This is a genomic window from Micromonospora sp. DH13, assembly GCF_020873825.1.
Classification (GTDB): Bacteria; Actinomycetota; Actinomycetes; order Mycobacteriales; family Micromonosporaceae; genus Micromonospora; species Micromonospora haikouensis.
On sequence record NZ_JAHWGR010000045.1, the window covers coordinates 1 to 57,228 of the forward strand.

The window sequence follows — 57,228 nt, forward strand, 5'->3', positions numbered from 1 at the left end:
CTACGCCATCAAACACACCACCCGCTCCGCGCGGGCCATCGTGCGGGGCCTGCACTACCGCCTCGACATCAACTCCCTGCACCGCGACGAAACCGCCACCGAACTCAAACTCAACGAGATCGGCCGGGTGCGGCTGCGCACGACGATCCCGCTGCTGGCGGACGAGTACCGCCGCAACCGCACCACCGGCGGTTTCGTGATCATCGACGAGGCCACCAACCGCACCGTCGGCGCGGGCATGATCGTCGAGGCCGCCTGAGCCTCTTCCCGGCCCCCGCCGGTGCCCGGCGGACGCCCGCCCGGCGTTGTTAACAGGGGCCCCTTGCTATGCAGAATGCGTTAACAAGGGGCCCTTCCTTACAAGCGGTGGGCGCCGGGGGCCGGGGTGGCCAGGTGGAAGCCGGGGGCGCGGAAGCCGCGCTCGGCGTACCGGGTCGTGACGGCGTCGGCCACCGCGTCGGCGCGGTCGGCGTCGACCAGGGCGAGGACGCAGCCGCCGAAGCCGCCGCCGGTCATCCGGGCCCCGCACGCCCCGGCGGCGAGGGCCGCCTCGACCGCCGTGTCGACCTCCGGCACGGTGATCTCGAAGTCGTCGCGCATCGACGCGTGCGAGGCGGTCAGCAGCGGCCCGATGTCGCGTACCCGGCCGGCGCGCAGCAGCGCCACGGCGTCGAGCACCCGCTGGTCCTCGGTGACGACGTGCCTAACGCGGCGGCGGGTCTCGTCGTCGTCGAGCCGGGCGAGGGCGTCGTCGAGGTCGGCGGCGGCCACGTCGCGCAGGGCGGGCACCCCGAGCAGCCCGGCGGCCTTCTCGCAGGCGGCGCGGCGGGAGGCGTACTCGCCGTCGGCGTGCCGGTGCGGGGCCCGGCTGTCGATCACCAGCACGGCCAGCCCGGCGGCGGCCAGGTCGAACGGGATGTGCTCGACGGCCTCGGTGCGGCAGTCGAGGAAGAGGGCATGGCCGGCGCGGCAGCGGATCGCCGCGGACTGGTCCATGATCCCGGTGGGCGCGCCGACGTAGGCGTTCTCGGCCCGCTGGGCGAGCCGGGGCCGCCCCTCGGCCGGCAGGTCCAGCCCGCCGAGGTCGACGAGGGCGGCCAGCACGGCGGCCTCCAGCGCGGCCGACGACGACAGCCCGGAGCCGAGCGGCACGTCGGAGGCGACGGCCAGCCGCGCCCCGGGCACCCGGTGGCCGGCCTCGCGCAGCGCCCACACCACCCCGGCGACGTACGCGGCCCAGCCGGCGACCCGGCCGGGGGCGGCCACCTCGTCGGCGCCGAACCCGACCTGCTCGCCGGTGAGTTCCGACCAGACCGTCCAGCGGTCGCCGTCGTCGGGGGCGGCGGCGACGACGGTACGCAGCGGCAGCGCGAACGGCAGCACGAAGCCGTCGTTGTAGTCGGTGTGCTCGCCGATCAGGTTGACCCGCCCGGGTGCCGCCCAGCGGCCGGCGGCGGGTGCGCCGTACCGCTGGCGGAAGCCGGCGGCGGCCCGGTCGGCGACGTCCCCGGCCGGCGCGGGAGAGGCGACCTCCCCGGCCGGCGCGGGGGCGACGGCGTCGGCCGGCGGGGGCGAGGGGTGCGCGGGGTCGGTCACGGACGCTCCAGGATGTGCGTGCGGTAGAAGGCCCAGGCGTCGCCGACCATGTCGTGCAGGGTCGGCTTCTCGGGCGTCCAGCCCAGCTCCTCGCGGGCCAGGGCGGAGGAGGCGACCAGCTCGGCCGGGTCGCCCTCGCGGCGCGGGGCCACCTCGACCGGCAGCGGCCGGCCGGTGACCTCGCGGACCACGTCGACGACCTGCCGATTGGTGAACCCGGCGCCGTTGCCCAGGTTGTAGACGCGGTGCCGGCCGGGCGCGGCGGGGGTGAGCGCCAGCAGGTGGGCGCGGGCCAGGTCCTCGACGTGGATGTAGTCGCGCACGCAGGTGCCGTCGACGGTGGGGTAGTCGTCGCCGAAGAGCTGCAGCTTCTCCCGCCGGCCGGCGGCGACGTCGAGGGCGATCGGGATGAGGTGGGTCTCCGGGTCGTGCCGCTCGCCGATGGCGACGTCGCCGCGCAGGTACGCCCCGGCGACGTTGAAGTAGCGCAGGGACACGGCGGCCAGGTCGTGCCCGATCGCCTCGGAGGTGAGCGCCATGTCCACGGCCAGCTTGGTGGCCCCGTACGTGTTGGTGGGGGCCTTGACGGCGGTCTCCGGGATGGGCAGCTCGGTCGGGTTGCCGTAGACGGCGGCGGTGGAGGAGAAGACCATCCGGGGGACCCGGGCGGCCCGGACGGCGTCGATCAGGGCGAGCGAGCCGACGGTGTTGTTCTGCCAGTACAGCTCCGGGCGGATCATGGACTCGCCGGCGGCGATGAGGGCGGCGAAGTGCAGCACCCCGTCGAAGCCCGCCTCGGGGGTGAGCACCCGGGCCGCCTCGTGGATGGGCGCGTCGACCCAGGTGGCGTCCGGGGCGAGCGCCTCGCGGTGCCCGGTGCGCAGGTCGTCGAGGACGACCACCTCGTGGCCGGCGTCGAGCAGCATCCGGGTCACCACGCTGCCGATGTAGCCGGCGCCGCCGGTGACGAGCAGTTTCACGTCGGGGTCCTCCTGCCTGGCCGCGCCTCGCCGCGGCCGTCCGCGCTCACCCTACGGCGGCCGGCTGTGGCCGCGCTCCGCGTCGTCGCACCGCCATTCCATCACAATCTTTCACGACTGAACAGATACGCACACCGTTACTCCGGGTGGACGACCTGTGCCGAACCGTTGCGGGCCCTACGATGAGTTGTCATGCGGGAAGCGGGTGGTCCCGGGCTCCGCCGGCGACCGGTGGGGCGGCTCCGACGCGAACCGGGCCCGCTGGCCCGTGCCGTCGCCCGGCTGGTGGTGCGGGCCGCCGACGGCGCGACCCGGCTGGTCACCGACCTGCTCGGGGCCAGCCCCGCCGCCGGCCGGGAGCGGATCAGCGAGGCCGAGCTGCGCGACCTGGTCGCCGCCAGCACCGTCCTCGACGCCGACGAGCGGCGGATCATCGACGAGGTGCTGGCCGCCGGGGCGAGCCTGGTCCGCGAGGTGATGATGCCCCGCACCGAGGTCGTGTTCCTGTCGGTCGGGATGACCGTCGCCGAGGCGGAGCGGCTGGTCCGGGCCGAGACGCACCGCCGGTACCCGGTCGTCGACGGCACCCACGACGACGTGGTCGGCTTCGTGCACCTGCGCGACGTGCTGCTGCGCCCCGACCTCGACCCGGGCACCACCGTCGGCGAGCTGGCCCGGGAGGTCAAGCGGCTGCCCGGCAGCAAGCGGGTGCTGGCCGCGCTGACCGAGATGCGTCGCGAGGGCCACCACCTCGCGGTGGTGGTCGACGAGTACGGCGGCACCGCCGGCATCGTCACCTGCGAGGACCTGATCGAGGAGCTGGTCGGCGAGATCCACGACGAGCACGACGGCGACCCGGAGCCGGAGCCGACCGGCCTGCCCACCGTGGTCGACGGCCGGCTCAACCTCGCCGACTTCGCCGAGCGCACCGGCGTGCGGCTGGCCGCCGGCCCCTACGAGACGGCTGGCGGGTACGTGATGGCCGCGCTGGGCCGGCTGCCGGTGGTGGGGGACGAGGTGCCGGTGGCCCCTCCGGCGGCGGACGGCGGGGACCGGGACCCGGACGACCCGCCCGGCGGGTGGCTGCTGCGGGTGCTCGCGCTGGAGGGCCGGCGGGTGTCCCGGCTCGCGGTCTCCGTGGTGCGCCTGCCCGAGCCGCGACGCGAGGTCACCGGCCCGCTGGCGGCGGCGGAGAGCCGACCCGCCGGCCCGTCATGACGTACGCCGGGGGTTGCTGACAGAATGCCGGCATGTCCGACGTACCCGCCCGCCCCCGCGTGTTCTCCGGCATCCAGCCGACGGCCGACTCGTTCCACCTCGGCAACTACCTGGGCGCGGTGCGGCACTGGGTGGCGTTGCAGGACACCCACGACGCGTTCTACTGCGTGGTCGACCTGCACGCCATCACGGCCGGGCACGACCCCAAGGTGCTGCGGCAGCGCACCCGGGTGGCCGCCGCGCAGCTCTTCGCCGTCGGCTTGGACCCGGAGCGCAGCACGCTGTTCGTCCAGTCGCAGGTGCCCGAGCACCCGCAGCTGGCCTGGGTGCTGGGCTGCATCACCGGCTTCGGCGAGGCCAGCCGGATGACCCAGTTCAAGGACAAGTCGCAGAAGCAGGGCAGCGACCGCTCCAGCGTCGGCCTGTTCACGTACCCGATCCTCCAGGCCGCCGACATCCTGCTCTACCAGGCGCACGCCGTCCCGGTGGGCGAGGACCAGCGCCAGCACCTGGAGCTGTCCCGCGACCTGGCGCAGCGGTTCAACTCGCAGTTCGGCAAGACGTTCGTCGTGCCCGCGCCGCACATCGTCAAGGACACCGCGAAGATCACCGACCTGCAGGACCCGACGGCCAAGATGTCGAAGTCGTCGTCCTCGCCGAGCGGCATCATCGACCTGCTGGAGGACCCGGCCCGCTCGGCCAAGAAGATCCGCTCCGCGGTCACCGACACCGGCCGGGAGATCGTCTTCGACAGCGAGACCAAGCCGGGCGTGTCCAACCTGCTCACCATCTACTCGGCGCTGACCGACCGCAGCATCGACGACCTGGTCGCCGCGTACGCGGGCCGGGGCTACGGCGACCTGAAGAAGGACCTGGGCGAGGTGGTCCGGGAGTTCGTCACGCCGATCCAGGAGCGCACCCGGGCCTACCTCGACGACCCGGCGCAGCTCGACAAGCTGCTCGCGGCCGGCGCGGAGAAGGCCCGCGCGGTCGCCTCGGCGACGCTGCACGAGACGTACGAGCGGGTCGGGTTCTTCCCGCCGGTCCGCCTCGGCTGACCGCCCGGCGCGACGGGTACGGGTGGAGACGGGCGGGTCGGTGGCCGGAGGGGTGGCGCGGAGCGTGGATCGCAGGGACGGGGCGCCGCAGGCCGGCGACACCATCCAGATCGGGATCGCGGTGGACATCCCGGAGCCGTGGGGCGGCATGCTCACCCGGCGGCGGGTCGAGGCCGGCGACCCCCTCGTGGTGCCCGCGCACGTGACGCTGCTCGGGCCCACCGAGATCCCGACGGCGGCGCTGCCGGCGGTCGAGCGGCACCTCGCCGGGGTGGCCGCCACGCACCTGCCGTTCACCCTGCACCTGCGGGGCACCGGCACGTTCCGCCCGGTGACGCAGGTGGTGTTCGTGGCGGTGGCCGCCGGGATCAGCGAGTGCGAGCTGCTCGCCGCCGCCATCAACTCGGCCCCCGAGCTGCACCGGGAGACCCGCTTCCCCTACCACCCGCACGTCACGGTGGCGCAGGACGTCGCGCCGGAGGCGCTGGACCGGGCGTACGAGGACCTGGCCGACTTCTCGGCGATGTTCGAGGTCGACTCGTTCACGCTCTTCTCGCACAGCGGTCAGACCCGGTGGCAGCCGCGCCGGGACTTCCTGCTCGGCGTGTCCTGAGCCGGCGACGCTCTCCCGTGCGGGCGGCGGATCGGCGAGGATGACGGCGTGGAGGTCTTCGGGCGGATCGAGGCCGGCATCGACCGGCGGGTGAGCGCGGCGCGCCGCCGGTCGCGGACCTTCGACCATCTGTGGCGGGCCGGCAACCTCTACGCGGAGGTGCTCGGCGGGCGGCTGGCGGCGGCGATCGCCTACTACGGCTTCTTCGCGGTCTTCGCGTTGGCCCTGGTGGCGTACTCGATCTTCGGGGCGATCCTGGAGGACAACGACGAGGTCAGCGACGCGGCGGCCGGCTTCCTCAAGGAGAACCTGCCCTTCCTCGACCCGGCGCAGATCGCGCAGAGCAGCAACACGGTCGGGGTGGTGGGCCTGGTCATCCTGGTCTTCACCGGGATCGGCTGGGTGGAGGCGATCCGCTCGTCGCAGCGGCTGATGTACGGGCTCAACCAGCAGCCCGGCAACCTGGTGGTGCGCCGGCTGGTCGACCTGGGCGTGCTGGTGGGGGTGTTCGTCCTGCTCGGCCTGTCGGTGGCCGCCGTGGACGCGTTGGAGTCGCTGCTGCGCTTCCTGCTGCGCAGCACCGGCTCGGTGGGGCTGACCGTGATCAGCGCCGTGCTCAGCGTGCTGGTCAACGCGGTGCTGGCCGCCGCCCTGCTGGTGGCGGTGCCCCGGCTGCGGATGAGCCGCCGCCGGCTGCGCCCGGTGGTGTTCGCCGTGGCGGTGGGCATCACCCTGCTGAACACGGTCGGGCGGTTCTACGTGGTGCGCACCGAGCGGAACCCGGCGTACACGGTGGTGGCGGGCGCGGTCGGCCTGCTGCTCTACCTCTACCTGCTCAACCAGCTCGTGCTGTTCGGCGCGGCGCTGGCCGCGACCAGCCCGTACGGCCGGGTGGTGGACCTGGCCGAGGGGGCGGCGCCGGCCGACCTCGACGCCGAGGCCGACGCCGACGCCGACACCGGCCCGGGCACGCCCGGCGGGGCGGGGTGACCCGCGCAACCGATCGGGCAATTCGGGTAAATGCCTCACACGTGAATGTGAGGACCGGCCATGATGAGCGCGTGGGCGCACTCGTGACGTTGGACCTGCCGGACGACTCGCCGATGCTCGGCCTGCCGTGGATCATCACGTTCGGCCCGCTCGACGACGCCGACGAGTGGGAGCCGGTGGTCTGCGGGCCCTACGAGCGCCCGCACGCGCTGGCCCTCGCCGAGTCGGTGGTGGCCGAGGAGCAGCTCATGGCCGTGGTGGAGCCCCTGGTGCCCGCCCTGTCGCCCGACGAGATCCGTGGCGAGATCGCCGCCGCCCGCATCGCCGCCTCCGACGAGGCGGCCCGGATCGAGGCGTCCGACCTCTACGGCGACTTCGACGACGTCATCGACGAGGAGCTGGAGGCGGCCGGGGAGCCGGCCGGGCCCCGCCCCGCTCCCGCCGAGGCCGAGCTGCGGGCCGGCTTCGCCCGCATCGCCAAGCTGCTCACCGAGAAGGGGAGCTGACCGCCGGCCCCGCCGTGCCGGCCCGCCCGCCGAGCCGCTGACCGTCGGCCCGCCGGATCCGCCCGCCCGCCCGCCCGCCGCTCAGTGCGTCCCGCCCAGGTTGAGCACGACCACCCCGGCGATGACGAGCGCCACGCCGACGACCTTCGTCACGCTGAGCGGCTCGCCGAGGAAGGCCGCCCCGACCGCGACGATCGCCGCCGTGCCCAGCCCGGACCACATTGCGTACGCGACGCCGACCGGGATCTCCCGCACCGCGAGCGAGAGCAGCCCGAACGCCGCCAGGTACGCCACCGCCAGCCCGAGCGTCGGCCACAGCCGGGTGAACCCGTGCGTCGCCTTGAGCAGGCTCGTCCCGACCACCTCGGACGCGATCGCGAGCACCAGGAACAGATACGCCATGCGGCGATTCTGCCCGCGCCGTCCGCGGGCGCGTCCCCGTTGGCCGGGGACGCGCCCGGGCGTCGGGTCAGCCCTGGTCGGGCAGCGCCGGGTAGTCGGTGTAGCCCTCGTGCCCGCCGCCGTACGCGGTCGTGTAGTCGGGGGTGTTGAACGGGCCGCCCTCGGCCAGCCGCCGGGGCAGGTCGGGGTTGGCGAGGAACAGCGCGCCGTACGAGACCAGGTCGGCGTCGCCGCGCTCGACCAGCTTCAGCGCCTCCGGCCCGGTCCAGGCCCCCGGGGTGTACGGGTTGAGCAGCAGCGCCCCGGCCCACCGCTCGCGCAGCATGGGCGTGAACTCGGTGTCCGCCCCCTCGGCCACGTGCAGGTACGCCAGCCCGAGGGGGTTCAGCGCGTCGACCAGGGCCAGGTACGTCTCGCGGTGGTCGTCCTCGGCGATGTCGTTGTACGGGTTGGCCGGCGAGATCCGCAGCCCGACCCGGTCGGCGCCGATCGCCTCCGCCACGGCGGTGGCCACCTCGACGACGAGCCGGATGCGGCCGGTCGGGTCGCCGCCGTACCCGTCGTCGCGCCGGTTGGCGTTGGTGGAGAGGAACTGGTGAAGCAGGTAACCGTTCGCCCCGTGCAGCTCCACCCCGTCGAAGCCCGCGTCAACGGCGTTGCGGGCTGCCGCGACAAAGTCCGCGACGGTGGCCCGGACGCCCTCGGCGTCCAGCGGCTGCGGGGTCGGGAACTCCTGCGGGCCGGTGGGGGTGACGATCGTCCCGGCCGCCGGCACGGCGGACGCGCCGACCGGGGCCGAGCCGTGGGCGGTGTTGTCCGGGTGGGCGATCCGCCCGACGTGCATGAGCTGCGCGAAGATCACGCCGCCCCGCTCGTGCACCGCGTCGGTCACCCGCCGCCAGCCGGCGACCTGGTCGGCGGTGTGCAGGCCGGGGGTGTTCAGGTAGCCCTGGCCGACCGCCGAGGGCTGCACGCCTTCGGTGACGATCAGCCCGGCGCCGGCGCGCTGGGCGTAGTAGGTGGCCATCAGCTCCGTGGGGACGGCCCCTGGCCCGTCCGCCCGGCTGCGCGTCATGGGTGCCATGACCACCCGGTTGCGGAGGGTGTGGCGGCCGACGGTGAGGGCGTCGAATGCGGTGTCCATTGTCCCGGCTCCTGTCCCTGCGATTGGCGCTTCTGGATGCAGGAAGTCGCCCGGGGCCCTGAAACTTCCCGGGTGGACGGTGATCGGGGACACCCCGCGCGCCGTCCCGGACGGACGTCGGCGCCCCGTGGAGCGGAACTCCACGGGGCGCCGGTGCCACCTTCACCCCCCACCACAAGGGGTCGGCTGCCCGGCCGCCCGTCGGCGCGGAGCACGACGGACGACCAGGGGTCCACTGCGGGCTGTACCCGGCTCAGCGCCGTTCGAACCACGCGGCGGCGTCGACCGGCAGGACGTGCCCGGTGCCCTGCCCGGTCAGCTCCGCGCTGGCCACGACCGGCTGGCCGTACCCGTCGATCTGCACCGGCGCGTCGCTGAGGTTGACCACGCAGGTCAGCTCCGCGCCGCCGCCGGTGCGGCGGAACGCCAGCACGCCGGGGCCGGTCGTCTCCAGCCAGGTCACGCCATCGGCGTCGCGGGCGAGCGCCGGGTGGGCGCGCCGGGCCCGCAGCGCCGCGCGGTAGAGCTCCAGGGTCGAGCCGGGCGTGCCGGCCTGGGCGGCGACCGAGAGGGCGGCCCAGGTGGCGGGGGCCGGCAGCCAGCTCAGCTCGCTGCCGGCCGGCCCGAAGCCGTACGGGGCCAGCTCGCCGTTCCACGGGATCGGCACCCGGCAGCCGTCCCGGCTCTCGCCGGTGCGCAGGAACGACGGGTCCTGGCGCAGCTCGTCGGGCAGGTCGAGCACCTCCGGCAGGCCCAGCTCCTCGCCCTGGTAGAGGTAGGCGCAGCCGGGCAGGGCCAGCATCAGCAGGCTGGCGGCGCGGGCCCGGCGCAGGCCGACCTCGCCGTCGCCGTAGCGGGTGACGTGCCGCTGCTTGTCGTGGTTGGACAGCACCCAGGTGGTCGGCGCGCCGACGATGGTCGCCTCGGCCAGCGCGGTGTCGATCACCTTGCGGAACGAGTCGGCCGACCAGGTGGCGTCGAGGAAGTCGAAGCTGAACGCCTGGTGCAGCTCGTCGGGCCCGATGTAGCGGGCGAGCCGCTGCGGCGTCTCGGCCCACGCCTCGGCCACGGCCATCCGGCCGCCGGGGTAGCTGTCCAGGATCGGCCGCCAGGCCCGGTAGATCTCGTGCACCTCGTCCTGGTCGAAGTACGGCAGCCGGCCCTTGCCGAGCAGCTCGGACTGGCGTCGGCCGCCGGTCATCGAGTTGAAGCCGACGTCGGGCAGCCCTTCGGCCTTGATCATGCCGTGGGCCACGTCGATGCGGAACCCGTCGACGCCCCGGTCGAGCCAGAAGCGCAGCACGCCTTCGAACTCGGCGCGGACCTCGGGGTGCCGCCAGTTGAGGTCGGGCTGGGCCGGGTCGAACAGGTGCAGGTACCACTGGCCGTCGGGCACCCGGGTCCAGGCCGGCCCGCCGAAGATGCTCTCCCAGTCGTTGGGCGGCAGCTCGCCGTGCCCGCCCCGGCCCTCGGCGAACAGGTAGCGGGCCCGCTCCGGGGAGCCGGGGGCGGCGGCGAGCGCGGCGACGAACCACGGGTGCGCGCTGGAGGTGTGGTTGGGCACGATGTCGACGATGATCCGCAGGCCGAGCGCGTGCGCGTCGGTGATCATGGAGTCGAAGTCGGCGAGGGTGCCGAACATCGGGTCGACGTCGCGGTAGTCGGCCACGTCGTAGCCGCCGTCGACCATCGGCGAGGTGTAGAAGGGGGTCAGCCAGAGCGCGTCGACCCCGAGGTCGCGCAGGTACGGCAGCCGCTCGCGGATGCCCTGGAGGTCGCCGACGCCGTCGCCGTTGGAGTCGGCGAAGCTGCGGACGTAGACCTGGTAGACGACCGCGGAGCGCCACCAGTCGTCGTCGGAGGTCAGCGGCGTGGGGGTGCTGGCGGTCATGGGTGGCGATCCCCGTTCTGTGGCGCGGGACGGCGTGGGGTGCGTGGCACGGCGGTGTGCCACCGGGTGGTCAGAGCAGAATGCCGCCCCACGGCTGCAAGAGTCAAGCAGGGCTTGCGCAAGAAATGACGGCGGTCAGCCGGCGCTCCTGGCGAGTGCGGCGGCGGGCTGCCGGGCGGCCGGCTGCCGGACGACCGCCGTGGAGCCGCGCACCACCAGCTCGGGCCGGAACAGGTACTCCGAGTGCGGGGCGGCGTGCCCGTTGATCTCGTCGACCAGGGCCCGGACGGCGGCCACCGCCATGGCGGCCACCGGCTGGCGCATCGTCGTCAGCGGCGGGTCGGTGAAGGCCATCAGCGGCGAGTCGTCGTACCCCACCACGGACAGGTCGCCGGGGACGGACAGGCCGCGCTGGCGGGCGGCCCGGATCGCGCCGAGGGCCATCAGGTCGGAGCCGCACACCACGCCGGTCACCCCGCGCTCCAGCAGCCGCCCCGCGGCGGCCTCGCCGCCCTCCACGCCGAACAGGGTCAGCTCGGCCAGGTCGGCCAGCTCGGCCTCGGGCAGGCCCGCCAGGCGCCCCATGGCGGCCCGCCAGCCGGCCACCCGGCGCTGCACGGGGACGAACCGGTCCGGGCCGGTGATCAGCCCGATCCGCCGGTGCCCGAGGGCGATCAGGTGGGCGACGGCCAGCTCGGTCGCCTCCCGGTCGTCGCAGGAGACGAAGGGCGCGGCGATCCCGGGGACGTACCCGTTGATCATGACGACGGGCAGCGGCCGGGCGATCAGCGCGCGATACCGGTCGTGGTTGGCGGCGGTGTCGGCGTGCAGCCCGGAGACGAAGACGATCCCGGAGACCTGGCGGTCGAGCAGCATCTCGACGTACTCGTCCTCGGTGACGCCGCCCGGGGTCTGGGTGCACAGCACCGGGGTGAAGCCGCTCTGCGCCAGGGTCGACTCGATCACCTGGGCGAACGCGGGGAAGATCGGGTTGTCCAGCTCCGGCACCACCAGGCCGACGAGGCCGGCGCTGCGCTTGCGCAGCCGGGCCGGGCGCTCGTAGCCGAGGACGTCGAGGGCGGTCAGGACGGCCTGCCGGGTCTCCGGGGCCACGCCGGGGCGGTCGTTGAGCACCCGCGACACCGTGGCCTCGCTGACTTCGGCCTGTTGGGCGATGTCGGACAGTCGAGCGCGCATGGCGGCACTTTAGCTCACGGGCAAGTTCTTGCGTACCTTTCTGCAAGCCCTTCCATCATCCGCAACATCTTGCTAACGTCCCGGCAACACGCGAGAGCAGCGGCGCAGCATCCCCGCGCCGGTTGGAAAGAACTTACAGAGGTTCCCACTGGCGGGCCGCCCTTCCCCCGGCGGATCGCCATGACGACAGGAGTACCGATGCGCATCCGTACCGCGGGTGTGGTCGCCGTCCTCGGCCTGGCGCTGGCCGCCTCCGGCTGCGGTGGCAGCGACGACGACAGCAGCGCGCCGGCCGCGAAGGAGTCCGCCGGCGCCACCGGCGGGAAGCTGGTGATCTGGGCCGACGACAAGCGGACCGCCGCCCTGAAGCCGTTCGCCGAGAAGTTCGGCCAGGAAAACGGCGTGACCGTCGAGGTCCAGGCCGTCTCGAAGGACCTGCAGACCAACTTCGTCACCGCCTCCCAGCAGGGCAGCGGCCCCGACGTCGTGGTCGGCGCGCACGACTGGATCGGCAACCTGGTCCAGAACGGCGCCATCGACCCGGTGCAGCTCGCCGCCGACCAGAAGAGCGGCTTCAACGAGACCGCCGTCAAGGCCGTCACCTTCAACGGCCAGCTCTACGGCGTGCCGTACGCCATGGAGAACCTGGCGCTGATCCGCAACACCGAGCTGGCCCCGGAGGCCCCGAAGACGATCGAGGACCTGGTCGCCGCCGGCAAGAAGCTCAAGGCCGACAAGAAGGCCAGCGAGATCCTCTGCCTCCAGTCCGGCCAGAACGGCGATGCCTACCACATCTACCCGCTGTACACCTCGGCCGGCGGCTACCTCTTCGGCACCGCCGCCAACGGCGACTACGACCCGAAGGACCTGGGCGTGGGCAAGCCGGAGTCGATCGCCGCGTTCCAGAAGATCGCGAAGCTCGGCGAGAAGGGCGAGGGCGCGCTCAAGCGTTCCATCACCCCCGAGAACTCGATCGCCACCTTCACCGGCAAGAAGTGCGCCTTCCTGGTCTCCGGGCCGTGGGCCATCGCCGACGCCAAGAAGGCCAACATCTCCTACGACATCTCCCCGGTCCCCGGCTTCGCCGGCGGCAAGGAGGCCCAGCCGTTCGTGGGCGTCCAGGCGTTCTACGTGGCCGCCAAGGGCAAGAACAAGGCCCTGGCCCAGGAGTTCGTGGCGAACTACACCACCAAGCCGGAACTGGCCGTGGCCCTGTACAACGCCGAGCCGCGCCCGCCGGCCCTGACCGCCGCGCTCGACCAGGTCAAGGGCAGCGACCCGGACCTGGCCAAGTTCACCGAGGCCGGCAAGAACGGCCAGGTGCTCCCCGCGATCCCGGCCATGGCCGCGATCTGGGACCCGTTCGGCAAGGCCGAGGCCGCGATCATCGGCGGCGCCGACCCGGCCAAGACGATCACCGCGGCCGGCAAGACGATCTCCGGCCAGATCAAGTAATGAGCACGAAGCTGTCCGGCCCGGGGTCCACGCGGACCCCGGGCCGGGGGCCCGTCGGCCCCGGGCTCCCGCGCACCGCCCGCACCGCGCGGCACCACGCGCCGGTCACCGCGACCGGCCTCGTCGTCAAGGTGATCCTGCTCGGCCTCGTGGCCGGGATCGCGCTCTGGGCGGCCTTCCCGCTCATCGAGGCCGAGAAGTGGGTCGGGCTGGCCCTGCTCGCGGCCACCACCGCCGGCCTGTTCTACCTCTACCTCACCCCCCGGCACATCCCCGCCAAGTACCTGGTCCCCGGCACGCTCTTCCTGATCGCCTTCCAGGTCTTCCCGGTGCTCTACACCGCCAGCACCGCCTTCACGAACTTCGGCGACGGCCACCGGGGCAGCAAGGACGACGCCATCGTCGCGATCCAGAGCTCCTCGGTGAAGCAGGTCCCCGGCTCCACCGAGTACGCCCTGTCGGTCGCCACCGCGGGCGACCCCGCCACCGGCGCGCTGGTCTTCCTGGTCACCGACCCGGCCACCGGCGCCGTCTCCGCCGGGGACGCCGACGGGCTGCGCCGGCTCGACGCCGCCGACGTCACCGTCGGCTCCGGCGGCAAGGTCACCGCCGCCGACGGCTACACCGTGCTCAACTTCGGCCAGGCCAGCGCCCGCAGCCAGGAGATCACCGACCTGGTGGTGCCGACCGCCGGGGGCGCGCTGCGCTCCTCCGGCCTGTCCCGCGCCTACGAGGGCCGGGCCATCCGGGCGTACGACGCCGGGTGCGACTGCGTCACCGACAGCGAGAGCGGCAAGCGGTGGACGGCCGACGCGGCGACCGGGTCGTTCGTCGCCGCCGACGGCGAGCGCCTCGCGCAGGGCTGGCAGGTCAACGTCGGGCTGGAGAACTTCTCCCGGGTCCTCACCGACCCGAACATCTCCGGACCGTTCTTCGGCACCCTGCTGTGGAACTTCGCCTTCGCGATCGGCTCCACCGGGTTCACCTTCGGACTCGGCATGGCCATCGCGCTGGCCCTGCACTCGCCCCGGATGCGCGGCACCAACCTCTACCGGGTGCTGCTGATCCTGCCGTACGCGATGCCGTCGTTCGCGATGCTGCTGGTCTGGCGGGACATGTTCAACACCGACTTCGGCCTGATCAACAACCTGTTCGGCCTCGGCGTCGACTGGTTCGGCGAGGCCTGGTCGGCGCGGGCGGCGGTGCTGCTGGTGCAGCTCTGGCTGGGCTACCCGTACATGTTCCTGGTCGCCACCGGCGCGCTCCAGGCCATCCCCAAGGAGCTGACCGAGGCCACCTCCGTCGACGGCGCGTCGCCCTGGCAGTCGTTCCGCGCGGTCACCCTGCCGCTGCTGCTCGTCGCGCTGTCGCCGCTGCTGATCGCGTCGTTCGCGTACAACTTCAACAACATCAACGCGATCTGGCTGACCACCGAGGGCGGCCCGTTCCCGGCGGACAACCCGCGCAACGGGGCGACCGACCTGCTGATCACCTACACGTACCGGCTTGCCTTCGGCGCGCAGGGCGCGGAGTTCGGCATGGCGGCGGCGGTGTCGATCTTCATCTTCGCGATCGTGGCGACGGTGTCGGCGATCAGCTTCCGCAACACCCGCAAGCAGGAGGAGGTCTACTCGTGACCACCTACGCGCACCCCCCGGCCGTCGACCGCACCGCCGCCGGCCGGCGGCGCAACCGCTGGCTGGCCCAGGTCGGCTGGCGGCACGTCGTCGGGGTGCTGGCCGTGGCGTTCAGCCTCTTCCCGATCCTGTTCGTGCTCTCGGCCGCGCTCAACCCGCTCGGCACCCTCTCGTCGACCTCCCTCGTGCCGACCGGCGGGGTGTCGGGCGAGAACTTCGCCAACCTGTTCGCCGACACGGCGTTCGGGCACTGGTTCGTCAACTCGCTGCTGATCGCCGGGCTAGCCAGCTTCGTGTCCATCTTCCTGTCCTCGCTGGCGGCGTACGCGTTCTCCCGGATGCGCTTCGCCGGCCGCCGGGTCGGGCTGCTCACCCTGCTGCTGATCCAGATGTTCCCGCAGTTCCTGGCGATCGTGGCGATCTTCCTGATCTTCACCACGGTCACGGACCTGTGGCCGGCGATCGGCTTCAACACCCCGTGGGGCCTGTTCCTGCTCTACATGGGCGGCGCGCTCGGCGTGAACACCTGGCTGATGAAGGGCTTCTTCGACACGCTGCCCCGGGAACTGGACGAGTCCGCCACGATGGACGGCGCGTCACACGCCCAGGTCTTCTTCCGGATCATGCTGCCGCTGGTGGCGCCGATCCTGGCGGTGACCGCCCTGCTGTCGTTCATCGGCACGATCAACGAGTTCATGATCGCCAACGTGTTCCTGACCGACACCGAGTCGAAGACCCTCGCCGTCGGCATGTTCGGCCTGGTCGCCGGCGAGCGCAACAACAACTTCGGGATGTTCGCGGCGGGCACCCTGCTCACCGCCGTCCCCACCGTGCTGGTCTTCCAGCTCCTCCAGCGGTACATCGTCTCCGGCCTCACCGCCGGAGCGGTCAAGGGCTGAGCCTCCTCGGCTCACGCTGCGGCAAGGGCGTCGTGTCGACGTACACCGGAGCGGTTTCCGGGCGGACCGCCGCGGTCGGGTGACCGGCCGCGGCGGGTGCCCGCCCACTCCCCGTCGACCCGACCCGAAAGGCCGCACCATGTCCCCACGCCGCACCGCCGCCCCGGGCCGCACCGTCTCCCCGGGCCCGCACCACGACGGTTCCGCCGCCTACGTCCCCGAGCAGGAACCCGCGCTCGGGCAGACCGTCCCCGTCTTCGTCCGGGTCCCCGCCGGGGCCGACGTGCGCTCCGTGCACGTGCGCAGCACCCCCGACGGCGAGCCGCGCTTCGCCGAGGCCACCGTCGACCGCCGCACCGGCTCCGACGTCTGGTGGCGCGCCGACGTCGAGGTACGCAACCCGGTCAGCAACTACCGGTTCCTGCTCACCGACGCCCGTGGCGACTACCGCTGGCTCACCGCCGCCGGCCTCGCCGACCACGACGTGCCCGACCACGGCGACTTCAAGCTGGTCACCCACGCCCCGCCGCCGGCCTGGGCCCGCGACGCGGTGATCTACCAGATCTTCCCCGACCGGTTCGCCCGCTCCGCCGCCGCCGACGGCCGGACCGCCCCGGACTGGGCCGTCCCCTGCGACTGGGACACCCCCGTGATCGGGCGCGGCCCGCAGACCCCCCGCCAGTTCTACGGCGGCGACCTCGACGGCATCGCCGAGCGGCTCGACCACCTCGACCGGCTCGGCGTCAACACCGTCTACCTCACCCCGATCTTCCCGGCCCGCTCCAACCACCGCTACGACGCGGCCAGCTTCGACACCGTCGACCCACTGCTCGGCGGCGACGCCGCGCTGGCCCGGCTCGCCGACGCGGTGCACGCCCGGGGCTGGCGGCTCCTCGGCGACATCACCAGCAACCACACCGGCGACGCCCACCACTGGTTCACCGCCGCCGTCTCCGACGTGACCGCCCCCGAACGGGAGCTGTACTACTTCGACGCCGTGACCGGGGACTACGAGTCGTGGAACGGGGTGAAGTCGCTGCCGAAGCTCAACTGGGGCAGCGCGGAGCTGCGCCGCCGCTTCGCCACCGCCGAGGACTCGCTGCTGCGCCGCTGGCTGCGCCCGCCGTACTCGCTCGACGGGTGGCGGGTCGACGTGGCGAACATGACCGGGCGGCGCGGCGCGGACGCGTACACCCACGAGGTGGCGCGGCTGCTGCGCGAGGTGGTGGCCGAGACCAGGGCCGACGGGCTGGTGCTCGCCGAGCACGGCCACGACCACACCGGCGACCTGGACCGCGACGGCTGGCACGGCACGATGAACTACGTCGGCTTCACCGACCCCGTCTGGTCCTGGCTGCGCCACGGCGACGAGCCCGTGCCGAACTTCCTCGGCACCCCCGGCGGGGTGCGGCGGCGCGACGCGCACGCCGTGCGGGCCACCCTGGACACCTACCGGTCGCTGGTCTCCTGGCGGTCGTACGTGCACTCGTGGCAGCTCCTCGGCTCGCACGACTCGGCCCGGATCCGCACCGTGGTCGGCGACGCCGCCCGGCAGGAGGTGGCCGCCGGGCTGCTCGCCACCATGCCGGGCACCCCGGTGATCTTCGCCGGGGACGAGCTGGGGCTGACCGGGGCTAACGGGGAGGGCTCGCGTACCCCGATGCCGTGGCACCGGCCGGACAGCTGGGACGCCGGCACGCTCGCCGCGTACCGGAGGCTGATCGCCCTGCGCCGGGCCGAGCCGGCGCTGCGCCACGGCGGCCTGCGCTGGGTGCACGTCGACGCGGACACGCTGGTCTTCCTCCGCGAGACGCCCACCGGCGGCGTGCTGGTGCTGGCCCGGCGCGCGGCCGGCACCCCGGTCCGGATCGCCGGTCTGCCGGCCGCCGAGAACGCCTACGGCGGTGCCCCGGCGCTGCGCCCGGACGCCGACGGCACGGTGACCCTCCCCGCCGACGGCCCCACCTTCCAGCTCTGGCGGCTGTAGTTGGAAGGAAGGGCCCCCTATTAACGCTTTCGGTAGAGAAGGGGACCCCTCTCACGCGGGGTGTTAACAGGGGGCCCTTCCTTGCCTGCGGGGGAGGGCGCGGGCGGGTCCCTACTACAAGACGTCGTTGATAGGGGAGGATGGCCGGATGGAAGCTCTTCGCCTGGTACTCCTCTACGTTCACCTGATCGGGTTCGCGCTGCTGCTCGGCGGCGCGATCGCCCAGTACGTCAGCGGTCGGCTGCGGATCAACGCGGCCATGCTCTGGGGGTCGGTCATCGGCCTGCTGACCGGAATCGGGCTGTCCGCCCCGTTGCGCGACGGCGACGAACCGGCCCCCGCCAAACTTGTTACCAAGTTGGTGCTCGCGCTGCTGATCTTTGTCATGGTCTTCTTCTCCCGTAAGCGGGAGACGGTCAACCGCGGCCACTTCCTCGCGATCGTCGGGTTGACCCTGGTCAACGCGGCGGTGGCGGTCTTCTGGCGCTAACGCCCTGGCCAGGGGAGAGGCCGTGGGAACCGGACGTTCGTGACGCCCGACCGGTCCACTACCGGCACGAGAAGTGATGTGCCCCACCCAAGGGTTACGTAGGGGTAACAGGCACTCAACAGTCGTGCACGATTGTCGGCCGGTGGGTGGGCGCGGGCGTACGCTCCCGTCCGTAACGTGAGACGCCGGCGGCCACAAAGCAGGCCGGCTCAAGGGCTGCCACCGCGCAGAGCGGTGTGCAATGGGAAGGAGACGTCTTGCGCTCTGTGCGTGGGATGCGGATCGCCTCCGCCTTCGTGGCGGGTGGGCTCGTGCTGGGCGCCGCCGCGTGTGGTGAGGCCCCCAAGGACGACAACGGCGCGGGCGATGCAGGCGCCAAGAAGTACAGCGCCTGCATGGTGACCGACGTCGGCGGCATCGACGACAAGTCGTTCAACACCTCCGCCTGGAAGGGCCTGCAGGAGGCCCAGAAGGCCAACAGCAACATCGACATCAAGTACGTCGCGTCGAAGGCCGAGGCGGACTACGAGGTCAACCTGACCCAGTACGTCAACCAGAAGTGCGACTTCATCCTGGCCGTCGGTGGCCTGATGGGTGACGCGACCTCGAAGATCGCGAAGGCGAACCCCAACCAGCAGTTCGGGATCGTCGACTCGAAGCTGCCGGAGACGAACGTCTACCCGATGCAGTTCGACACCGCCCAGGCCGCGTTCCAGGCCGGCTACCTGGCCGCCGGGATGACCAAGTCCGGCAAGGTCGGCACCTACGGCGGCCTGCCGATCCCGCCCGTGACGATCTTCATGGACGGGTTCGCCGACGGCGTCGCGTACTACAACAAGACCAAGAGCAAGAACGTCCAGGTCCTGGGCTGGAACAAGGAGACCCAGAAGGGTTCCTTCACCAACGACTTCGTCAAGCAGGACGAGGGCAAGAAGGTCTCCGACACCCTCGTCGCCCAGGGCGCGGACATCATCATGCCGGTCGCCGGCGGCGCGGGCCTCGGCACCACCGCGGCGGCGCAGGCCTCCGGCGGCAAGTACTCGGCCATCTGGGTCGACGCCGACGGCTGCGAGAGCACCCCGAACTGCCCGGCGCTGCTGACCACCGTGGTCAAGAACATCGCCGACGCCGTCAAGGAGGCCGTGGTCAAGGCCGCCGGCGGGGAGAAGCTCCAGGCCAGCCCGGGCTTCGTGGGCACGCTCGCCAACAACGGCGTGTCGATCGCCCCGTACCACGAGTTCGACAGCAAGGTCCCGGCGGACCTGAAGGCCGAGGTCGAGAAGATCAAGGCCGACATCGCCGCCGGCACCATCACGGTCACCTCGAAGGCCCAGCCGGCCAAGTGACCGCCCCGCCACCCCGCCGCGCTCGCGGCGGCGGGGCCGGCGGGACCCCAGGCACGACGACCGGCCGCCTCGACGCACGCGGGCACACCACCCACGTGGTCGGGGCGGCCGGTCCGCACCACCCGACGCCCGGGCGGACCCGGTGACCGGCGGCTCGGCAGCGGCTACGCTGCACCATCGCTCGCACTCCAGGAGGTTGCGCTGAGACTCGAACTGCGCGGCATCACCAAGCGGTTCGGTGATCTGGTCGCCAACGACCACATCGACCTGACGGTGGAGCCTGGAGAGATCCACGCCCTGCTCGGCGAGAACGGCGCCGGCAAGTCGACCCTGATGAACGTCCTCTACGGGCTCTACCAGCCCGACGAGGGCGAGATCCTGGTCGACGGCACGCCGCTGAAGCTGAAGGGCCCGTCCGACGCCATCGCGGCCGGGATCGGCATGGTGCACCAGCACTTCATGCTGGTGCCGGTCTTCACCGTGGCCGAGAACGTCATGCTCGGGGCCGAGCAGGTCAGGGGCGGCATCGCCGGCTTCCTCGACCGGCGGCGGGCCCGGCGCGAGGTCGCCGAGGTCTCGCAGCGCTACAACCTGCGCGTCGACCCGGACGCGGTGATCGAGGACCTGCCGGTCGGCATCCAGCAGCGGGTGGAGATCGTCAAGGCCCTCACCCGGGACGTCGACCTGCTCATCCTCGACGAGCCGACCGCCGTGCTCACCCCGCAGGAGACCGAGGAACTGCTCACGGTCATGCGGTCGCTCAAGGCCGCCGGCAAGTCGATCGTCTTCATCACCCACAAGCTCGGCGAGGTCAAGGCCATCGCCGACCGGATCACCGTGATCCGGCGCGGGAAGACCGTCGGCACCGCCTCGCCGACCGCCAGCCGCGACGAGCTGGCCGCCCTGATGGTGGGCCGCAGCGTCCGGCTGACCGTGGACAAGCAGCCCGCCACCCCCGGCAAGCCGATCCTGGAGGTCGCCGGCCTGGTCGTGGACGACGACCGGCAGATCCGCGCCGTCGACGGGGTCGACCTGACCGTGCACGCGGGCGAGGTGCTCGGCGTGGCCGGCGTGCAGGGCAACGGGCAGACCGAACTGATCGAGGCGATCATGGGGCTGCGGCCCGTCCTCGCCGGCACCGTCACCCTCGACGGTGAGCAGGTGCACGGCTGGTCGACGAAGAAGGTGCTGCGCGCCGGGGTGGGCTACGTCCCCGAGGACCGCAGCGTCGACGGCCTCGTCAAGGAGTTCAGCGTCGCCGAGAACCTGGTGCTGGACATCTACGACCGGCCGCCCTTCGGCAAGGGGTTGTCCCTGCAACCCGACGCCATCGCGTCCTCGGCGCGGGAACGGATCGAGCAGTTCGACGTCCGTACCCCCTCGGCGGACGCGCCGGTCGGCACCCTCTCCGGCGGCAACCAGCAGAAGGTGATCGTGGCGCGGGAGCTGTCCCGGCCGCTGAAGCTCTTCATCGCCGCCCAGCCGACCCGCGGCGTCGACGTCGGCTCCATCGAGTTCATCCACTCCCGGGTCATCCGGGAACGGGACGTGGGCACCGCCGTCCTGGTCGTCTCCAGCGAACTGGACGAGGTGATCGGCCTGGCCGACCGGATCGCGGTCATGTACCGAGGCCGGGTCATCGGCATCGTCGGCCCGGACACCCCCCGCGAGGAGATCGGCCTGCTGATGGCCGGCATCACCCCCGACGCGGCGACCCCGGCCCCCGACGGCCCCGGTAGCGAGGACGAGGCATGAGCAACCCCAACCCGGCGTCGGGCTCGCCCGACAAGGAGCCGGCGACCGAGGCGCAGGCCGCGCAGGTGGCGGCCGGCGGCGTCGACCGCGCCGCGACGGCCACCGCGCCGAAGCGGCCGGCGCAGGAGCCCCGCCCGTCCCTGGGCCGGCTGTTCCTGGACAACCTGTGGGCGGCCAACACGGTGACCGTCACGGTGCTCGCGGTGCTGCTGGCGATGCTCGTCGGCGCCGTGCTGATCATCGTCTCGGACCCGGACGTGCTGGCCACCTACGGCTACATCACCGCCCGACCGTCCGACGCGCTGAACTCCAGCTGGACGGTGGTCAGCGAGGCGTACGCGAACCTGTTCAAGGGCGCGATCTTCGACCCGGAGGCGTCCGGCTTCACCGCCGCGCTCAGCCCGATCTCGGAGACGCTGACCTACACGGCCCCGCTGGTGTTCACCGGCCTGTCGGTGGCGCTCGCCTTCCGCGGCGGCCTGTTCAACATCGGCGCGCAGGGCCAGGCCACCATCGGCGTCATCCTCGCCGCGCTGGCCGGCTTCCTGCTGCCGCTGCCCCCGGTGCTGCACCTGATCGTGGCCGTGCTCGCCGGCGCGGCCGGCGGCGCGCTCTGGGGGTTCATCCCGGGCATCCTCAAGGCGCGCACCGGCGCCCACGAGGTGATCAACACGATCATGCTCAACTACGTCGCGCTGTACTTCCTCTCCTGGATCATCGTCCAGAGCGGCGTGCAGAACCCGAACCGGGCCGACGCCATCAGCCGGCCCGTCGACTCCTCCGCCCAGTTCCCCCGGCTGCTCGGCGACAACCTGCGGGTGCACGCCGGCATCCTGCTCGCCGTGCTGGCCACCTGGTTCGTCGCCTGGCTGCTCAACCGCTCCACGTTCGGCTTCGAGCTGCGCGCCGTGGGCGCCAACCCGGACGCCGCCCGCACCGCCGGCATCAGCGTCCCCCGCACGTACGTGCTGATGATGGCCATCGCCGGTCTGCTCGCCGGCCTCGGCGGCAGCCAGATGGTGCTCGGCTCCACGGCGAACGCGCTCACCCCGCTGGTGATCGCGCAGATCGGGTTCGACGGCATCCTGGTGGCCCTGCTGGGCCGGGTGAAGCCGTGGGGCGTGCTGCTGGCCGCGCTGCTGTTCGGCGCGCTCCAGGCCGGCGGCAACCGGATGCAGGGGTACGCGGGCATCTCCCTGGAGCTGGTCACCGTGCTCCAGGCGCTGATCGTCATCTTCATCGCCGCGCCGGCCCTGGTGAAGGCGATCTTCCAGCTCCGGGCCGCCCGCGCCGCCCGGTTGCAGACGAGCCTGGCGAAGGGCTGGTAAGGCATGTCAACCATGGCTGTCCCGGACGTGGCGGTGGCCCAGGTCGACGAGGGCTTCTGGACCCGTACCCGAAAGATCGGTGCGGTGCTGCTGGCACTCGGGGTCGTCGCGACGGTGGTCTTCGGGGCCCTCGCCACCGACCAGCAGGCCCGCTTCACCCTCAGCGAGACCGACGGCGGCGCGGCGCTGGAGATCGACGGCACGATCGGCGCGATCCTGTTCGGCGTCATCGCCGCGGCGAGCGGCGTGGCCCTGCTTACCGGGGTGCCCAAGCGCTGGCTCACCACGCTGCTCGGGGTCGGCATCGTCGCCTTCGTGCTGTCGTTCCTGTGCTGGCAGGTCTCGGCCGCCCCCGAGGGGCGCAACTTCATGCCGATGGTCAACATGGTGCGGGGCACGTTCATCCTGGCCCTGCCGCTGATCTTCGGTGCCCTCGCCGGCGTGCTCTGCGAACGGTCCGGCGTGGTCAACGTCGCCATCGAGGGCCAACTGCTGATGGGGGCGTTCAGCGGCGCCCTGTTCGGCAGCCTCTCCGGCAGCGTGTGGGTGGGCCTGGTCGCCGCCGCGATCGGCGGCGCGTTCATCTCGCTGCTGCTCGCCGTGTTCGCCATCCGCTACCTGGTCGACCAGGTCGTCATGGGCATCGTGCTCAACCTGCTGGCCGTCGGCGTCACCGGCTTCCTCTACGAGCGGCTGATGCAGATCGACGCGCAGAAGTACAACTCCGCGCCCCGGTTCGGCACCTGGGAGATCCCGCTGCTCTCCGACATCCCGGTGCTCGGGCCGGCGCTGTTCCGCAGCAACCTCTTCCTCTACGTCGGCCTGCTGCTGGTGCTGGTCATCCACATCGCGCTGTTCCGCACCCGGTGGGGCCTGCGGACCCGGGCCGTCGGCGAGCACCCGACCGCCGCCGACACCCTCGGCGTGAAGGTGCTGCGCGTGCGCTACCGCAACGTGCTGCTGGCCGGGGTGGTGGCCGGGATCGGCGGGGCGTCGTACACGCTCGCGCTCTACTCGTTCACCAAGAACATGATCGGCGGCAAGGGCTTCATCGCCCTCGCCGCGCTGATCTTCGGCCGGTGGAGCCCCACCGGCGCGCTGCTCGCCGCGCTCTTCTTCGGCTTCGCCGACCAGCTCGGCACGTACCTCGGCGCGATCGGCAGCGGCATCCCGAGCCAGTTCCTGGCGATGCTGCCCTACCTCGCGACCATGCTGGCCGTGGCCGGGCTCGTCGGCCGGGTCCGGGCGCCCGCCGCCGACGGCAAGCCGTACATCAAGGGCTGACGCCCGGTCGCCGACACCTGACCGTTGCCCGTGCCCGGCGGCCTGCCCGCCGGGCACGAGCGTCTCCGTCCTGTGCCGTATCGATGACCTGCCGGTGACGGGATGGTCGACCCTTCGCGCAGATTCCCTCGTCTGCGTGAGGTGACCATGAAACGGCCCCTGACAGCCCTGGCGGCGTTGCTCTGCGCCACCACGTTGCTGTCCGCACCGTCCACCGCGACCGCCAAGCCCCCCGGCGGACCGCCCGAGCCCCGACCCGCCGGCAGCACGGAGAAGGCCACCGCGCCGACCCACCCCGACCGGGTGCCGGACCCCGACGCCCGGTTGGGGGCGGGGTGGCGGCGGGCCACGGACCGCGCCGTCACCACCTCCAGCGATGCGACCGGCCTGCACCTGCTCGTCGCCGACGAGGCGCAGGCCTACGCCTGGCGCACGGCGGCGACCCTCGCCGAGCCCGGCCTCGACGCCGACCAGTGGATCGGCCAGGCGTGCGTCACCGGCTCCGGCCGCCGCGCCGTGGTCGTCTACGGCCCCCGGACCTTCACCAACCGGGAACCCCTCATGCAGCGGGGCGGCACCCGACAGGCGAAGTACGTCGTCCGCCGCCCGAACGGCACCACGGAGCACCGGACCATCCCCACCCAGTGGGAGGCCAACAAGTGGGTCAACCTGGGCGTCTTCGACTTCACCGGCAGCGGCACACCGAAGGTGGAGCTGAGCAACTTCACCCTGGACGGCACCGGGGTGCAGGACATCGCCTGGGACGCCATCGCCGTCCAGCCGTTGCCGAGCAAGCCCCGGCACTTCGTGGTCGCGCTGGGCGACTCGTACTCCTCGGGCGAGGGCAGCGGTGCCTACACCCGGGTGAGCGACCAGTACGGCGACGACGCCGCCAACCGCAACTCGTGCCGGCGCAGCCCGAACGCCTGGTCCCAGAAGGCCACCATCCCGGGCGCGCCCGGCACCATCGGCAGCCTGGCGGCCGGCCACAACGTCACCATCGACGCGCAGTTCGTGGCGTGCAGCGGCGCCCGGGCCCACAACGTGATGAGCCCTGACCTGGTCACCGACGGGAAGTGGCAGGGCACCCGGGTCGAAGGCCAGTACGGCGAGATCAGCCAGATCGACCAGGGGTCCCTCAACGCCAACACCACGGCGGTCATGTTCTCGATCGGTGGCAACGACGCCCGCTTCACCAAGGTGGGCGATTCCTGCGCGAAAGGTTTCGACTGCAGCGCGCCGGACTACGTGATGGAGGGGGACAACAAGCCGCTGGGCGAAAAGCAGACGGAACTCATCAACGGCGTCGTCAAGGACTCCGTCCGGGAGGTGGTGCGACAGGTCCGGGTCCGGGCACCCAACGCCAGGATCTTCGTGATGGGGTATCCGCACCTGTTCGAGCCCGGCTGCCAGTACGCCATCACCCTGCCGCCGGCCTTCACGGTCGGCCTCTCCACGAACGAGACCGCGTTCCTCAACAGCCTCGCCGACCAGATGGCCGCCATTTTGCCCTCCGACGCCGCCAACAAGGTCCACGGGATGGACGCCCGCAGCGAGTTCGGCGGGCACGGAATCTGTGCCGCGTCGACCGAGTACCTGAACGGCTTCGTGGTGCCTGATCTGCAGGAGGACGAGGACGGCGATCCGGTGCAGGCCTCCAGCATGGAGACGCTGCATCCCAACCAGGACGGATCCCTTGCCTACGCCCGTATCCTGAACAACTACATGAGTCTCTACGGCTACAACTGGTGATGTTTCGTGGGGCCCGGCTGTTCCCAGCCGGGCCCCACGGTCGGAAGGGCACGCATGCGACTGATCGGGCGGCTCACCTTCGCCGGGGCGCTGGGGGCGCTCGGCGCAGCGGCGCTGACGTCCCTGTGGCACACCGAGGCGATGCTGGTCGCGAGGTGCGAACCGGAGACGATCGGCGCCTGCTTCAGTTGGCGGCTGCCCACGATCCTCGTCGGGCCGCTGGTCGTGACCGCGCTGGTCTGGCTCGCGCTGCGGGCGACCGGTGCCGACCGGGCGCTGCCGGCCGCCCTCCTCGGGGCGATCGCCACCGCCGACGCCGTCCTGCTCCACGAGGCGTTCCAGCCGCGCTGGACGCCGCCGCCCGCCTGGCTCGCCGCCTGCCTCGGTGCGGCCGGTTTCACCGCGGGCGTCCTGCTGGGGGCAGCCCGGCTGCCGATGGCCGCACAGGCCGGGGCGGCGGTGGTGCTGTTGCTGGTGCCGGTCGCCGTATTCCCCCTCCTGCACAAGGCGACGCGGCGAAGCGAGCGGGCCCAGGCGTTCGCCCAGCTCGGGGTGCCCCTGATGGTGGCCGAGGTGGACGGCTACCGGGTCACCGCCGCACTCACCGATCGCAGCGACCGCAGGCTCTCCGTGTGGATGTCCAAGGGCGAGTCCTCGCTGTCGATCGTCGTGGTGCCCCTGCCCGTCGGCTTCAGCCCGCCCGCCGACTGCGGCCTTACCATCGACGATCTCTATGGCGACCGACCTGCCGGCGGCCCGCCGGCCGTGCTGTCGTGCCGGGCGGTGGGCCCGGACCACTGGGTGCGCACCGAGGGCGAGGACCAGGTCCACCTGGTCCGGAGGAACGACGCACTGGTGTACGTCGACCCCGGTGCCGACGTGCCGGCCGCCGACGTGGCGACGGCGGCGGCGCACCTGACCGAGGTGACCCCGGATCGACTGGCGGAACTGGCCGTGGCCTGAGCCCGGGCGCGATGCCCCCGCCCTGCTCGCCCCTGACCGGCGTGAATTGGGCAGAATGGTGGAATGACCGAGATCGACTGGGAGCGCCTGCGGGCCGCCGCCACCGAGGTGATGCGGCACGCGTACGTGCCGTACTCGAAGTTCCCCGTCGGGGCCGCCGCCCTCGTCGACGACGGCCGGATCGTGGTCGGCTGCAACGTGGAGAACGCCGCGTACGGGGTGGTGCTCTGCGCCGAGTGCGGGGTGGTCTCCTCGCTGCACGCCACCGGCGGCGGCCGGATCGTCGCCCTGTCCTGCGTCGACGCCACCGGCGAGCCGCTGATGCCGTGCGGCCGGTGCCGGCAACTGCTCTGGGAGCAGGGCGGCCCGCGCTGCCTGATCGAAGCCAAGGACGGCCCGCTGACCATGGCGGAGCTGCTGCCGCACGCGTTCGACGTGGCCGACCTGGAGGCGGTGACCGGCGAACGGCCGGTGCCCGTGGTGCCGGACCGGCTGGCCGCCTGGCGGGGGCGGGGCACCGTCTTCGTGCACGCCGACCTGTCGGCGGGGCGGCAGGTGTGGACGGCGTACTGGGAGCGGTCGGCCGGGGACACCGAGGGCGCCGAGACCGGCGTGCTGGAGGAGGGCCCGAGCTGGGACGAGGCGGCCGAGGCGGTGGCCTGGGGGCTCGCCCGCACCCCGCGCGTCGTGGTGGTGGACGCGACGGGCACCATCTTCTGGGCCGGCGAGGGGGAGCCGCCGCAGGAGATCCCGACTCGGTGGGGTGGTTGAGACTGATGAGTGCCTTCACGGCGGTGGACGTCATCCGCGCCAAGCGGGACGGCGGGGTGCTGGGCGACGCCCAGATCGACTGGGTCGTCGACGCGTACACGAAGGGCCTGGTCGCCGACGAGCAGATGTCGGCGCTGGCGATGGCGATCCTGCTGCGCGGGATGACCGCGCCGGAGATCGCCCGGTGGACCGCCGCGATGATCGCCAGCGGCGAGCGGCTGGACCTCTCCGCCGTCGACCGGCCGACCGTCGACAAGCACTCCACCGGCGGCGTCGGTGACAAGATCACCCTTCCGCTCACCCCGCTGGTCGCCGCCTGCGGCGGCGCGGTGCCGCAGCTCTCCGGGCGCGGGCTCGGCCACACCGGCGGCACGCTGGACAAGCTGGAGTCGATCCCGGGCTGGCGGGCCGCGCTCAGCAACGACGAGTTCATCCGCCAGCTCCGCGAGGTGGGCGCGGTGATCTGCGCGGCGGGCGCGGGTCTCGCCCCGGCCGACCGCAAGCTGTACGCGCTGCGCGACGTCACCGGCACCGTCGAGGCGATCCCCCTGATCGCCAGCTCGATCATGAGCAAGAAGATCGCCGAGGGCACCGGCGCGCTGGTGCTCGACGTGAAGGTCGGGTCCGGGGCGTTCATGAAGTCCGTCGACGACGCCCGCGAGCTGGCCCGCACGATGGTCGAGCTGGGCGGCGCGCACGGCGTCCGGACGGTCGCCCTGCTCACCGACATGTCCACCCCGCTCGGGCTGGCCGTCGGCAACGCCGTCGAGGTCACCGAGTCGGTCGAGGTGCTGGCCGGCGGCGGGCCCGCCGACGTGGTGGAGCTGACCCTCGCCCTGGCCCGGGAGATGCTCGACGCGGCGGGGCTGCCCGACGCCGACCCCGGCGCGGCGCTGCGCGACGGCCGCGCCATGGACGCCTGGCGGGCGATGATCCGCGCCCAGGGCGGCGACCCGGACGCGCCCATGCCCACCGCACCCGAGGTGGAGGTGGTCCGCGCCGACGCCGACGGCTTCGTGGCGTCGGTCGACGCGTACGCGATCGGGGTGGCCGCCTGGCGGCTCGGCGCGGGCCGCGCCCGCAAGGAGGACCCGGTGAGCGTCCCGTCGGGGGTGGTGCTGCACAAGCGCCCCGGCGACCCGGTGCGGGCCGGCGAGCCGCTGTACGAGCTGCGCGCCGAGCACGCCGCCCGGATCCCGGCGGCGCTGGCCGAGGCCGCCCGGGCGGTACGCATCTCGCCGACCGCCCCGGCCGCGAAGCCGCTGGTCATCGAGCGGATCGGCTGACCTGTCCCCGCGTCCGTCCCGGCACCCACCTGTCGTGGTGCCGACCGCCGTTAACCGCTATTCTCCCAGGCCAGGGGGACGACCGGCGCTTAGCCGATGCGACTGACAGGGGTCTGAGCCGTGCGCGTACCCGCTCCCGACCCGCGCGAGGTCCGTGACGCCAGCCTGGACGAGCTGTCCCGGCTGGGGCTGCCGCTGCCACCCGAGCAGTTCCCGCTGGTGTGGGAGCCCGGGGACGAGATCGAGCTGCGGCCGACGGTGGAGATCGAGGCGCGCATCGCCGTGCTGCACGTGATCCTGGCCCGGTGCTTCGGCATGCCCGCGCAGGCGGCGATGAGCTGGCTGCTCAACTCCCACCTGGTCGACATGGTCACCCCGCCCGAGTGGCAGTTCGTGATGGGCGGCCGGGGCGACCACCGGTCGTTCGTGCTGCACCACGACGCGCTGTTCTCGCTGGCCTGGGTGCTCGGCCTGACCAAGCAGCTCGACCCGACGCTGCCGGTCGACGATCGCCTGGTGGAGCGGCTGCCGCACATCGCGGGCGGGGAGACCTTCGCGCACTGGCGCTCCCGCATCCTGGCCGCGCCCCAGCACCCGGCCGACGCGGCGGCCCTGCTCGACCTGCACTACTGCCTCGACTGGGCGTACCTGGAACTGGAGCGGGACGGGCGGTCGCGGCCCGGCCTGGTCGACGCCAACGCGATCGGTCAGCGCCGGTGGGCGCTGGAGTGGGCGGTGGTCCTGCGCGGGCCCTACCACGACGAACCGCCGGGCTGGGAAGAGGTCGACCTGTCCACCTGAGGCGGCGGGCGTTCAGCGGGGACGGTACACGCCGAGCCGGACCGCGAGGGTCACCCCGACCGGCTCGGGCAGGGCGGCGATCCGGGCGGCGAGGACGGCCGGGTCCGTGTGTCGGGCGCTGGGCCCCATCCCGACCAGCGTGGCGACCTCCGGCGCGGTCAGTTCCAGCCGGGCCCGCAGCACGCTCTCGGCGGCCTGGTCGAAGTGGTCGGCCAGGCTCCCGGCGACCCGGTCCGCCTTGTCGGGATCGACCTTCAGCAGGCCGAGCGCGTCGACCAGTTCGGCGAGGTGGTCCTCGGCCGGGGTGACCACGAGCAGCACGCCCGCCGGGTGGAGCACCCGGCGGAACTCCGCGCCGTTGCGCGGGGCGAAGACGTCGAGCAGCACGGCGACGCTGCCGTCGGCCAGCGGAAGCCGCCGCCAGGTGTCGGCGAGCGCGGCCGCCGCGCGCGGGTGGGCCCGCGCCGCCCGGCGCAGCGCCGGCTTGGAGACGTCCAGGGCCAGGCCCACGGCGTCGGGCAGCGCCGCCAGCACCGCGGCGAGGTGCCGGCCCGTGCCCGCCCCGGCGTCCACCACCAGCGGGTACGCCCCGACGGCCCGGCCGGTTCCGCCGGGTGTTGCGGGCTCGGCGGGCGTTGCTGGCTCCGCGTGTCGCGGGCCGGGGCGACCGACTCCGTGTGCCCCCTTTGCTCTGCACCCGCATACGCAGCGGTCACCCACCGTCACCGCTGCGCCCACGGGTGCAGAGCAAAGGGCCTGCGGGATGGGTGCGTCAGCCGCCGGGCGGCCTGTCGCGGGGGCCTCAGCCGCCGGTTGGCCCGTCGCGGGGGCGTCAGCCAACCGGCCCGTCGCGTCGGGGGCACCAGCCGCCGGGCCGTCCTGCCCCTCGTCGGCCACGGGCGCGGCACCCAGCGCCGCGAGCGCGGCGGCGGCGAGCGCGGCCGAGACCGGGTCGTAGTGCCCGGCGGCGAGGAAGTCGGCCCGGGCGGCCACCATCTCGGCGGTGTCGCCCGCGTGCGGGGCCCGGCCGGCGAGCAGGTCGACGTAGCCCTGACGGGCGACGTCGAAGCTGTGCCGGCGCGGGCAGCGCAGCGCCCGGGCGGTCCCGGTGGCGGCCTCGGTGAGCGGTTCCGCGCAGACCGGGCAGCGCAGCCGGCCGACGATGCGGGGGTCCATCACCGCGCCATCCTCCCAGCCGGTCGCGTCGGCGGCCCGTCCGGTGGCCACTAGGGTCTCAGCATGGTCGCAATCTCATACGAGGACATCGTCAAGGCTCCCAAGGCGCTGCTGCACGACCACCTCGACGGCGGCCTGCGGCCGGCGACGATCGTCGAGCTGGCCGCCGAGGTCGGCCACGAGTTGCCCACCACCGACCCCGGGGCGCTCGGCCGCTGGTTCGTCGAGGCGGCGGACTCCGGTTCGCTGGAGCGCTACCTGGAGACGTTCGCCCACACCGTGGCCGTCATGCAGACCGCGCCCGCGCTGCGCCGGGTGGCCCGGGAGTGCGCCCAGGACCTGGCCGCCGACGGCGTCGTCTACGCGGAGGTGCGGTTCGCCCCCGAGCAGCACCTGGAACGGGACCTGACCCTGGACGAGGTGGTCGAGGCGGTCGTCGCCGGGTTCGCCGAGGGCACGGCGCTCGCCGCCGACGCCGGCCACCAGATCCGCGTGGGCACCCTGCTCACCGCGATGCGGCACGCCGCCCGGTCGCAGGAGATCGCCGAGCTGGCCGTACGGCACCGCGACGGCGGGGTGGTGGGCTTCGACATCGCCGGGGCGGAGGCGGGCTTCCCGCCCACCCGGCACCTCGACGCGTTCGAATACCTCCAGCGGGAGAACTTCCACTTCACCATCCACGCCGGCGAGGCGTTCGGGTTGCCGTCGATCTGGCAGGCCATCCAGTGGTGCGGCGCGGACCGCCTCGGCCACGGGGTGCGGATCGTCGACGACATCACCCCCGGCGACGACCGGCCGACGCTGGGCCGGCTGGCCGCGTACGTGCGGGACAAGCGGATCCCGCTGGAGCTGTGCCCGTCGTCGAACGTGCAGACCGGCGCGGCGGCGTCGATCGCCGAGCACCCGATCGGGCTGCTGCGCGACCTGCGGTTCCGGGTCACCGTGAACACCGACAACCGGCTGATGAGCGGCACCTCGATGTCCCGGGAGATGGCGCTGCTGGTGGAGGCCTTCGGCTACGGCTGGAAGGAACTCCAGTGGTTCACGATCAACGCGATGAAGAGCGCGTTCATCCCGTTCGACGAGCGGCTGGTCATCATCGACGAGGTGATCAAGCCGGCGTACGCGAAGCTGCTGGGCTGATCACGGGTGGTGCGGGTGGCCGGCGAGCAGGTCGGCCACCCGGCGCAGCACCTCGCGGGCGGGGGCCGGACGGGCGCCGAGCCCCGCCTGGCGGCGCAGCACCGCCGGCTCCGCCCGCAGCAGGGCCAGCCCGCGCCGCAGCAGCACCCGGGGGGCCTTGCGCTGCTCGGCCAGGTCGCGGGCGAGCCGCCGGAGGAAGGTGGTGCCGCGCGGCCGGCGCAGCGCGTACGCCCCGGCGAGCAGCCCCTGCCGCCGGCACTCCTCGACGATCTCGGCGGCGAATATCCCTTCGGCGACGAAAAGTGGCGATCCGGTCACCTCGAATGGCCGGGTGGCCACTTGCCGGTCCGCGCTGATCGCATAAACCGGCACTTCGGCCTTGCCGTCGCGGGCCAGTCGGGCAATCGTTTCCACGGCCGCCCCGGCGTCCCACGAGCGGGGCGAGTCCCAGTCCACAAGGCCGTCGTGGCGCGGCAACGTAGGGTCATCACCGTCCTTGTAGAAGTCGTCGAGACAGAGGACGGGAAGCCCGGTTCGTTGGGCTATGTACGACTTTCCGGAGCCAGAGGGGCCGGCTAAAAGGATGACACGACGGGGGTGTTCCATTACTCTCAGTCACTCCGGCCAGACGGATTGCGAGCAAATTGCATCAACATCTCATCACACCTTCGGCGACGGCCGGCCTGGGCTTTCTCTTTGGAACACGGCGTGATGGAATCTCGGAGGTCCGACCCGCCGGGTCGGTCGCTGGGCGTTGCCCGGGGCAACGCGCGGGCGCTGTGATCGCGAGGGCGGTGACGTGAGCAAACGACCGAAGACGGCGGGTTCCTTCCTGTCGCGACTGCGTCGGCCGGCCGGCCGGCTCCGCGACATGCCGATCTGGTCCAAGCTCGGTCTCATCATGATCGTGCCGACCATCGCCACGGTCGTCGTCGGCACCAGTGGCCTCGTCGACAACCTGGACACGCTGAACAACGCCAACCGCTCCGGCGACCTGGCCAACCTGGTGGGCTACTCGGGCGACCTGGTCAACAGCCTGCAGGACGAGCGCACCTCCGCGGTGCTGCTGCTCGGCGCGAACGGCGACCAGGCCAAGGCGCAATACCAGGAGGCGTACAACCGGGTCAACGGCCGGGTCGACCGGGACAAGGCGCCGTACCTGAGCCAGCGGGCCAAGGTCGAAGACCTGCCGAACAGCCTGGAGAACATCCTCGACGGCATCGACCAGAACCTGAAGGACCTGCCCGGCACCCGCAGTCAGGTCTTCAACGGCAAGCTGAAGATCATCGACGCCATGCAGGCGTACGAGGGTCTGATCAACGACCTGCTCTCCATCCGCGACTCCGCCACCCAGCTCGCCGGTGACAACGACCTGAGCGACCGGATGCGCGCCGCGGCCGCCGTCGCCCGGGAGAAGGAATACCTCTCGGTCCGCCGGGTCGTGGTGCACCGGGCGCTCATCCAGCGCGAGCTGACCCCCATCCTGCGCACCGACTACATCGCCAGCGGCACCGGTCAGCAGCAGGCGCTGCAGAGCTTCAAGGCGGTGGCCAGCCAGGCCGAGGCGGACCTGCACGACCAGACCGTCGCGGGCGGCGACCGGCGCGAGGCGCAGAACTACACCGGCTGGCTCGACGGCAACATCAACGGCAGCATGGCCGACGCGCCGTTCGGGCCGGACCAGTGGGACGCGGCCATGGTCGCCAACGCCAAGCTGATCCGTACGGTCGAGGCGACGCTGGACGGCGACGTCGTCAAGCAGGCCGACGCGCTCCGCTCCGACGTGCAGCGCACGGTGTTCCTCCAGACCGGCCTGCTGCTCAGCATGCTGCTGCTGGCCATCCTGTTCGCGTACCTCGTCGCCCGGTCGATGGCCCGGTCGCTGCGCGACCTGCGGCAGGGCGCGCTCAACATCGCCCAGTACGGCCTGCCTCAGGCCGTCGCCCGGCTGCGCGACCCGCAGCTGTCCAGCCAGCTCTCCCCGGTCCAGGCGGCCAACCAGATCGCCGAGCCGCTGCCGGTGCGCAGCAAGGACGAGTTCGGTCAGGTGACCGAGGCGTTCAACGCGGTCCACCTGGAGGCCGTGCGGACGGCGGCCGAGCAGGCCGCGCTGCGCGCCTCCGTCGCGACCATGTTCGTCAACCTGGCCCGCCGCTCGCAGATCCTGGTCGACCGGCTGATCGGCCACCTCGACCGGCTGGAGCGCGGCGAGGAGGACCCGGACCGGCTGGCCGAGCTGTTCCAGCTCGACCACCTCGCGACCCGGATGCGCCGCAACGACGAGAACCTGCTGGTGCTCGCCGGCGCCGACTCCACCCGCGTGCAGCGCGAGCCGGCGGCGCTGATCGACGTGCTGCGGGCCGCCCAGTCCGAGGTCGAGCACTACACCCGCATCGAGTTCGGGGTGATCGACCGCGACATCGAGGTCGCCGCGCACGCGGTCAACGACCTGGTCCACCTGGTCGCCGAGCTGTTCGACAACGCGACCGCCTTCTCGCCGCCCGACTCGCAGGTGATGGTGGAGGCCCGCCGGGTCGGCGACCGGGCCAGCCTCTACGTCGAGGACCGGGGCATCGGCATCAGCGTCGAGCAGCTCCACGAGCTCAACGAGCGCCTCGCCACGCCGCCGCAGGTGGACGTGGCCGTCTCCCGGATGATGGGTCTGGTCGTGGTCGCCCGCCTGGCCTCCCGGCACGGCGTGAAGGTCGAGCTTCGGCCCGGCAACGACCGGGGCACCGTCGCCGACGTGACCCTGCCCACCACCGTGCTGGTGCCCCGTGCGCTCTCCGGCCGGGTCCAGCAGCCCGGCGCGCTGCCGGCCCCGCCCGCGCAGCTCACCGGCTCGCAGTCGGGCGGGCCCACCCCGACCCTGGGCGCCTTCGCGGCCTTCGGCAACGGCCCCGCCGCCCCCGCGCCCAGCCAGCGGCCGGGGCACTCGGGCAACCAGGTCACCCTGGGCGGCCGCTCCTTCGACCCGGCCTCGCGCAACGGCCACGGCACGCCCGCGTCGGCCGGTTCCACGCGGTCGATGCCGGCCTGGTCGGACCTCACCGGTGCCGGTGGTGCCGCAGGCGGCGTCCCGGCCCCCCGCACCTCCAACGGGCAGCAGATCGACCCGCTGCCGCAGCGGCGGTCCCCCGGTGACGGTGACCCGGCCAGCAGCGGCCAGCAGCCGGCGATTCCCCGGCAGCTGCCGAGCAGCCCGGAGGCCCGCGGATGGACCTCGCCGCCGGTTTCGGTGCCGCCGGTCTCCGCGCCCCCGATTCCGCCGGTCTCGGCACCGCCCGCCTCTGCCTTCCCGGTGTCTGGTCAGCCCGTCTCGGCGGCACCGGTGTCGGGCCAGCCCGTCTCGGCCGCACCGGTGTCTGGTCAGCCCGTCTCCGCTCAACCGGTGTCCGGTCAGCCGGCCGGCACGCCCGTCTCCGGTCAGCCGTACGCGGCGCAGCCACTGCCCAGCCGGCCGGTCCCCTCGGCCCAGGCGCCGGTGGCGCCCCCGGCCTGGCCTCCGGTGGCGACCCCGGAGCCGGCCACCCCGCCGGTGCCGGAGCGCCTCGCGGCCGCCCTGGACATGACCACGGAGCTGCCCCGGGTGCCGCGAACCGAGGTGCCCAGCGCTCCGGCAACTCCGCCGACCCCCGCCCGGCCGACACCCCCGCAGGCCCAGACCCGGCAGCAGCGGTACGCGGACGAGACGATGGAGCTGCCGATCTTCCGGGAGCTGGAGTCGGCCTGGTTCCGCACCCGCCGCGCGGGCGCGGAGGAGGCGGCGGGCCCCACCCAGCCCGCAGCGACCAACGGCGCCGGAAGCTCGGCGAACAGCGCCGTGACCCAGCAGTTCTCCGCGGTCGACGTCACCGGCCGGGCCGTCCAGACACCAGCACCCCGGACGACAGGTAACGCACCGATGGCAGACACCCCGATGGCCGGAGGAGTGCCCCGCGACAACGGATCGCCGACCAACGGCGGCGGTCGCCCCGGTCCCGCCGATGCCTTCACCGGCCGGCGGCCCACGTCGCAGGGCAACGCCTGGCAAACGGCCGCAGACGACGGCTGGCGGGCCGCCTCGGCGGCGACCGAGGTCCCAGTGGCGGAGACCACCCGCAAGGGCCTGCCGAAGCGGGTGCCGATGGCCCAGCTTGTGCCCGGCGGGGTGGAGAAGCCCACCACGTCGGTCCAGCGCCGCACACCGGAGGGCGTCCGCGGTCTGCTCTCGGCATACCATCGAGGCGTGCAGCGCGGGCGTACCCAGCCCGACGGCAACCCGACCAACCCGGAGGAAGCTTCGGGTGGGCAGCAATCCTCGCAGTCTGGCTCAGGCCCGGTGGCCGGGAGCGGGCAGAAGGAGCAACAAGGATGACAACTACGCAGGATCTCGGTTGGCTGCTGGCCAACTTCGCCGACCGGGTGCCCGGTGTCGCGCACGCGGTCGCCGTCTCCGCGGACGGTCTGCTCCTCGCGTCGTCACGAGACCTTCCGCGTGACCGGGCCGACCAGCTCGCCGCGATCGCGTCCGGCCTGGTCAGCCTCACGCAGGGGGCGGCCCGCTGCTTCGAGGGCGGCGCGGTGCTGCAGACCGTGGTCGAGATGGACAACGGTTTCCTGTTCCTGATGTCCATCTCGGACGGCTCGTCCTTCGCCGTGCTCGCCGCCCGCAGCTGCGACGTCGGGCAGGTCGGATACGAGATGGCCCTCCTGGTCGACCGGGTGGGCGACGCGTTGACCCCGCAGCCGCGTACGGCTGTGGGGATGATGGGCTGACCCGCGCGCTGGCCGGTGGGTCAGGCGGGACGGCAACGACAGAAACGACGGGTTCCACCGGTCCAGCCGGTGTCGGGGACGAAGGAGGTGAGCGGCGACATGGATCGTGACGAACCGACCGGAGCGTTGGTCCGTCCGTACGCCGTGACCCGCGGTCGTACCCGACCCCGGCTGGACATCGCGCTGGAGGCACTCGTCGAGACGACGGTGCGTGGTCGGGCCGCTGCCGGTTCCAACGGCGGCCAGGGCCGGGAGCACCAGTACATCGCCGCGCTGTGCGACGGACGGGTGCAGTCGCTTGCCGAGATCGCGGCGCGGATGCAGCTCCCGCTCGGCGTGGCTAGGGTGCTCATCGCCGACATGGCGACCGACGGCCTGGTCGCGGTCCACGAGCCGACCATCCTGGACGACTCCGACGACGCGGTGGGCACTGAACTGCTGGAGAGGGTGCTGAGTGGACTTCGCAGGCTCTGACATGTCGCACCGCCCGCCCGTCCCGAGCGGGCGCGTGACGTCGGCGAAGATCGTTATCGCCGGTGGTTTCGGCGTCGGCAAGACGACGCTGGTCGGCTCGGTCTCGGAGATCACGCCGCTGACCACCGAGGCGATCATGACCTCCGCCGGCGTGGGCGTCGACGACACCCGGCAGGTGCCGGGCAAGACGACGACCACGGTGGCGATGGACTTCGGCCGTATCTCGATCGACCGGGACCTGATCCTGTACCTGTTCGGCACCCCCGGCCAGACCCGGTTCTGGTTCATGTGGGACGAGCTGGTCCGGGGCGCCATCGGCGCGGTGGTCCTGGTCGACACCCGGCGGCTGGCCGACTGCTTCGCGGCCATCGACTTCTTCGAGCACCGGCGGCTGCCGTACCTGGTGGCCATCAACTGCTTCGACGGGATGCAGTACCACGACCCGCAGGACGTCCGGGACGCGCTCGCGATCTCGCACGAGGTGCCGGTGGTGGCCTGCGACGCCCGTAACCGGGAGTCGACGAAGCACGTGCTGATCTCGCTGGTCGAGTACGTGCTCACGATGCGTCGCTCGCGCGCGGTCGCGCCGGCCTGATCGACGACGGGACGCGCCCGACGATCGGCATTCCGCCGGGGTCGTCGGGCGCGTCCGGCTGTCCGGGCCCGGGTGGCGACCGGTTGTCGTTGCTGGCGGTCGCCTGCTCCTGCGCCGGGACGCGCTGCTCTGCGTCCTAACCCCTAACCGGGTGTGGGTCCCTCGACGTCAACCGTCCCCAGGGGACGTCAGGCCGCCGCAGGGCAGGTGTAGCCGTCGGCGTGGGGTGGCTGCGGCCGGGTCTGGTCGGCCGAGGTCCCTGAGTCCACCAGGGAGCTCTCCGTCGTCGTGGCGGCCGTATGCCGCAACGCTCCGGTGGCCGCAACGCTCCGGTGGCCGGGACGGGAAGCCGGGGCGGCGAGGCCGCCCCGGCCGGATGGTCAGGAGCGGTAGCCGGCGGAGCGGTACTCGTACTCCCGGTCGTCGTCGCGGTCGCCGGTGTCCCGGGTGAAGTCCCAGCCGCCCGCCGCCTCGCGACCCGGTCGGCCGCCGACGGCGAAACCGCCGATCTCCTGCCCGCGACGCCAGCCCCGGAAGTAGCCGGTCGTGTTCTCGGCGAGGCTGGCCGCGTCGCGGACTATCCGCAGGGGACGCTCCTCGCGCAGGGGCGAGCCCGGCACCAGGTTGGCCTGCGGCACCCGCTTGGGCAGCCCGGCCTTGGTCTCGGCACCCACCGCCGGACGGGCGGCCTGCTCGGCGGCCTGCCACCCGGTGTCGGCGGTGCTCGACCAGTCCAGCTCGGCCTCGTCGCCGTGGCCGACGAACCAGGCCGACTTGGCGGCGGCGAAGATCAGCAGGTCACCGTCTCCCTCGTCGGAGATCGGCGGGGTACGCCGCTCCATCGGGGCGGGACGCGGCGGCTGGGGCGGGGCCGACCGCTGCTCCATGGTGGGCCGCTGCTCCGCAGGGACCCGCTGCCCGAGCGGGGAGCGGTGCTCCATCGCCGGCCGTTCGGGCCGGGGCTCCGGGGCGGGACGCTCGGCGCGGGCTGCCTCGCCCCGGTCGACCAGCCGCAGCGGCGGCGGCTCCAGACGCGGGTCCCCGGTCGGGCCCGACCCCTCCCGCAGTGCCCGGTCGGCCAGCGGCGGCGGCTCGACCAGCCGCAGCATCGGCGGCTCCTGGGGCAGGTCGTCGGCGAGCCACGGCGGGGTGACCCGGCCCTCGGTCGCCGGGACCACCTCGGTCGGGGCGTCGATCTGCCGCTTCGCCCGCTCCTCGAAGGGGCGCACGACCGGGTTGTTCGGAGAGCTGTCCGCCGGGTCCTCGGGGTTGTTGACCAGCGGCCAGTTCGCCCGCGAGCCGGGGGGAGCAGCCTCCTGGCCGGGGCGCGGGGCCGGGACCGGGACGCTCAGGTCGGTGGCGCTGAAGCCGCCGGTGGGCGGCGGCGCGGACTCGCCCGTCGTCTTGGGCCGGGGCGGGATGATGGTGCGCTGCCGCTCCGCCCGCGCGTTCTGGATCGCGGCCGTGGTCAGCGTGGGCCGGAACGGCTCGCCGGCCTCGGCCGGCGGCACGGACCCGCGCTCGCGCTGGCTCGGCGCGATCGGCGTGATGCCCGGTGGCGGGGGCGGCGGCGCGGAGACCGGCCGGTTGGTCGGGCCGTCGATCAGGCGGCGCGGCTCCGGCGCGGACGCGGGCGGGCCGTCCATCAGGCGGCGCGGCTCCGGCGACGGAGGACCGTCCATCAGGCGGCGCGGGTCGGGCGACGGAGGACCGTCCATCAGGCGGCGCGGGTCGGGCGACGGAGGACCGTCCATCAGGCGGCGCGGGTCGGGCGACGGCGGGCCGGAGACGGGCGGGGTGGCCGAGGCGGCCGGGACGACCGGGCGCGGGGCGACCGGCGGCGGGGCGACGGGCTCCGGCGCGACCGGTGGCGGGCCGAGCGGACGGGGCTGGGCGGGCAGGCCGCCGCCGGCGACCGGCTCGGGACGGCTGCGCCGCCCGGCGACCGGTTCGGGCTCGGTGGGTCGCAGCGCGCGCAGGCCCGAGCCGGGAAGCTCGGCGATCGGCTCCCCCCGGCGGGCGGCGGCCCGGCGGCCAGACGCCGGCACGGGGGTGGTGACCCGGGCGTCGAGCGCGCCGACCAGGGCCTCGCAGCCCGCGTCGCACGCCCGCACCGAGGCCACCGCCTGGCGGACGGTCTCGGCCACGGCGGAGGTGAGCGCCCGGCTCACCGCCGCGCGGCGTGGGGTCTCGGCGATGGCGACCCGCAGCGCGGTCACCGCATCGTTGATCTTGCCTTTATCGGCCACCCCGTCGGCCGCGAGGTGGGCGGCGATGGCGTCCGCCGCCACCGACACCTCCCGGCCCCGGGCGATCGTCCCGCCCAGCATGCCGGGTTCCGGCAGGGCGTCGAGCACGGCCAGGGCGACCGGCTCGGCCGGGTCCGGGTATGCGCGCAGGGCGGCGGGGTAGAGCTCCCGCAGCACCTCGCGCAGCGCCACGGCGGCGGAGTGCCGGCCGCTGGCGAGCGCGGCGTGCGCCGAGAGGACCTGCTTGTAGCCGGCGAGGTCCCGGGGCGCCGGCAGGGTGACCGCCGACAGCGCGCCGGCCTGGAGAGCCCGGGCCAGCCCGACCGCCCGCCGCTCGGCCGGCGGGGACTGCATCTCCTCCAGCGAGTCGTCGTCGGCGAACCGCTCGGCGAAGTCGTCGACGGAGTCGTCGTCCGCGATGGCCAGGGGACGCCCGGCGGCGCTCAGCAGCGAGGTGACCGTGTGGTCGTCGCTGTCGGCGGCGATCGCGGCCCCGCTCGGCCCGCCCGACCGCTCCACGAGCAGCGCGACCAGCTGGGCATAGCCGGCCGGGTCGTCGCCGATCTCGCAGACATGGAGCAGCCGACCTGCGTCGTCGACCACAGCGGACGTCAGCGTCGAACCGGCCGAGGCCGGTCGGTCGGCCGGATCCGCCGAGGCCAGACCGCAGTACACGCGCACGAGCGCCACGGCGTCGTCCTCCTCCCGGGACTGAGGTCTTTCTCTGCCAGAGACTGATGCTCCCTGGAACGCGTCAGTCGCGCCAGTCCACGACTGCAGAGATCTTGCCGACAATGGTGCGCCACCCGAGACTCGCCGTCTGCGCGCCGATCTTCTTCAGCCGACGCCGGCCGAGGAAGCCCCCGATCCCGCCGTTGGCGGTGGCGCGCAGCGCCTCGTCCAGGTCGTCGAGGCTGGAGCCGGCGGAGAGCATGTCCAGCACCGCAGGCAGCCGCAGCGCGTACGCGATGTCCCGGGCCACCTCGCCGGCCTCGATCAGGAGGGTCGAGTCCCAGGTGTCGTGCCCGCCCCGCAGGTTCTCCACGACCAGGTCGAGCTCGTAGGTGTCCTCGTCGAGCGGGACGATGTCGGCCGGTTCCACCCGTTCGGACAGTTCATTCCAGCTGTCCAGTTGAGACATGTCGTTGGGCGCGCCGGACCTGACGAAGCTGACGAGGGACTCCGGCGTCTTGAACAGCAGCAACTTGCCGCGGTGGCTGAGGAAGACCGGCACCTCCTCGTCGCCCGCCTCGTCTTCGGCGTCGTCGGCGTCCGACTCCTCCGTCGCGTCCGCGTCCGCGTCAGCGGTGTCGGCCGCGTCGGCGTCGGCGGTCGGCTTGCGGCGGCGGGACTTCCCGTCCGCCTCCTCGGCCTCCTCGGCCTCTGCCTCGGCGAACTCGGCGGCCAGTTCCTCGTCGAGGATGACGACCTCGTCGTCGTCCTCGTCGTCGGTCTCGACCGCCTGCCTGCGGGCCAGGAACGGGTCGTCCTGGTCGCGCTCGGCGACGTCGGTCGGGGTCAGCTCCCGCGCCGGCCGGTACGCCCGCAGCGTGAAGCCGGTGCCGGCGGGCAGGGCGATCTCGACCGGGTCGATCCGCAGCTCGTCCCAGAGCGCACGGTCGGCTTCGCGCGCCGACGGGCGCTCGGCGTCCTCGTCGATCTCTTCGAGGGTGCCGTCGGTCTCGTCGAGCTCGGGCTCGTCGGCGTCGGGCCGTTGGGGCGACTGGCGGGCCACGCTGACCTCCGTGTGCTTCGGGCTGCCCACCCGGCGGCGTCTCCGGCCGTCGAGTGACTCTGGGCACATACCCTAGTGGGCGACTCCGGGAGGCCGATGCCCGCACCCCGGTGGCGGCCCGCGTGGCCCACACGTAGTCTTGCTACCTATGAAGGCCCAGGCGCTGCACGGACACCTCGACGCGCTGCTGCTCGCGGTGCTGGAGCGGGGGGCCCTGCACGGCTACGCCATCATCGAGGCGCTGCGCGCCCGCAGCGAGGGCGCCCTCGACCTGCCCACCGGGACGATCTACCCGGCGCTGCGCCGACTGGAGCGGGCGGGGCACGTGGCCAGCAGTTGGAGCACCGTCAACGGCCGGGAGCGCCGCACCTACGAGCTGACCGACTCGGGCCGTCGGGCCCTCGCCGGTGAGCGGGCCGGCTGGCGGGAGTTCAGCGCGACCGTCGGCCAGTTCCTCGGCGACACCCCGCCCGCGCCGGCCTGACCCCGCCCGGCTGCCCCCGCCCGCCCGGCTGCCCGCGCCCGCCGGCGGCCCCTACGCCCGCGTCCCGGGCCTGCGCCCCGGGCTTGCGGCCCGCCCTCGGCTTGGCTGCACTCATGTCACTTTCTGTCATGGCGGCGGCCATCGTCGGTGCGGTAGAGCGTGCGTCACTCCGCGTGGCGGTCGGCCTGCCCGGCATGACGACTCGTCTTCCCTTTGCTCTGCACCCATCCGCGCAACACCTGGCTGGGCTGCTCAGATGTGGAGTCGGCGGTGCCGGGCGGGTCGACGTGTGGTCACCCTACGTCAGGTGTTGCGTATGTGGGTGCAGAGCAAAGGGGTGAAGTGGGCGTGGTGGTGCTGGGCGTCTCCGTTGCGGGGAGTGACGAACGGGGGCGTGGGTGCGTGGGACGTGGTGCGTCCGGGCGCGGCCGGCTCCGGCGGAGCGTCGGACCCACGCCGGGCCGGCGAGCCGGCTCGGGCGCACCCTATGCCGGTTCGGCCGGCCGGCGGCGGGTCGCGAGCAGCCAGGACCGGGCCGCCCGGCCGATCCACAGGAACCCCGCGCCGCTGGCCAGCGCGCCGACCAGCATCGGTGGCCAGGTGCGGGCCGCCTCCCACAGCCCGACGGACCAGCCGTACAGGGCCGCGCCGCTGGCCGCGCCGAGGACGAGCGCGGCGGTGAGCGCGAAGCCGGTCAGCCGGGCGAGGCGGGGCAGCGCCGGGTGCGCCGACCGGGCCGACGCGGCGACCACCGTCAGCCCCGCCACCGCCAGCACGGCCGCGCCCAGCCAGATGCCGTTCACCGCGCCCGACAGCAGGCGGTAGGCCACCGGTGGGCCGGGCCCGCCGCTCCAGCTCGACCCCTGCCAGGTCAGGTCGCCCGCGACGACCAGCACGCCGGCGACCGCGAGCACCCGCAGGGACAGGCCGCGCAGCGACCCGGTGGCCAGCTCCGCCTGGTACGCCGGGGCGAGCCGGGCCGGCTCGCCGAACTCGGCCACCGCCCGCCGCGCGGCCTCCGCCGCCGGCAGACCCCCGTCCCGGTACGCCTCCACGGCGTCCTGCAACGCGTGGCGGGCCTCGGTGAGCAGGTCGGCCTTCAGCCGCGCCGGGCCGTGCAGCCGGTCGCCCAGCTCGCGCAGCCGCTCCTCCACGAGTACGTCGTCGCCGCGCGCCATGCGACCGAGCCTGCCACGCGGCGGCGGGCGGCGCGTCCGGGGGAATCCCGGAGGCCGGCTCAGGGGCGGGGCGTCAGGGCCAGGTACCCGCGCTCGGCCGCCTCCTGGAGCAGCCACTGGTCCCGGTACCAGCCCGGCGTGGCGACCAGCTCGTCGTGCCGGCCGCGCTGGACCACCCGGCCGGTGTCGAGCACCACGATCTCGTCGAGGTCGGCGAGCCCGCTGAGCCGGTGGCTGATCAGCAGCACCGAGTGCCCGGCGGGGGTCGCCGCCAGCGCCGAGGCGAGCACCGCGTCGGCGGTGGCCGGGTCGAGCCCCTCGGTCGGCTCGTCGAGCACCAGCACCCCGGGCGCGGCGAGCAGCGCCCGGGCCAGCGCGAGGCGCTGCCGCTGGCCGCCGGAGAGCTGACCGCCCTCCTCGCCGACCACCGTGTCCCAGCCGGCCGGCTGGGCGTGCACCCAGTCCAGCAGCCCGGCCGCCCGGGCCGCGGCGGCCAGCTCGGCCTCGTCGGCGGCGGGCCGGCCGAGCAGCAGGTTCTCCCGGACCGTGGCGTGGAAGACGTACGCCTCGGCGAGCAGGCCACCGACCGCCCGGGGCAGCTCCTCGGCCGGGTACGCCGACAGGTCGACCCCGTCGAGGGTGACCCGGCCCTCCGCCGGGCCCACCGAGCCGGTGAGGACGGCGGCGAGGGTGCTCTTGCCGGCGCCGCTGGGCCCGACCACGGCGATCCGGCGACCGGCCGGCAGATCCAGGGTGAACCGGTCGAGGGCCGGGGCGGCGCCGGCCCGGTACCGCACGGTGACCTCGTCGAAGCGCACGTCGTGCGAGCCCGGGACGACGGCGGTGACCCCGGCGGCCCGAGCAGCCCCCACCTCGGCCCCGACCCCGGCCCCGGCGTCGGCAGCGGCCGCGTCGGGCTCCGGAGCGGTCAGCAGGGCGGCCACCCGGACCAGCCCCGCCCGCAGTTGGGTGCGCTGCCGGGCGGCCCCGACCAGCGCGAGCGCCACCTCGACGGCGGCCAGGGAGCCCACCGCCAGCACGCCGACCAGCACCCCGCCGACGCCGCCGCGCAGCGCGGTGACCACCACCGCGCCGGCGGTAGCACCGGCGACCAGCACCCCGGCGGCGTCCACGGCGAAGCCGGTCGCGGCGAGCCGCCGCTCCAGCCGGGCCAGCCGGCGAGCCCGGTCGGCGGCGGCGTCCAGCGCGTGCCCGGTGGCCCCGAACGCGGCCAGGTCGGCCGCGCCGTGGGTCAGGTCCACGGCGTCCGTGGCGAGGGCGCCGCGCAGCGGGGCCACCTGGTCGGCGGCGTGCCGGGTCAGCGCGGTGGCCGCGAGCGGCAGGGCGACCCCGGCGACGAGCAGGCCGAGCGCCAGCACCCCGGCGGCGGGCAGCGACACGGCGGCGGCCCCGGCCACGGCCAGCACGCTGACCGTCGCGGCGGCGGCCCCCGGGACGAGCACCCGCAGCAGCAGGTCCTGCACGGCCTCCACGTCGGACACGAGCCGGCTCAGGGCGTCCCCGGTGCGCTGCCGGGCGGCGTCGCGCCGGGCGGCCAGGGCGGCGAAGACACCGGCCCGCACGTCGGTGACCATCCGCAGCACGGCGTCGTGTCCGGCGAGGCGCTCGGTGTAGCGGAACACGCCCCGGCTGATCGCCAGCGCCCGCACCGCGACGATCGCCACGGTGAGCCGGTCCAGCGGCGGCCGGCCGGCGGCGCTCATCAGCAGCCAGGTGGCGGTGGCCATCAGGGCCAGCCCGGCGAACTCGGTGGCGGCGGCGAGCAGCCCCGCGCCGACCAGCCGGCCCAGGTACGGCCGGGCCAGCCGCAGCACGGCCCGCTCGGCGGCCCGGGCGCTCCCGCCGCCAGCCCGGCTGCTCCCGTCGCCAGGCCGGCCGCTGTGGTCGCCAGCCCGGCTGCTCCCGCTGCTCACCGGGCCCCCTCCTCTCCGGCCGGCGCGGTGGCCACTCCCGCACCGGAGCCGGGAGCGGCCGACGCGGCAGCCACCCCCGCTGCGGGAGCCGCCGGGGCGGGGGTCAGCTCGGTGACCCGGCCGTCGTCGATCCGCAGGATCCGGTCGGCGTCGGCGAGCAGCGCCGGACGGTGGGCCACCAGCAGGGCGGTCCGCCCGGCGACGAGCCGGCGGGTGGCGGCCAGCACCCCGGCCTCGCTGGCGGTGTCCAGGCGCGCGGTCGGCTCGTCCAGCAGCACCACCGGCGCGTCCCGCAGGAACGCCCGCGCCAGCGCGACCCGCTGCCGCTGGCCGCTGGACAGGCCGTGCCCGCGCTCGCCGAGGACGGTGTCGAGCCCGTCGGGCAGGGCGGCGACGACCTCGTCCAGCGCGGCGGCGGTGACCGCGGCGGCGAGCGCGGCGTCGGGTGTGCCGGGTGCGCCGAGCCGGATGTTGTCGGCGAGCGGGGCGGCGAAGAGGTGGGCCCGCTGCGGCACCCAGGCGACCTGGCGCCGCCACCCGTCGGGGTCCGCGCCGGCCAGGTCGACGCCGCCGACGGTGACCCGGCCGGACGTCGGGGCGACGAAGCCGAGCAGCAGGTTGAGCAGGGTGCTCTTGCCCGCCCCGCTCGGCCCGACGATGGCGATCCGCTCGCCGGGCCGGATCGTCAGCGTGACGTCCCGCAGCGCCACGGTCCGCTCGTACGCGACGGTCACGCCCTCGAACCGGATCTCGCCGCGCCCGTCGGGGGCGGGCCGCGCCCCGGCGGGCGTCGCGGCGTCCGTGGGCCCGGCGGGGGCGCTCGGGTCGGTGGCGGAGAGGGTCAGCGCCTCGTCCAGCGCGGTGAGCCCCTCCATGCTGGCGTGGAAACGACTGCCGGCGGCCCGCAAGGGCAGGTAGGCCTCCGGGGTGAGCAGCAGCACCAGCAGCGCGGTGGAGAGCGTGATCCCGCCGCCGAGCAGCCGGATGCCGACCGGCACCGCGACCAGCGCCACCGACAGCGTGGCGACCAGCTCCAGCACCAGCGCGGACAGGAACGCGATCCGCAGCGTCCGCATCGTCGCGGCCCGGTGCCCGTCGGCCATCCGGCGGACCACCTCGACCTGGCTGCGGGCCCGGCCGAACGCGCGCAGCGTGGGCAGCCCGGCGACCATGTCGAGGAAGTGCCCGCCCAGCGTGGACAGCCGCCGCCACTGCCGCTCGGTGGCGGCCTGCGCCTGCCAGCCGAGCAGCGCCCCGAAGACCGGGATCAGCGGCAGGGTCAGCGCGATGATGACGGCCGAGCCCCAGTCGGCGAAGGTGATCCGGGCCAGCACGGCCACCGGCACGGTGACACTCAGCACGAGCTGCGGCAGGTAGCCGGTGAAGTACGCGTCCAGGGCGTCCAGCCCGCGCCCCGCCAGCGTGGCGAGCTGCCCGGCCCGCTGCCCGGCGACCCAGCCGGGCCCGTGCCGGCCGACGGCGGCGAGCAGGTCGGCCCGCAGCGCGGCCTTGACCGTCGCGGCGGCCCGCGCCGCCACCGTGCCCTGCGCCCAGGCGACCAGCGCCCGCCCCGCCACGGCGACCAGGAACCCGGCGAGCGCCGGCCGGGCCAGCCGCCCGTCGAGCGCGGTGGCCAGCACCGTGGCCAGGGCGGTGGCCTGCCCCACGACCAGCAGCGCCGTGAGCCCGCCGAGGACCGCGAGCACGGCGAGGTCGCGCCGGGCCGCGGGGACCCGACGCAGCAGACGCGGGTCGAAGGGACGGCGGTTCACCAGTACACCGGTGTCCTGCCGTCGGTCCGTCCCCGGAACACCCACCAGCACATCGCCTGGAAGCCTAGTAGGGCCGGCAGGAGCGGCAGCACCAGCCAACCCAGCAGCGTCAGCGTCGGCCCGCTGGCCGCCGCGTCCGCCACGCTCAGTGACGCCGCCGGTGCGACGGTGGAGACCAGCGCGTAGGGCCAGAGTGCCGCGCCGACCCCGGCCACCGGCAGGGCCAGCGCCGCCGAGGTGGCGGCGAAGGCCACCCCGGGCCGCCGTCGCCCGAGCGCCGCCCGGGCCGCCAGCAGCGCCGCCACCAGCACCAACGGCAGCAGTACGGCCGGCAGCGGGCGCTGTGTCGCGGCGCGTACCCGATCGGAGAGCAGGCCCGCGACGGCGGCCAGGGCGACCGCGGCGAGCGCCGCCGCGACCAGCCGGCGGGCGGTACGGGTCAGCGGCCCGGCGGCCTCGGCCGGCAGCCGGAGCGTGAGGAACGTCGCACCGTGCGCCGCCATCAGGGCCGCCATCGCCAGCCCGGCGAGGGCCGTGAACGGGGTGACCGCGTGCCCGACGCCCGTGACGTGCCCGTCGGCGGCCAGCGGCACGCCCTGCAGCAGCCCGGCGAGCAGCGCGCCCCAGCCGAACGCGGCGGCCAGGCTCCCGGCGGCCACCAGCCGGTCCCAGGCGGCGCGGGACGGCTCGCCGGTCGGGCGGCTGCGCAGTTGCACGCCGACGGTCACCGTGATCGTCCCGCCCAGCGCGGTGGCCACGACGGGGTAGAAGCCGGACAGCAGTTCCCCCTCCAGGGCGGGGAACGCGCCGAACAGGATGCCGGCGGTCGCCACCAGCCAGACCTCGTTGCCGAGGAAGAACGGGCCGACGGCGGTGAGGGCCGCCCGGCGGTGGGCCGGCGGCGCGCTCCGGGCCAGCAGCAGGCCGATGCCGTAGTCGTAGCCGGCGAGGACCAGGTAGCCGGCGAGGAAGAGCCCGAGCAGGGCGTACCAGGCGATTTCCACGGGTGGCCTCCTCAGCCGAGGACGGGGACGGGACGGGGGTCGTCGGTGGCCGGGCCGGGCTGGCGGCCGAGGGCGGGGTCGGCGGCGCCCCGGGCGGCCTGCCGGGCGAACAGCACCCAGTTGGCGACGGCGAGCCCGCCGAGCAGCAGGGTGAAGCCGATCAGCGAGGCGAGCATCACCCCGGGCGCGACCGGGGAGACGGCCCGCTCGGTGGGGAGCAGCCCGTACGCGACCCAGGGCTGGCGGCCCACCTCGCGGGCGATCCAGCCGAGGATCACCGCGACGAAGGGCAGTGGCAGCGCCAGCAGCACCAGCCAGAGGGGGAACCGCAGCCGGATGGCCCAGTCCCGCCAGAGCAGGGGGAGCAGCAGCCACAGGCCGCCGAGCAGGAACCCGATGAGGATCATGAAGCCGAGCCCGACGTCGGCCAGCACGGGCGGGGCGTAGTCGCCGGGCCCGAACCGGGCCGTCCACTCGGCGACCAGGACGTCGCGCTGCGCGCCGCCGCCGAACTTGGTGGGCTGGGCCTGCCTGACGGGCCCGAACTGGGCGAAGCCGAACCCCTGCACGAGGCTGATCGAGACGGCCGCGGTGACCAGGCCGATTCGCAGCGAGGCGCGGAACAGCGCGTGGTCCGGGGTGCGCCGGATGAGGTGCCAGGCGCTCACGGCCGCCATCAGCATCCCGCCGGTGAGCAGGGCGGCGGCGACCACGTGCCCGAAGGCCAGGCCGAGGGTGGGGTTGGTCAGCAGCGCGCCGAAGTCGGTCAGGTGGGCCACCCCGTCGCGCACCTCGTAGCCGACCGGGTGCTGGAGCCAGGCGTTCGCCACCATGATCCAGAACGCGGAGGCGTACGCGGTCAGAGCCACGCCCCACAGCAGTGCCAGGTGTACGCCCCGGCGCAGCCGGTGCCAGCCGAAGATCCACATCCCGAGGAACGTGGACTCCAGGAAGAACGCGACCAGGGTCTCGATCGCCAGCGGGGCGCCGAAGACGTTGCCGACGTAGCGCGACAGGCCGCTCCAGTTCAGCCCGAACTGGAACTCCATCAGCAGGCCGGTGCCGATGCCCAGCACGTAGTTGATCACGTAGAGCTGGCCCCAGAACCGGGTCAGCCGCTCGTAGGCGGGGTTGCCGGTGACCGCCCAGGTCGTCTGGAGCCCGACGAGCAGGGTGACCAGCCCGAGCGTGACGACGACGAAGAGGAAGTGCAGCGAGGTGGTGGTGGCGAACTGGAGTCGGGCGAGGAGCAGGGGATCCATGACCGCCCTCCGAGAGTAGGCTGTCTTGTCGTAGCAAGCCTACATATAGGATCGCTACGTATAGGCCCGCATGTCGGCGATCCGGCACCAGGGGAGGCGTCCGGCAACGGGGGACGCGGGCCGACCCGCGCCGCCGCGCTTGGCGCGCCGGCGATGTCGGCGACATGGGGGTATCCCGAGAGCCAGATGCCCCCATGTCGCCGACGTGGAGTCGATCAGGGCCGGGTCGCGGGCCGGGCGAGTCCGGTTGGGCGAGTCCGGTCGGGCGAGGCCGGGGAGGCGGGCGAGGCCGGGGAGGCGGGCGAGGCCGCGGCGGGCGTCAGTCCGTCGGGAGGCGAGGAGTCAGCTCAGGAAGAGGGAGACCGGCAGCGAGACCAGGGTGGCCGCCACCGTCAGCGCGGCGGCCCCGAGCAGCCGGGGTGGCCGGTCGGCGACCAGCAGCCGCTGGACCCGCACGTCCAGGTCCCGGTCGCCGAGGCCGAGCGTGCCGGCCGGGGCGATGCGGTGGCCGGCCGCCGCGAACCGGCGCAGCGCCCCCGCCAGGGGAGCCTCGGCGTGCAGCTCGCGGGCCTTGTCGTCGGCGCGCATCTCGACCAGCAGGGCGACCCGCTCGTGCGCGTCGCGTACCCACCCGAACCAGGGCAGCGCCCGGCACAGCGCGGTGAACGGCAGCAGCACCAGGTCGTGGCGCTCCTGGGCGTGCGCCCGCTCGTGGGTCAGCACCGCCGCCAACTCGGCCCGGTCGAGCATGCTGAGCGCCCCGGCGCTCACCACCACGCGGGGCTTCACCCCCGGCAGGCAGTACGCCGCCGCGCTCGGGTGGTCCAGCACCAGCGCCCCCGGCACCTCCGGGTCCCGCCGGGCCACCAGGGCGAGCAGGTCCCGGTGCCGCCGCTGCGCCCGGACGGTGGCGTGCACGCTGCGTACGGTCGTGCCGAGCAGCACCGCCCCGATGCCGAACCCGACCCCGACGAGGCCGAGGTGCACCGCCCCCACGCCGGCCGGCAGGGTGCCGTGGGCCAGGTCGTCGGCGAGGGCGAGCAGCGCGCTCCCGGTCGGCCGGTCGTACGGGGCCACGCCGAGTGCCATCGGCAGGCCCATCGCGGAGAGCCCCAGCGCCAGCCCGACCGCCTGCCAGCAGACGATCGCCACGCGGGGGGCCCGCCACGTCCAGGTCGACGCCGCCAGGACCTGCGCGGTCAGGTAGCAGGCCAGGACCGTCGCGGCGAAGTGCACGGCGTACGCCATGACGCCGGCCCTACCGGTCCGTCGCCTCGTCGGCGAGGGCCGGCTGCCCGGCCCGGTCGGCACGCGGCCCGTCGACCCGGCCGGTCAGCGGCTCCGCGCCGGTGCGCTCGGTCGACGGGGCGCCCGCCTCCGCGCCGAGGGCGGCGCGCAGCACCTCGGCCTCGGTGCCGGTCACCGACCGGGCGAAGCGCACCAGCGCGGCGTCCCGGCTGCCGCCGAGGTCCAACGCGTCGAGCATGAGCTGGGCGATGTGCGCCTCGCGGCTGGCCGCGGCCTGGTAGCGCCAGGCCCGCCCCTCCCGCTGGCGGCGCACCATGCCCTTGCCGGCGAGCCGGTCCAGCACGGTCATCACCGTCGTGTACGCCAGCTCGCGGCCGTCGAGGGCCTCGGCGACCTCGCGCACGGTCACCCCGTCCGACGTGCCCGGGACGGTGTCCCACAGCACGTCCATCACCGCTCGCTCAAGATCACCCAACCGCGTCACGACATGAATCCTACCCCCCGTAGTAGACCCCTCCCACGGCAGCACACCTGAGCCGGAACTCACCCGCGGCTCGGCCGGGGTCAGGTTTTCGGGGGGAGCCCGCCCGCGGAGGGATCAAGCCCTGACCGCCCGGAGCGGGCGGGCTCCCCCCGAAAACCCCAAGGCCGGAACGCTAGACCCCCTTGGGATGCCAGACCGTCTTCGTCTCCAGCAGCGTCGTCATCCGCGTGACGCCCGGGTCGGCGTGCCAGTCGTGGTCGGCCGGGGCCGGCCGGAGCACCCGCTTCAGGTTCTCCGCCGCCTTGACCTCCAGGTCGGCGGCGAGCGCGGCGTCGCCCACCCCGGTCAGGTCGATCGCGTTGACGTCCATGTGCGCGGCCAGCGTCGGCACGGTCTCGGTGAGCGCGCCGGTGAGGATGTTCACCACCCCGCCCGGCAGGTCGGAGGTGGCCAGCACCTCGGCCAGGGTCACCGCCGCCAGCGGCTGCGTCGGCGACGCGGCCACCACCACCGTGTTGCCGGTGACGATCGCCGGGGCGATCACGCTGACCAGGCCCAGCAGCGCCGGGGACGCGGGGGCCACCACGGCCACCACGCCCGTCGGCTCGGGCGCCGACAGGTTGAAGTACGGCCCGGCGACGGGGTTCGCGCCGCCGTACACCTGGGGGAGCTTGTCGGACCAGCCCGCGTACCAGACCCAGCGGTCGATCGCCGCGTCGACCTCGTCGGCCGGCACGCCCAGGGCCACGAACTGCTCGCGGCGGCCCTCCAGCATCTCGGCGACCCGGTAGAGGATCTGACCCCGGTTGTACGCGGTCGCCCCGGCCCACCCCTTCACGGCGGCGCGGGCCGCCACGACGGCGTCCCGTGCGTCCTTGCGGGAGGCCAGCGACACGTTGGAGTCCTGCACGAGATACGACCGTCCCGACTCGCTGCGCGGGAACTTCCCGCCGATGAAGAGCTTGTACGTCTTGCGCACCGCGACCCGCTCAGACATCGAGGTACCCCTCCAGCCCGTGCCGGCCGCCCTCGCGACCGTAGCCCGACTCCTTGTAGCCCCCGAACGGCGAGGTCGGGTCGAACTTGTTGAACGTGTTGGCCCACACCACCCCGGCGCGCAGCCGGTCGGCCATCCACAGGATCCGCGAACCCTTGTCGGTCCAGATCCCGGCCGACAGCCCGTACGGCGTGTTGTTGGCCTTCTCGACGGCCTCGGCCGGGGTGCGGAACGTCAGCACGGACAGCACCGGCCCGAAGATCTCCTCCCGGGCGACCCGGTGCGCCTGGGTGACCCCCGTGAAGATCGTCGGCGCGAACCAGAACCCGCGCTCGGGCAGCTCACACGGCGGCGACCAGCGCTGCGCCCCCTCGGCCGCGCCCGCGTCGGACAGCTCGCGGATGCGGGCGAGCTGCTCGGCCGAGTTGATCGCGCCGATGTCGGTGTTCTTGTCCAGCGGGTCGCCGACCCGCAGCAGTGCCATCCGGCGCTTCAGCGACTCCAGCACCTGCTCGGCGACCGATTCCTGCACCAGCAGCCGCGACCCGGCGCAGCACACGTGCCCCTGGTTGAAGAAGATGCCGTTGACGATCCCCTCGACCGCCTGGTCGACCGGCGCGTCGTCGAAGACGATGTTGGCGGCCTTGCCACCCAGCTCCAGCGTCACCTTCTTGCGGGTGCCCGCGACCGACCGGGCGATGGCCTTGCCGACCTCGGTCGAGCCGGTGAAGGCGACCTTGTCCACGCCCGGGTGCTCCACCAGCGCCCGGCCGGTGTCGCCCGCGCCGGTGACGATGTTGACCACGCCGGCCGGCAGGTCGGCCTGCTGGCAGATCTCGGCGAACAGCAGCGCGGTCAGCGGGGTGGTCTCCGCCGGCTTGAGCACCACCGTGTTGCCGGCGGCCAGCGCCGGGGCGATCTTCCAGGCCAGCATGAGCAGCGGGAAGTTCCACGGGATGACCTGCGCGGCCACGCCCAGCGGCTTCGGGTCGGGGCCGAACCCGGCGTGGGACAGCTTGTCGGCCCAGCCCGCGTAGTAGAAGAAGTGCGCGGCGACCAGCGGCAGGTCGACGTCCCGGGACTCCCGGATCGGCTTGCCGTTGTCGAGGGACTCCAGCACGGCCAGCTCGCGGGAGCGCTCCTGGATGAGCCGGGCGATCCGGAACAGGTACTTGGCCCGGTCCCGGCCCGGCATCGGGCCCCACACCTTCTCGTACGCGGTGCGGGCGGCGCGGACCGCGCGGTCCACCTCGGCCCCGCCGGCCCAGACGACCTCGGCGAGCACCTCCTCGGTGGCCGGGTTGACCGTCTTGTGGAGATCCTCGCCGGCGACGAACTCGCCGTCGATGAACAGGCCGTAGGACGGCCTGAGGTCGACGATCGCGCGCGACTCGGGCGCAGGGGCGTATTCGAAGATCACGCTCAGTCCAGGGTGAAGTAGTCGGGACCGGAGTAGACGCCGGTCGTCAGCTTGGTGCGCTGCATGAGCAGGTCGTTGAGCAGGCTGGACGCGCCGAACCGGAACCAGTCCGGGTCCAGCCAGTCGCCGCCGACGGTTTCGTTGACCATGACCAGGTACTTGATCGCGTCCTTGGTGGTCTTGATCCCGCCGGCCGGCTTCACGCCGACCTGCCGCCCCGTGGCGGCGCGGAAGTCGCGGACCGCCTCCAGCATCACCAGGGTCACCGGCAGGGTGGCCGCGATCGGCACCTTGCCCGTGGAGGTCTTGATGAAGTCGCCGCCGGCCAGCATCGCCAGCCAGGACGCCCGGCGCACGTTGTCGTAGGTGGCCAGCTCGCCGGTCTCCAGGATCACCTTCAGGTGGGCGTCCCCGCACGCCTGCTTGGTGGCCACGATCTCGTCGTAGACCTCCTGGTAACGCCCGGCCAGGAACGCGCCCCGGTTGATCACCATGTCGATCTCGTCCGCGCCGGCCGCCACGGCCGCCCGGGTGTCGGCGAGCTTGACCTCCAGCGGCGCCTGCCCGGACGGGAACGCCGTCGCCACGCTGGCCAGGTGCACGCCGCTTCCGCGCAGCACCTCGGCCACGTGCGGGACCATCGCCGGGTAGACGCAGACCGCGCCGACGTGCGGGCAGGACGGGTCGGCCGGGTCGGGGCGCAGCGCCTTGGCCGCGAGCGCCCGCACCTTGCCGGGGGTGTCGGCCCCTTCGAGGGTGGTCAGGTCGACCATCCGGATGGCCAGGTCGATCGCCTGGGCCTTGGCCGTGGTCTTGATGGAGCGGGTGCCGAGCTGGGCCGCCCGCTGCTCCGCGCCGACCTGGTCCACGCCCGGCAGGCCGTGCAGGAAGGTCCGCAGAGCGGTCTCGGATCGTCCCAGCTCGGAGAGGTCCGACCGGGCCGACGTCGCTGTCGCCGTCATGCCCGGAAGTCTACGCACCCGCGCGCCCCGTGATCTTGGTCACGTGATCGCCCTGTCGGCCGTGGAGGTGAGCGGCGTCGCTCCCCATGTCCCGGGACCCGACCGTTCGGTAGGTTGACCGATCGTGGACGTACACGTCATCGATCACCCGCTCGCCCAGTCGCGGCTGACCGCCATGCGGGACGCGCGCACCGACTCCTCCTCCTTCCGGGCCGCGCTGCACGAGCTCACCACCATGCTCGTGTACGAGGCCGCCCGCTCCTTCCCCGTCGAGAAGTACCCGGTGCAGACCCCCGTCACCGGCGCCGAGGGCACCCGGCTCGCCAACCCGCCGCTGCTCGTGCCCGTGCTGCGGGCCGGCCTCGGCATGGCCGACGCCGCGCTCGGGCTGCTCCCCGAGTCGTCCATGGGCTTCGTCGGCCTCGCGCGCGACGAGGAGACGTACGAGCCGCGCGCCTACATGGAGTCGCTGCCCCGCGACCTCGCCGGCCTGCCCGTGCTCGTCCTCGACCCGATGCTCGCCACCGGCGGCTCCCTGGAGCACTGCTGCCGGCTGCTCGCCGACCGGGGCTGCACCGACATCACCGTCCTCTGCGTGCTCGCCGCACCGGTCGGCATCCGGCGGCTGGAGGAGTCCGGCCTGCCGCTGCGCCTGGTCACCGCCTCGATCGACGAGGGGCTCAACGACAAGATGTTCATCGTCCCGGGCCTCGGCGACGCCGGCGACCGCCAGTTCGGCGGCATGCCCCGCTTCTGACGTGCAAGGAAGGGCCCCCTATTAACGCCTGCGGTATAGAAGGGTCCCCTTCTCGCCGGCGCGAGTGGGCCCGTCGGGCGGGTGCGCTCACCGGAGGAGTGTGCTCATGGGGCGCGCAGGGGTGCGCTGAGGCGCTACCGTCTCGGGCCTTGACATCCTCCTCTGCCTATAGGCAGAGGATTCCAGCGGTCGCCCGCTGGGTTTCCTGCTTCGCTGCCGACTGCCTCGTTCGAGAGGGGGCCTCCCGTTGAGGTCTTACGTCAGCTCCACAGGCTGTCACCGCCAGCCCGGCGGCCAGGATGTTGCGTGCGGCGTTCACGTCGCGGTCGTGGAGCACCCCACACCGGCAGGTCCACTCGCGGATGTTCAGCGGCATCTTCTCGGCGAGGGCACCGCAGGCGCAGCAGAGCTTGGACGACGGGAACCAGCGGTCAACTACGATCAACTTGCGGCCGTACCAGTCGGCTTTGTACTCCAGCAGGGTGCGGAACTGCCGCCAAGCCGCGTCGCTGATTGCCCGGGCCAGCCGGTGGTTCCTGGTCAGGTTTCTTACGGTCAAGTCCTCGATCACGATCGTTTGGGTTTCACGAACGAGTCGAGTGGTCAGCTTGTGCAGGTGATCGCGGCGGCGGTCCGCGATGCGCGCGTGCACCTTGGCAAGATGGAGGCGAGCCTTGGCCCGGTTCGCGGAGCCCTTCTCTTTCCGGGCAAGGTTGCGATGGGCGCGCGTCAGGCGGGTCCGGTCGGTGCGTTCGTGTCGCGGGTTGGTGATCTTCTCCCCGGTGGAGAGGGTGAGCAGGCTGTCCAGGCCGGCGTCCACCCCCACCGCCTCGCCAGGCGCCGTCCGGGGTGCGATCAGGTCTTCGCAGAGCAGGGATACGAACCACCGTCCCGCCGCATCCTGCGACACCGTCACGGTCGACGGGCAGGCACCCTCAGGCAGCGGGCGCGACCACACCACGTTCAACGGCTCGGACATCTTGGCCAGCGTCAGCCGGCCGTGCCGATAGCGGAATGCGCTGCGGGTGTACTCCGCCGACCGGCGGGACTTCTTCCGGCTCTTGAAGCGCGGGTATCCAGCGCGCCGGGCGAAAAAGTTCGTGAAAGCGACTTGCAGATGCCGCAACGCCTGCTGCAACGGCACCGACGACACCTCGTTGAGGAATACCAACTCCTCGGTCTTCTTCCACCCGGTCAGCAACGCCGACGTGGCCTGATATCCGACCCGTTCCCGGCGCAGGGCCCACGCCTCGCTGCGGACCCGCAACGCCATGTTGTAGACCAACCTGACGCACCCGAACGTCCGGGTAAGCTCCGCCGCCTGCCCCTCTGTCGGGTAGAAGCGGTAGGTGAACGCCCGCTTCACCGCCCTGGTCACGACTTGCAGAGTAGTCGTTCCATGAGTGGGCCTCACGGTGGCGCGCGGGACGACGCCTACCGCCCTTGGCGGCGGACCGGCTTTCCCGCCCTGCGCCGCAGGGGTTCCGATTCCTCCCTGCCATAACGGCAGGAACATCCACGGAAGGAACACGATGACTGGTGTTGCGCTGGCCGAGGAGTTGCTGCTCCTCGCGTACGACGATGAATCCGGCAAGGCGACCATGCCGCGGATCAGCCTCGACCTCGGGATGGCCGCCGCCGTACTGATCGAGCTGGCCCTCGCCGGCCGGGTCGCGTACGCCGACGGGAACCTGGTGGTCACGGACCCCGCGCCCACCGGCGAGCCGATCCTGGACGAGGTCCTGGGCCGGATGGCCGCCGACACCCCGCACACGCCGTCGTCTTGGGTGCAGCGGCTGCGGCACGGCCTGCGCGACCGGATCCTGGCGACCCTGGTCGCCCAGGGCGTGGTGCGCGACGTCGAGGAGACGGAGCTGGGCTTCATCCACGTGCACCGTTACCCGACGGCGGACGCCACGGTGGAGGAGGACACCCGGCGGCGGCTCGCCGAGGCGCTGGCCGGCGGCCAGCTCCCCGACGAGGCGACGGCGGCGCTGGCCACCCTGGTCGCCGTGCTGCGGATGGAGCCGGCGCTCGGCCTGACCGGCGACGCCGCCGTCGATGCCCGGCGGCGGCTGGAGGAGATCGCGGGCGGGGCCGGCTTCTCCGGCACCGTCAGCCTGGACGACTCGGTGGTGCGCCCCTCGGTGGCCCTGGTCGTCACCGCCCTGGGCCAGGCGGTCGACGCCGCCCTCGGCAAGCGCGCCTAAGGCACAAACCCACCCACCCACCCACCCAGCCTCGGTG

48 protein-coding genes and 1 pseudogene are annotated in these 57,228 nt (G+C 73.6%); 28 read left to right on the plus strand and 21 right to left on the minus strand.

Annotation, left to right across the window (positions count from 1 at the left end; translation table 11 throughout):
- Nucleotides 1-259 (plus strand): annotated as a pseudogene (locus LPA42_RS29720) (sulfate adenylyltransferase); the annotation flags it as partial.
- 98 nt (nucleotides 260-357) lie between these two features.
- On the opposite strand, the gene galK reads toward LPA42_RS29720, so the two are convergent.
- Nucleotides 358-1,596, minus strand: a complete 1,239-nt coding sequence (gene galK / locus LPA42_RS29725) for a galactokinase (RefSeq protein ID WP_198956448.1) — start codon at nucleotides 1,594-1,596, stop codon at nucleotides 358-360.
- Nucleotides 1,593-2,576: a UDP-glucose 4-epimerase GalE gene (gene galE, locus LPA42_RS29730; RefSeq protein WP_077936063.1), complete on the minus strand. Its 984-nt coding sequence runs from the start codon at nucleotides 2,574-2,576 to the stop codon at nucleotides 1,593-1,595. Before galE ends, galK begins: the two co-directional genes overlap by 4 nt.
- Nucleotides 2,577-2,768: 192 nt before the next feature.
- On the opposite strand from galE, the gene LPA42_RS29735 reads away from it, so the two are divergent.
- The 5 genes from LPA42_RS29735 to LPA42_RS29755 all read left to right on the plus strand — a co-directional run bounded on the left by LPA42_RS29735 (nucleotide 2,769) and on the right by LPA42_RS29755 (nucleotide 6,961).
- On the plus strand, nucleotides 2,769-3,794 hold the full coding sequence (locus LPA42_RS29735) for a hemolysin family protein (protein ID WP_077936064.1): 1,026 nt from the start codon (nucleotides 2,769-2,771) through the stop codon (nucleotides 3,792-3,794).
- A 32-nt stretch (nucleotides 3,795-3,826) separates the two neighbouring features.
- Nucleotides 3,827-4,852, plus strand: a complete 1,026-nt coding sequence (gene trpS / locus LPA42_RS29740; RefSeq protein ID WP_077936065.1) for a tryptophan--tRNA ligase — start codon at nucleotides 3,827-3,829, stop codon at nucleotides 4,850-4,852.
- Nucleotides 4,853-4,874: 22 nt separating this feature from the next.
- Nucleotides 4,875-5,465: a 2'-5' RNA ligase family protein gene (locus tag LPA42_RS29745; RefSeq protein WP_077936066.1), complete on the plus strand. Its 591-nt coding sequence runs from the start codon at nucleotides 4,875-4,877 to the stop codon at nucleotides 5,463-5,465.
- Nucleotides 5,466-5,513: 48 nt separating this feature from the next.
- The gene (locus tag LPA42_RS29750) at nucleotides 5,514-6,455 is read left to right on the plus strand and encodes a YhjD/YihY/BrkB family envelope integrity protein (protein WP_077936067.1); all 942 of its coding nucleotides are present in this window, start codon (nucleotides 5,514-5,516) and stop codon (nucleotides 6,453-6,455) included.
- A 71-nt stretch (nucleotides 6,456-6,526) separates the two neighbouring features.
- On the plus strand, nucleotides 6,527-6,961 hold the full coding sequence (locus LPA42_RS29755) for a hypothetical protein (RefSeq protein WP_077936068.1): 435 nt from the start codon (nucleotides 6,527-6,529) through the stop codon (nucleotides 6,959-6,961).
- Between the two features lie 81 nt (nucleotides 6,962-7,042).
- Here the strand turns inward: LPA42_RS29755 and LPA42_RS29760 are convergent, their stop codons facing one another.
- The 4 genes from LPA42_RS29760 to LPA42_RS29775 all read right to left on the minus strand — a co-directional run bounded on the left by LPA42_RS29760 (nucleotide 7,043) and on the right by LPA42_RS29775 (nucleotide 11,595).
- Nucleotides 7,043-7,363: a multidrug efflux SMR transporter gene (locus LPA42_RS29760; RefSeq protein ID WP_077936069.1), complete on the minus strand. Its 321-nt coding sequence runs from the start codon at nucleotides 7,361-7,363 to the stop codon at nucleotides 7,043-7,045.
- Between the two features lie 67 nt (nucleotides 7,364-7,430).
- Nucleotides 7,431-8,507 (minus strand): alkene reductase, encoded by a 1,077-nt coding sequence (locus LPA42_RS29765; RefSeq protein WP_077936070.1) that lies wholly within the window; start codon nucleotides 8,505-8,507, stop codon nucleotides 7,431-7,433.
- A gap of 253 nt (nucleotides 8,508-8,760) precedes the next feature.
- Nucleotides 8,761-10,398 carry a glycoside hydrolase family 13 protein gene (locus LPA42_RS29770; protein WP_077936071.1) on the minus strand — a complete coding sequence of 546 codons (1,638 nt, stop codon included), beginning with the start codon at nucleotides 10,396-10,398 and terminating at the stop codon, nucleotides 8,761-8,763.
- Between the two features lie 135 nt (nucleotides 10,399-10,533).
- Nucleotides 10,534-11,595 (minus strand): LacI family DNA-binding transcriptional regulator, encoded by a 1,062-nt coding sequence (locus tag LPA42_RS29775; protein WP_077936072.1) that lies wholly within the window; start codon nucleotides 11,593-11,595, stop codon nucleotides 10,534-10,536.
- A 198-nt stretch (nucleotides 11,596-11,793) separates the two neighbouring features.
- On the opposite strand from LPA42_RS29775, the gene LPA42_RS29780 reads away from it, so the two are divergent.
- From LPA42_RS29780 to LPA42_RS29845, 14 genes are all read left to right on the plus strand, one after another.
- Nucleotides 11,794-13,050, plus strand: a complete 1,257-nt coding sequence (locus LPA42_RS29780; protein WP_043961815.1) for a maltose ABC transporter substrate-binding protein — start codon at nucleotides 11,794-11,796, stop codon at nucleotides 13,048-13,050.
- A complete protein-coding gene (locus LPA42_RS29785; protein ID WP_077936073.1) occupies nucleotides 13,050-14,687 on the plus strand; it encodes an ABC transporter permease subunit in 1,638 nt (545 codons plus the stop codon). The genes LPA42_RS29780 and LPA42_RS29785 overlap by 1 nt, the downstream gene beginning before the upstream one ends.
- Nucleotides 14,684-15,586, plus strand: a complete 903-nt coding sequence (locus tag LPA42_RS29790; RefSeq protein ID WP_077936074.1) for a sugar ABC transporter permease — start codon at nucleotides 14,684-14,686, stop codon at nucleotides 15,584-15,586. Before LPA42_RS29785 ends, LPA42_RS29790 begins: the two co-directional genes overlap by 4 nt.
- Nucleotides 15,587-15,725: 139 nt before the next feature.
- Nucleotides 15,726-17,573, plus strand: a complete 1,848-nt coding sequence (locus tag LPA42_RS29795; protein WP_077936075.1) for a glycoside hydrolase family 13 protein — start codon at nucleotides 15,726-15,728, stop codon at nucleotides 17,571-17,573.
- Nucleotides 17,574-17,721: 148 nt separating this feature from the next.
- Nucleotides 17,722-18,063 (plus strand): hypothetical protein, encoded by a 342-nt coding sequence (locus LPA42_RS29800; protein WP_043961820.1) that lies wholly within the window; start codon nucleotides 17,722-17,724, stop codon nucleotides 18,061-18,063.
- A 275-nt stretch (nucleotides 18,064-18,338) separates the two neighbouring features.
- The gene (locus tag LPA42_RS29805; RefSeq protein ID WP_077936076.1) at nucleotides 18,339-19,409 is read left to right on the plus strand and encodes a BMP family protein; all 1,071 of its coding nucleotides are present in this window, start codon (nucleotides 18,339-18,341) and stop codon (nucleotides 19,407-19,409) included.
- Between the two features lie 261 nt (nucleotides 19,410-19,670).
- Nucleotides 19,671-21,164 carry an ABC transporter ATP-binding protein gene (locus LPA42_RS29810; RefSeq protein WP_308291160.1) on the plus strand — a complete coding sequence of 498 codons (1,494 nt, stop codon included), beginning with the start codon at nucleotides 19,671-19,673 and terminating at the stop codon, nucleotides 21,162-21,164.
- Nucleotides 21,161-22,492, plus strand: coding sequence for an ABC transporter permease (locus tag LPA42_RS29815; protein WP_043961823.1), 1,332 nt, complete (start codon nucleotides 21,161-21,163; stop codon nucleotides 22,490-22,492). The genes LPA42_RS29810 and LPA42_RS29815 overlap by 4 nt, the downstream gene beginning before the upstream one ends.
- A 3-nt stretch (nucleotides 22,493-22,495) precedes the next feature.
- A complete protein-coding gene (locus LPA42_RS29820) occupies nucleotides 22,496-23,776 on the plus strand; it encodes an ABC transporter permease (RefSeq protein ID WP_077936078.1) in 1,281 nt (426 codons plus the stop codon).
- 147 nt (nucleotides 23,777-23,923) lie between these two features.
- Nucleotides 23,924-25,528, plus strand: a complete 1,605-nt coding sequence (locus LPA42_RS29825; protein WP_228987027.1) for an SGNH/GDSL hydrolase family protein — start codon at nucleotides 23,924-23,926, stop codon at nucleotides 25,526-25,528.
- A 54-nt stretch (nucleotides 25,529-25,582) separates the two neighbouring features.
- Nucleotides 25,583-26,491: a hypothetical protein gene (locus LPA42_RS29830; RefSeq protein WP_077936080.1), complete on the plus strand. Its 909-nt coding sequence runs from the start codon at nucleotides 25,583-25,585 to the stop codon at nucleotides 26,489-26,491.
- Between the two features lie 63 nt (nucleotides 26,492-26,554).
- Nucleotides 26,555-27,262 (plus strand): cytidine deaminase, encoded by a 708-nt coding sequence (locus LPA42_RS29835; protein ID WP_077936081.1) that lies wholly within the window; start codon nucleotides 26,555-26,557, stop codon nucleotides 27,260-27,262.
- 5 nt (nucleotides 27,263-27,267) lie between these two features.
- Entirely contained in the window at nucleotides 27,268-28,548 is a 1,281-nt protein-coding gene (locus LPA42_RS29840) for a thymidine phosphorylase (protein ID WP_077936082.1), read from the plus strand.
- Between the two features lie 120 nt (nucleotides 28,549-28,668).
- Complete coding sequence (locus LPA42_RS29845; protein WP_077936083.1) at nucleotides 28,669-29,349, plus strand: DUF4272 domain-containing protein; 681 nt, start codon at nucleotides 28,669-28,671, stop codon at nucleotides 29,347-29,349.
- 12 nt (nucleotides 29,350-29,361) lie between these two features.
- Here the strand turns inward: LPA42_RS29845 and LPA42_RS29850 are convergent, their stop codons facing one another.
- Nucleotides 29,362-30,525: a putative RNA methyltransferase gene (locus LPA42_RS29850; RefSeq protein ID WP_077936090.1), complete on the minus strand. Its 1,164-nt coding sequence runs from the start codon at nucleotides 30,523-30,525 to the stop codon at nucleotides 29,362-29,364.
- Between the two features lie 63 nt (nucleotides 30,526-30,588).
- On the opposite strand from LPA42_RS29850, the gene LPA42_RS29855 reads away from it, so the two are divergent.
- The gene (locus LPA42_RS29855) at nucleotides 30,589-31,668 is read left to right on the plus strand and encodes an adenosine deaminase (RefSeq protein ID WP_077936084.1); all 1,080 of its coding nucleotides are present in this window, start codon (nucleotides 30,589-30,591) and stop codon (nucleotides 31,666-31,668) included.
- On the opposite strand, the gene LPA42_RS29860 is transcribed toward LPA42_RS29855, so the two are convergent.
- Nucleotides 31,669-32,007, minus strand: coding sequence for a hypothetical protein (locus LPA42_RS29860; RefSeq protein WP_228987028.1), 339 nt, complete (start codon nucleotides 32,005-32,007; stop codon nucleotides 31,669-31,671).
- Nucleotides 32,008-32,467: 460 nt separating this feature from the next.
- On the opposite strand from LPA42_RS29860, the gene LPA42_RS29865 reads away from it, so the two are divergent.
- The 4 genes from LPA42_RS29865 to LPA42_RS29880 all read left to right on the plus strand — a co-directional run bounded on the left by LPA42_RS29865 (nucleotide 32,468) and on the right by LPA42_RS29880 (nucleotide 37,495).
- Complete coding sequence (locus tag LPA42_RS29865; RefSeq protein ID WP_077936086.1) at nucleotides 32,468-36,025, plus strand: nitrate- and nitrite sensing domain-containing protein; 3,558 nt, start codon at nucleotides 32,468-32,470, stop codon at nucleotides 36,023-36,025.
- On the plus strand, nucleotides 36,022-36,426 hold the full coding sequence (locus LPA42_RS29870; protein ID WP_013283992.1) for a roadblock/LC7 domain-containing protein: 405 nt from the start codon (nucleotides 36,022-36,024) through the stop codon (nucleotides 36,424-36,426). The genes LPA42_RS29865 and LPA42_RS29870 overlap by 4 nt, the downstream gene beginning before the upstream one ends.
- A 99-nt stretch (nucleotides 36,427-36,525) precedes the next feature.
- Complete coding sequence (locus tag LPA42_RS29875; protein WP_043963940.1) at nucleotides 36,526-36,900, plus strand: DUF742 domain-containing protein; 375 nt, start codon at nucleotides 36,526-36,528, stop codon at nucleotides 36,898-36,900.
- A gap of 1 nt (nucleotide 36,901) precedes the next feature.
- Nucleotides 36,902-37,495 carry an ATP/GTP-binding protein gene (locus LPA42_RS29880; protein ID WP_043961834.1) on the plus strand — a complete coding sequence of 198 codons (594 nt, stop codon included), beginning with the start codon at nucleotides 36,902-36,904 and terminating at the stop codon, nucleotides 37,493-37,495.
- 380 nt (nucleotides 37,496-37,875) lie between these two features.
- On the opposite strand, the gene LPA42_RS29885 is transcribed toward LPA42_RS29880, so the two are convergent.
- Nucleotides 37,876-40,434, minus strand: coding sequence for a transposase (locus LPA42_RS29885; RefSeq protein ID WP_077936087.1), 2,559 nt, complete (start codon nucleotides 40,432-40,434; stop codon nucleotides 37,876-37,878).
- A gap of 64 nt (nucleotides 40,435-40,498) precedes the next feature.
- Entirely contained in the window at nucleotides 40,499-41,509 is a 1,011-nt protein-coding gene (locus tag LPA42_RS29890) for a DNA primase (protein ID WP_077936088.1), read from the minus strand.
- A gap of 118 nt (nucleotides 41,510-41,627) precedes the next feature.
- Here LPA42_RS29890 and LPA42_RS29895 point away from each other — a divergent pair, with 118 nt between their 5' ends.
- The gene (locus tag LPA42_RS29895) at nucleotides 41,628-41,963 is read left to right on the plus strand and encodes a PadR family transcriptional regulator (protein WP_077936089.1); all 336 of its coding nucleotides are present in this window, start codon (nucleotides 41,628-41,630) and stop codon (nucleotides 41,961-41,963) included.
- 485 nt (nucleotides 41,964-42,448) lie between these two features.
- On the opposite strand, the gene LPA42_RS29900 is transcribed toward LPA42_RS29895, so the two are convergent.
- The 10 genes from LPA42_RS29900 to deoC all read right to left on the minus strand — a co-directional run bounded on the left by LPA42_RS29900 (nucleotide 42,449) and on the right by deoC (nucleotide 54,224).
- Nucleotides 42,449-43,141: a permease prefix domain 1-containing protein gene (locus tag LPA42_RS29900; RefSeq protein WP_077936091.1), complete on the minus strand. Its 693-nt coding sequence runs from the start codon at nucleotides 43,139-43,141 to the stop codon at nucleotides 42,449-42,451.
- A 59-nt stretch (nucleotides 43,142-43,200) separates the two neighbouring features.
- A complete protein-coding gene (cydC, locus tag LPA42_RS29905) occupies nucleotides 43,201-45,075 on the minus strand; it encodes a thiol reductant ABC exporter subunit CydC (RefSeq protein WP_077936092.1) in 1,875 nt (624 codons plus the stop codon).
- The gene (gene cydD / locus LPA42_RS29910; RefSeq protein ID WP_228987029.1) at nucleotides 45,072-46,847 is read right to left on the minus strand and encodes a thiol reductant ABC exporter subunit CydD; all 1,776 of its coding nucleotides are present in this window, start codon (nucleotides 46,845-46,847) and stop codon (nucleotides 45,072-45,074) included. The genes cydC and cydD overlap by 4 nt, the downstream gene beginning before the upstream one ends.
- Nucleotides 46,844-47,851 carry a cytochrome d ubiquinol oxidase subunit II gene (locus tag LPA42_RS29915; protein ID WP_077936093.1) on the minus strand — a complete coding sequence of 336 codons (1,008 nt, stop codon included), beginning with the start codon at nucleotides 47,849-47,851 and terminating at the stop codon, nucleotides 46,844-46,846. The genes cydD and LPA42_RS29915 overlap by 4 nt, the downstream gene beginning before the upstream one ends.
- Nucleotides 47,852-47,862: 11 nt before the next feature.
- Nucleotides 47,863-49,113: a cytochrome ubiquinol oxidase subunit I gene (locus tag LPA42_RS29920; RefSeq protein ID WP_077936094.1), complete on the minus strand. Its 1,251-nt coding sequence runs from the start codon at nucleotides 49,111-49,113 to the stop codon at nucleotides 47,863-47,865.
- 342 nt (nucleotides 49,114-49,455) lie between these two features.
- Nucleotides 49,456-50,361, minus strand: a complete 906-nt coding sequence (locus LPA42_RS29925) for a M56 family metallopeptidase (protein ID WP_077936095.1) — start codon at nucleotides 50,359-50,361, stop codon at nucleotides 49,456-49,458.
- A gap of 10 nt (nucleotides 50,362-50,371) precedes the next feature.
- Nucleotides 50,372-50,845: a BlaI/MecI/CopY family transcriptional regulator gene (locus LPA42_RS29930; RefSeq protein WP_077936096.1), complete on the minus strand. Its 474-nt coding sequence runs from the start codon at nucleotides 50,843-50,845 to the stop codon at nucleotides 50,372-50,374.
- A 172-nt stretch (nucleotides 50,846-51,017) separates the two neighbouring features.
- Nucleotides 51,018-51,842, minus strand: a complete 825-nt coding sequence (locus LPA42_RS29935) for an aldehyde dehydrogenase family protein (RefSeq protein WP_077936097.1) — start codon at nucleotides 51,840-51,842, stop codon at nucleotides 51,018-51,020.
- Nucleotides 51,835-53,259, minus strand: coding sequence for an aldehyde dehydrogenase family protein (locus LPA42_RS29940; RefSeq protein WP_077936102.1), 1,425 nt, complete (start codon nucleotides 53,257-53,259; stop codon nucleotides 51,835-51,837). The genes LPA42_RS29935 and LPA42_RS29940 overlap by 8 nt, the downstream gene beginning before the upstream one ends.
- Before the next feature lie 5 nt (nucleotides 53,260-53,264).
- Nucleotides 53,265-54,224 (minus strand): deoxyribose-phosphate aldolase, encoded by a 960-nt coding sequence (gene deoC / locus LPA42_RS29945; protein WP_077936098.1) that lies wholly within the window; start codon nucleotides 54,222-54,224, stop codon nucleotides 53,265-53,267.
- Nucleotides 54,225-54,348: 124 nt separating this feature from the next.
- Here deoC and upp point away from each other — a divergent pair, with 124 nt between their 5' ends.
- Nucleotides 54,349-54,981: a uracil phosphoribosyltransferase gene (gene upp, locus LPA42_RS29950; RefSeq protein WP_043961846.1), complete on the plus strand. Its 633-nt coding sequence runs from the start codon at nucleotides 54,349-54,351 to the stop codon at nucleotides 54,979-54,981.
- Between the two features lie 166 nt (nucleotides 54,982-55,147).
- On the opposite strand, the gene LPA42_RS29955 is transcribed toward upp, so the two are convergent.
- A complete protein-coding gene (locus LPA42_RS29955; protein WP_077936099.1) occupies nucleotides 55,148-56,359 on the minus strand; it encodes an RNA-guided endonuclease TnpB family protein in 1,212 nt (403 codons plus the stop codon).
- A gap of 154 nt (nucleotides 56,360-56,513) precedes the next feature.
- Here LPA42_RS29955 and LPA42_RS29960 point away from each other — a divergent pair, with 154 nt between their 5' ends.
- Nucleotides 56,514-57,191, plus strand: a complete 678-nt coding sequence (locus LPA42_RS29960; RefSeq protein ID WP_077936100.1) for a GPP34 family phosphoprotein — start codon at nucleotides 56,514-56,516, stop codon at nucleotides 57,189-57,191.
- The last annotated feature ends 37 nt before the right edge of the window (nucleotides 57,192-57,228 follow it).

Bases quoted from the DNA above. Each gene is read 5' to 3' on its own strand.
- LPA42_RS29735 (WP_077936064.1), top strand. From the start codon at position 2,769: ATGCGGGAAGCGGGTGGTCCCGGGCTCCGCCGGCGACCGGTGGGGCGG.
- trpS (WP_077936065.1), top strand. From the start codon at position 3,827: ATGTCCGACGTACCCGCCCGCCCCCGCGTGTTCTCCGGCATCCAGCCG.
- LPA42_RS29760 (WP_077936069.1), bottom strand. From the start codon at position 7,363: ATGGCGTATCTGTTCCTGGTGCTCGCGATCGCGTCCGAGGTGGTCGGG.
- LPA42_RS29765 (WP_077936070.1), bottom strand. From the start codon at position 8,507: ATGGACACCGCATTCGACGCCCTCACCGTCGGCCGCCACACCCTCCGC.
- LPA42_RS29770 (WP_077936071.1), bottom strand. From the start codon at position 10,398: ATGACCGCCAGCACCCCCACGCCGCTGACCTCCGACGACGACTGGTGG.
- LPA42_RS29775 (WP_077936072.1), bottom strand. From the start codon at position 11,595: ATGCGCGCTCGACTGTCCGACATCGCCCAACAGGCCGAAGTCAGCGAG.
- LPA42_RS29780 (WP_043961815.1), top strand. From the start codon at position 11,794: ATGCGCATCCGTACCGCGGGTGTGGTCGCCGTCCTCGGCCTGGCGCTG.
- LPA42_RS29785 (WP_077936073.1), top strand. From the start codon at position 13,050: ATGAGCACGAAGCTGTCCGGCCCGGGGTCCACGCGGACCCCGGGCCGG.
- LPA42_RS29795 (WP_077936075.1), top strand. From the start codon at position 15,726: ATGTCCCCACGCCGCACCGCCGCCCCGGGCCGCACCGTCTCCCCGGGC.
- LPA42_RS29800 (WP_043961820.1), top strand. From the start codon at position 17,722: ATGGAAGCTCTTCGCCTGGTACTCCTCTACGTTCACCTGATCGGGTTC.
- LPA42_RS29805 (WP_077936076.1), top strand. From the start codon at position 18,339: ATGCGGATCGCCTCCGCCTTCGTGGCGGGTGGGCTCGTGCTGGGCGCC.
- LPA42_RS29815 (WP_043961823.1), top strand. From the start codon at position 21,161: ATGAGCAACCCCAACCCGGCGTCGGGCTCGCCCGACAAGGAGCCGGCG.
- LPA42_RS29820 (WP_077936078.1), top strand. From the start codon at position 22,496: ATGTCAACCATGGCTGTCCCGGACGTGGCGGTGGCCCAGGTCGACGAG.
- LPA42_RS29825 (WP_228987027.1), top strand. From the start codon at position 23,924: ATGAAACGGCCCCTGACAGCCCTGGCGGCGTTGCTCTGCGCCACCACG.
- LPA42_RS29830 (WP_077936080.1), top strand. From the start codon at position 25,583: ATGCGACTGATCGGGCGGCTCACCTTCGCCGGGGCGCTGGGGGCGCTC.
- LPA42_RS29835 (WP_077936081.1), top strand. From the start codon at position 26,555: ATGACCGAGATCGACTGGGAGCGCCTGCGGGCCGCCGCCACCGAGGTG.
- LPA42_RS29840 (WP_077936082.1), top strand. From the start codon at position 27,268: ATGAGTGCCTTCACGGCGGTGGACGTCATCCGCGCCAAGCGGGACGGC.
- LPA42_RS29850 (WP_077936090.1), bottom strand. From the start codon at position 30,525: ATGGACCCCCGCATCGTCGGCCGGCTGCGCTGCCCGGTCTGCGCGGAA.
- LPA42_RS29855 (WP_077936084.1), top strand. From the start codon at position 30,589: ATGGTCGCAATCTCATACGAGGACATCGTCAAGGCTCCCAAGGCGCTG.
- LPA42_RS29870 (WP_013283992.1), top strand. From the start codon at position 36,022: ATGACAACTACGCAGGATCTCGGTTGGCTGCTGGCCAACTTCGCCGAC.
- LPA42_RS29875 (WP_043963940.1), top strand. From the start codon at position 36,526: ATGGATCGTGACGAACCGACCGGAGCGTTGGTCCGTCCGTACGCCGTG.
- LPA42_RS29880 (WP_043961834.1), top strand. From the start codon at position 36,902: ATGTCGCACCGCCCGCCCGTCCCGAGCGGGCGCGTGACGTCGGCGAAG.
- LPA42_RS29895 (WP_077936089.1), top strand. From the start codon at position 41,628: ATGAAGGCCCAGGCGCTGCACGGACACCTCGACGCGCTGCTGCTCGCG.
- LPA42_RS29900 (WP_077936091.1), bottom strand. From the start codon at position 43,141: ATGGCGCGCGGCGACGACGTACTCGTGGAGGAGCGGCTGCGCGAGCTG.
- LPA42_RS29920 (WP_077936094.1), bottom strand. From the start codon at position 49,113: ATGGATCCCCTGCTCCTCGCCCGACTCCAGTTCGCCACCACCACCTCG.
- LPA42_RS29925 (WP_077936095.1), bottom strand. From the start codon at position 50,361: ATGGCGTACGCCGTGCACTTCGCCGCGACGGTCCTGGCCTGCTACCTG.
- LPA42_RS29935 (WP_077936097.1), bottom strand. From the start codon at position 51,842: ATGTCTGAGCGGGTCGCGGTGCGCAAGACGTACAAGCTCTTCATCGGC.
- deoC (WP_077936098.1), bottom strand. From the start codon at position 54,224: ATGACGGCGACAGCGACGTCGGCCCGGTCGGACCTCTCCGAGCTGGGA.
- LPA42_RS29960 (WP_077936100.1), top strand. From the start codon at position 56,514: ATGACTGGTGTTGCGCTGGCCGAGGAGTTGCTGCTCCTCGCGTACGAC.